This window comes from Okeania sp., assembly GCF_035285525.1.
In the GTDB taxonomy this organism is placed as follows: domain Bacteria; phylum Cyanobacteriota; class Cyanobacteriia; order Cyanobacteriales; family Microcoleaceae; genus Trichodesmium.
The window spans coordinates 1-51,423 of record NZ_JAYKGW010000244.1; the positions used below are offsets into that span (position 1 = coordinate 1).

The following is a 51,423-nucleotide window of genomic DNA, read 5'->3' on the forward strand; positions in this document are numbered from 1 at the left end:
TCTGCACAAAATATCTAGGGGCGGGTTTATATAAATCCTAGAATCAGCATGAAAATTTCTGCACAAAATATCTAGGGGCGGGTTTATATAAATCCTAGAATCAGCATGAAAATTTCTGCACAAACCCGCCCCTACTATTTAACAAACTGCCAACTCGCCGATCTTGCGTGTTTCTGGATGATAAAATCCTCAAACAATTTTGTCCTTGGGAACTCCTGCTGCTAATAATTCTCCTGCTATACCATCTTCCATGCCATCGCCATGAATCCAAATTTTATCATCTATAATTTCCAGATGAAGTATGCAACCATGAACCATTTTATGACCCTCTACTTCCATAATCATTAATAAATAACGGTTCTCTTCTCTATCAAAAACGGTTTTTTTCTACTTCGCTACTATAATAGCGTAATTGAGTGTATTCGCTGATTATTTTCTCAATTATTTCTTGATATTTAGTGATGGTATCCATTTAATAATTACCTCCTCTGATTTATTGAAAACTAATAAATTTAAGCGACAGATTTACTCGAATACTGGCGGCCAAATTTCTGATATTGGTAGTTCCCAACCAGGTAATAATTCCGGGATAGTCAATTTATCTTCATTGGTTAAAAGTATCGGTTCTCCAGAAGCACGATATACGGTTACAGTCAAGTTTTTGGGGTCTACTAAAATCCCCACTTGAGAGCCTAATTCAATAAATCTTTGGAGTTTTTCAACCAGAGGTTTAATGTTATCCGATGCTGACCTGACTTCGATAGTTAAGTCAGGAACAATTTCGGCAAAAGCACGGGGCGCTCGACGCATTTTGGCAGCAGGAACAAAGGATACATCAGGACCGCGTAAGTTGCCATCTGGGAGACGAAAACCTGCACTAGAGGCCGTAACATAACCTAGAGCTTTTGGTATTACCCAGTTTTGTAAGAAAAATATTAACCGAGCGACAATAACTTCGGAAACGTAGTCTGATAATCCCATGATGATAATTTGACCGTCAACTAATTCGGTGCGGTAGTCTAGATGGGCTTCTGTTAGTTGTGTTTGGACTTTTTCTAAGTCTGCAACTGTTAGAGACATAAGGCATCTCCTATTACTATTTGAGACTGTTGCTGGGATTATACCAGAAAATTTCTTGATAATGCAATATAAGTTATCAGTTATCACAAAAATACAACCCAGTTGGTATCTTTCTAAGAAAATGTTTGATTTTTAGGTGAACCCAGAAACCGGATTTATTTGCGTAACTCCTATTTCTAAGAAAATGTTTAATTTTTTTGGCAAAAGAACAGAAGATTAACTTTGTGGTGTTATATTAACAAAGTAAGAACAGCCAAATAATATCCAAAACCTTATCAGTGGAGGAAAAACCATGCTCGATGACAGTGAATCTCTCAATCTAATGCCCACTTTCGGACTGGAACAAATGGACTCTTTCCCACCTGTAACTTTTGTGGGGGAAGTATCTGTAGAAACACAGACAGCAGTGGGGATAATTGAACAAGCGTTAACAGAAGTTCAGAATAATTTAACAAACTTTGCTACTGCTTCAACTTTTGAGACGGATATATTAACAGTCTTTGGGGAGTCGCTAGATGTTGATTTGGGAGAAACAATTATTGATGCTTTGGCAGTTGGTGAGGATTTGCCCCAAATAATTGTAGCGCCAGCAGAACAGATGAATGGTGCAGCGGGGGGTTTTGATTCTCTGAATGGTACGGTGTATTTGGCGGATAGTTTAATTAACCAGGGTTTTCTGCCAGTTGCGGATGTATTGGTGGAAGAGTTCGGACATTTGGTTGACTCCAAGTTGAATATAATAGATACTCCAGGAGATGAGGGAGCGTGGTTTGCAGCCAAGGTTCGTGGTGATGTTTTGAGTGATGAGGATGTGGCGCAGTTGCAGCAGGAAGATGATAGAATGAGAATTTTTGGTGTGTTGGTTGAGGTGGAGGCAAATACAAGTTTAGTTCCTGGAGTGATTAGGGATCAAATTGGTCAACTTCTAGAGCGAGATACCTTTACTTTTCAAGGTCAAGCAGGGGATGTAATTAATCTGGGGTTACAGCATGAAACTTCGGGTATCGAACTATTGCTATTAGACCCTAATAATTCGGAACTCAGCTCGTTCGATATTTCTCGGTATTCTTCTTTCAAGGAAACTGGCGATATCACTTTAACCCAAAGCGGAACTTATACAATAATTATTGATGGCAGCGGTGCTAGTACGGGAGACTACACTTTGGCTTTGGATACAATGGAGTCAAAATCAGCAACTCCCATATCTGGAAACGGTACTTTGACTGGCACTATTAACTTTATGGTAGAGCAAGATAACTATACTTTTCAAGGTCAAGCAGGGAATGTAATTAATCTAGGGTTACAGCATGAAACTTCGGGTATCGAACTATTGCTATTAGACCCTAATAACTCGGAACTCAGCTCGTTCGATATTTCTCGGTATTCTTCTTTCAAGGAAACTGGTAACATCACCTTAACCCAAAACGGAGCTTACACGGTAATTATTGATGGTAGCGGTGCTAGTACGGGAGACTACACTTTAACATGGTTTGGTTTACCTGATGTTACATCTACTACCCCTAAACTATCCATCAGCGATACCAAAATTCCCGAAGGCGATCGGGGTAGTAAAAATGCTCAATTTACCGTCAGTATGGATACTCCCACCAGTCAAACGGTGACGGTAAACTACGCAACCGCTAACCAAACCGCCAAAGCAAATCAAGACTACAAAACAACTAAAGGCACACTTACTTTCCAACCAGGAGAAACTACTAAAACTATTGATGTGCCAATCTTGGGTGACACTAAAGCTGAACCCAACGAAAAATTCCAACTCCAACTCAGCAAACCCCAAAACGCTAAACTTAAGGATAAAGTAGGTATCGCGACTATTACCAATGATGATAAAACTCAACCCAATATTTCTGTGAGCGATACCAAAATAGTTGAAGGCGATCGAGGTCGCAAAAACGCTAAATTCCAAGTCACCCTTGATGCTAAGTCTGATGACACCGTCAAGGTTAACTACGCAACTGCTAACCAAACTGCGAAAGCGAACCAAGATTACAAAACAACTAAAGGTATTCTCACTTTCAAACCTGGTGAAACCAAAAAGACCATAACCGTTCCTATCTTCGGAGATGACAAGATTGAACCCAACGAAACTTTCAACCTCAACCTGAGCAAACCTAAAAATGCTCAAATAAAAGACAAACGAGGTATCGGTACTATCCGCAATAACGATTTCGCTAGGGTTTCTATTCAAGATGCCGAAATAACTGAAGGGGATAATGGCAAAAAACAACTAAAATTTGATGTCACCCTTGATGCTAAAGCTAAGGAAAAGGTAGAGGTGAGTTACGCTACCGCCGACAGAACTGCGAAAAAAGGTTCGGACTACGAACAAACTCAAGGTAAACTCGTTTTCAAACCGAATCAGAAGAAAAAGACGGTGACTATTCCTATTTTGGGGGATTTATCTCAGGAAGATACTGAAAATTTTATTGTTAATCTCAGTAAACCTAAAAATGCTAAGTTGGGAGATAAACGCGCTATTGGTACGATTAAGGATAATGACAACAGCATTGGTGGCGGTAGTTTCCAGACCGCTATAGATTTAGGTAAACTCACAGAAGAAAAAGTTATAGTTGACGAAATAGGTTTTAGCGAAGCAGGCGATCGCGATACCAATGATTTCTACCGCTTTGAAACTAAGAGGGAAGGCAGATTTTTCTTATTCCTGGATGATATGTCACAAGATGCCAATGTTGAACTTTATGGCAGTAGCGAAGAATTGATCAATCAATCTAAAAACGACGACATTGAACGAGAAAAAATTGACACCATTTTAGATCCTGGTACCTATTATGTCCGGGTATATCCTCATGTAGGGGCTCGCACTGATTATCGTTTGAGTTTGAATTTGATTTAATTAACCAGGAGTTATGCAAAGAAACCCGGTTTCTTGTAGAAACTGGGTTTCTGGGTTTGTATTGTGTAACTCCTTTTAAGTAATTGATAATCAGGACTTACGCAACTGCAAGGGATTTTACATTGCGACCGAAGGGAAGCAATCTCAAGCCCCTGTTTTTTGTAGCTCATGGCTTTAGTCCTAATAATTTAAAATTTTGCTGAAATTGCAATCTAATCCAGCGATCGCTACAAAACTAAAATTGTGGTTTAGGAGCTAGGAAGTGGGGAAGACCTCTCCCCCAACCCCTCTCCTGCAAGGAGAGGGGAGAAATGCTCCCGGTTGGGGGGTTAGGTTTTTTCTCAATACCCCCTTGATATTCTACCGAACATAGTGTATAAGAATATGGATGCCAAATAATATCCAAAATCTACCAGTAGAAGAAAAACTATGATGAATGACACCGAATTTCTCGATATAACGCCCGTCCTCGGACTACAACAAATCCACAATATGCCAGATATAGCTTTTCTAGGGGAAGTATCTGTAGAATCAGAGACAACAGTGGAAATAATTGAAAAAGCGTTAGCAGAAGTTCAGAATAATTTAATAGACTTTGCTACTGCTTCAACTTTTGAGATGGATATATTAACTGTGTTTGGGGAGTCAGTGGATGTTGATTTAGCAGAAACAATTATTGATGCTTTGGCAGTTGGTGAGGAGTTACCCCAAATAATTGTGGCGTCCGCAGAAGAGATGAATGGTGCAGCGGGTGGTCTTGATTCTATGAATGGTACGGTGTATTTGGCGGATAGTTTGATTAATGAGGGTTTTTTGCCTGTTGCGGATGTATTGGTGGAAGAGTTCGGACATTTGGTTGATTCGGAGTTGAATACAATAGATACTCCTGGAGATGAGGGGGAATGGTTTGCAGCCAAAGTTCGTGGTGATGTTTTGAGTGAGGAAGATGTGGCGCGGTTGCAGCAGGAAGATGATAAAATTAGGATTTTTGGTGGGTTAGTTGAGGTGGAGGCAAACACTTCAAAGGTATTCTCTTTAGATGACAGTAAGATTTTCAGTGGCGTTTTAAACGAATCTAATCAGACAGATTACTATCGTTTTGAACTCAGAAATGTTTCAGATTTCAGTGCCTATTTGTATGGATTGACTGGCGACGCAAATGTGTACCTTTATCCAGATTACAATAACAATGGTGTAGTTGATTCTGATGAAAGTTATTTAACTTACAGCAATAACGGTGGTACAAGTGCTGAATCTATAAGCGCAAGGCTGCCAGCTAACAACTATTTGGTAAGGGTTAGTAGCACTAACTTAGCAGAGTACCAACTTCGGCTTGTGAACGAAACCGAAAGTGCTATAAACGTCGGTAATTTAAGGAGTGAGGTTATTTACAGCAAGGATAGCTTGCCGATCAAAGGTACACCTGACAAAACAGATTATTACCGCTTCGAGCTGAAAAAGGCTTCAGACTTCAGCGCTTATTTGTATGAATTGACTGGTGATGTCAATGTGTATCTTTATCCCGACTACAACGACAACGGTGTGATTGATTCTGACGAAGGTTATTTGACTTACGGTAATAATGGTGGAACAACTGCCGAGTCTGTAACTGAAAGATTATCTGCTGGAAAATACTTAGTAAAAGTTAGCGGCGACTCTTCTACTTCGACAGAATACCAACTGCGACTTGTGAATGAATCTGGTAGCGCTGTCAATGTTGGGAATTTACAAAAAGATGCGATATACAAAGATGTTGTTGGGGCAAGAAAACCGACTGATAAAACAGATTATTACCGCTTCGAACTGAAAAAAACTTCATACTTTAGTACTTATTTGTACGGATTGACTGGGGATGCTAATATCTACCTTTATCCTGACTACAATGACAATGGTGTAGTTGATTCTGATGAAAGTTATTTAACTTACAGCAATAACGGTGGTACAAGTGCTGAATCTGCAAGCGCAAGGCTATCTGCAGGTAACTACTTGGTAGGAGTTTATAGCAACTCTTCTGTTTCGACAGAATACCAACTGCGACTTGCGAACGAATCTGGTAGTGCTGTAAATGTTGGGAACTTACAAAAAGATGCCATCTACAAAGACATTGTTGGTGAAAGAAACCCAGCTGATAAAATAGATTATTACCGCTTTGATCTAAAAAAGGCTTCAGACTTCAGTGCTTCTTTGTATGGGTTGACTGGTGATGCAAATTTGTACCTTTATCCAGATTACAACGGCAATGGTGTAGTTGACTCTGATGAAAGTTATTTAACTTACAGCAATAACGGTGGTACAAGTGCTGAATCTATAACTACGAGGCTATCTGCGGGTAAATATTTGGTGAGTGTTTACAGCAGCTCTCCGACTTCTACAGAATATCAACTTCGACTTGTAAATGAATCCAATGGTAGCGGAAACGAAAGTGATATTGTTGAATATCCTGAAAAAATTCCAGCGACAGTTGAATTTCCTGAAGAAAGGCTCAAACCTATTTCAGTTAACGATACTTCAAAAGGTCAAAACGAAGCAACCCCTAAAATAGCTATCAGCAACGCGAACATCACTGAAGGCAACAAAGGTCGCAAAAACGCCAAATTTACTGTCACCCTTGACAATGAAAGTGACAACACAGTTCAAGTAAACTACTCAACCGCCAACGATACCGCCAAAGCAGGAAAAGATTACCAGAAAACTAATGGTACTCTTACCTTCAAACCAGGTCAAACCAAAAAGACTATAAAGGTTCCTATCCTGGGCGACACTATCGAGGAAAGCAACGAAAAATTTAACCTCAACCTCAGCAAACCAAAAAATGCCACACTTTTAGATAAACGAGGCATCGGTACTATTCGCAACGATGATAAAACTCTACCCAAAATATCCATTGGCGACGCCCAAATAACCGAAGGCGATAACGGCAAAAAACAACTCAAATTCGACGTTACTCTCAGCACTACAGTGAACCAAAGAGTTGAAGTAAATTATGCCACCGCCGACGACACTGCCGAAAAAGGTTCCGACTACCAAAAAACTAAAGGTAAACTCGTTTTCAAACCCAACCAGAGGAAAAAGACTATAACTGTTCCCATTTTAGGTGATACTCTCCAGGAAGAAGATGAAACCTTCACCGTCAACCTCAGCAAACCTAAAAATGCTAAATTGGGAGATAGACGCGCTATTGGTAAAATTAAAGACAATGAAAAAGGAAATCCCAAAAACCCAGATGATGGTGATACCTTTGATGTTCCCATCAACTTAGGCCAACTTGTGGAGAGAGAGGTAATCACCAATAACATCGGCACTACCGAAGGTCTGTACCGCGACACTGACGACTACTACCGCTTTAAAATTAACCGCGAAGGTACTTTACGGGTATTTATGGATAGTTTGTTTGAAGATGCTAACGTGGAATTATTAGGAAGTAAGCAAGAACTGATTAGTCAGTCAGAAAATGAGGGTTTAGCAGCGGAAGAGATTATTCAAACATTAGACCGTGGCGTTTATTATGTGCGGGTATATCCTAGCGGTGGCGATCGCACTCCTTATCGTTTGAGCTTAACCCTGATTTAATAAACTAGGAGTTATGGAAAGAAACCCGGTTTTTGGGTAACTTAAATTATAGCACCAGCATCCTGCTTGTTTTACCAAACAGGCAAGATGCCTGTGTTACTGGGGGCGATCGCTAAAAACTACTTACCAAAAAATTAAAGTAATCCTTATGGGACTTACCAAAGAATTACAGCCGTTTTCATTTAGGTGAACCACAGTAGGGAGGTTACATGCAATGTCCCTACTGGATTTTAATTATGGCGATATGGTTCAGGCATTTGAAAAGCACTGTAATAAGGTTGAAAAATCAGCGCTTTTTGGGCGCATAGTTAGGCAAAAAAATTACTCCCTACCTCCCTACCTCCCTATCTCCCCATCACCCTATCTCCCTATCTCTCCACAACTCTATTGACATACTTAAACGTAGAACCACCCGCAACCCGAGTTCGTTTAGCTGCCACAGTCCACAACTCCAAAGCAATATCCTCAAAACTTTGCCCATCAGCTTCAAGCATCCGCGAAATCATGCTAATTTTCCCAAAAGCCCAAAATAAACCTGCTTCGAGCAAATATGGCTCATTGGTTTCCTCATGTACCCGAAAGTCATACAAAGAATAATCGCGACAGCCCAAGGCAATATGAGCTGTTTTCGCTGCATTCGCTACTTTTTCAAATAACTCTGGGGTAACATTTGCCGGACAAACTTGTTTAGCTACAGGTTTCTCAGGTTGCTTTTCGGGAGTGCCGTCTGATCCTAGTTCTAATTTATCATGTAAAGTTCTAATCGGGTTTTCCTTTGTAACCAAATATTCTATCATTGGTAAGACTTGCCATTCACCCTTGCGCTCAACTACACCAACACGCAATTCTCTTCCCGGAATGTAATCTTCAACTAACAAAGTATCATCTAGCTCAAACCCTTTATCTAATGCTGCTTCTATTCCAGTTTCATCCCATACCAATGTTATCCCTAGAGAATTATCTTCTGAAGTTGGCTTAACTACAAAAGGAGGCTTCATGGTTACAGTATCTCCCCGTCGTAGTTGCTGTGCTTTAGCTACTTGTACTCCAGACACTGAGACAATGTTGCGTGTGTGAGCTTTGTTAGTAGCTAGTGCCGTACAATGAGATGCCGAACCAACTACAGGTATACCTAGCATATCCTCGAAAAATGCTCGGAAACTGGTCATCCCAGGAAAGCAAAACATGTGTGGAATTACAACATCAATTTCAGGTAGTCGGGGAATCATGTCTTGAAATGATATTTTCTCAGACAATGAATCTAAGGATGCTCCCAACTGCCAAAAACCATCTGGATGTACGACTGCATAATAACTACTAACACCAACTGGTTGCACTACTTCTTTGGCGTAGAGTATTGATAAGTTGTAATAAAAGTTAGATACACGGGAACCTGCGAGGTGCAAGACTCGTAATGTAACCGTTGTGTCTGAGGACAGATGTTGATTTTGATTCACTATTTCTGATTTCATAACTAAATTATTCTGTATTGTTTTGATTAAAAAAGGAACCCAGAAACCCGGTTTCTTTGTTCTGGTAGAAACCGAGTTTCTTTGCGTAAGTCCTGTTAATTAGAAGACTTAATTTCTGGATTTACAGAAGATCTACTAGAGATTGCCAAAGACATTCCCAATAAAATTATCATAAAACTTACCAAAGTTGAGAAGTTAAGATTTTCTGAGAAGATTACCCAACCTTCTACTGCACTGAGAAAGGGAATAAATAATGCAGTCAAGCTAGTAAACCCAGGAGATAATTTTTTCAGACAATATACCCAAAGTCCTATGCCTAGCATTTGACTAATAAGAGCTTGACCAATAACTGAAAGCCAACCACTTAATGAACTGGGAAAAAGTTGATCCTCAGTAATTAGAACTACAGGTAATAGTAATAATGCACTTGTTGTTGAAGACCAGGACATAATTGTCACTGGGCTAAACTGGTTACGAAGTTGCTTAATAATGAGCGGGTGTATGCCAAAAAATACTGCTGAAAGCAAGGCTGCTAAATCTCCTAATAGTTCTGCACTCATTCTCAATGAGAAAAGGTCATTTACATCTAACAAAGCAGAACCAAAAATTGTGACAAACATACCTAACATAAATCGGCGATCGACGGTTTGACTCAAAGCTAACCATCCTCCTAGAACAGTAAAAATTGGCACCAAATTATGAATAAGAGTAGAGTGAGCAATACTTGTCTGAGTTAAAGACCAAGCCCAAAACATCAAACCAATGGATAAAATAACCCCATCTGCTATCAGTAGTTTGGCTGCCTTAGCTAGATGGGGTTTCTCTGATTCAATTTGAGTCTCATTTTTTCGTTTTCGGTAATGGATGGTTATAAATCTACTTAGTAGCCCAAAAGCAATAGCTGCAATCCAAAAACGATTGAATATTGTAGCATTCGGACTGAGATCATATTCGCTTAAACGGATGAAAATTGGTGAAAAAGATAGACAGATTAGACCACCAAATAATGCAGCTAAGGAGTCTATCGGTAATAACGATAAATGGTTAAATTGTAATGCTTTAGCTTGAGTGTTCATTTTTCTCCTGATATCATGTCCGGTTGAATAGTTACATTTCGGACGAAGGAAGGCAGCTATGCTGAATGCAGAAGCTTTTCTACTATTTTTACCTTGATTTTATACACCCACGGTGCCCGAAAAATCAGATGCTAACTGACATGATATGATTTATAAAATTAACAAAAATAAAATCAATTTTGATCGGTAAATTACAGCGGGTTCCAGTTTGGTGAGGTATAGCAATGTGCGCACTTAATATTTAAATATTATTTTTTGTACACTTTGTCTAGAATCGACTTTGAGCTGGGCTTTGTAAATACCTGATCGCTCATTCCTATACATCCGCGCGAGCAAAATGTACTGTTCCCCTACTCTCTACTCCCTAAATTTGCAATTCCATAAACAATAAAACCTGCTGCCATACCAGGAAATACTTCATAAATAGCACTTGATAAGTTAAGTCCTACATTCCAGATAATAGAAACGACTATACCAGTAATCATCATTGTTATTGCCACTGGCAAGCTTACAGGTTTTTGCCATACCCGCAATACCAATAACGGACCTAAACCACAAGCTAAAACTGACCAAGAAAAAATTACCAAACCAAATACACTCTTGTTTGCTGTGAGAGCGATCGCCAACACAATACCACTAACAAGTAGGGTAGCAATTTTAACTTTCCTATAAGATTGAGTAGCACGGGGAACTAAATCTTGACTGAGAGCAGCAGAACATGATAATATTTGGGAATCTGCTGTGGAAATAGCTGCTGAAAAAAGTCCTGCTAACATCAAACCTATCAAAATTGTTGGCAATAATTCTATGGATAAATTCGGTAATGCTAATTCTGGGTCTCCAGATGTCATTAAGTCAGGCAACAAAACTCTGGCAGTTAGTCCTATACCAAAAGCTGTAGCAGAATTCATTTGACCGCAGATAAATTTTATGTTACGAGCTAAGGCTACATTATCTGCGGAGTCTATTGCCATTCCTCTCACCAATATATGAGGTTGACCAACTGCACCAAACCCTGCGACTACCCATCCCAAAAAGTAAGGAACAAATCCCCAACGTAAATTAGCAGGTATCCAGTTTGTCAAGTTAGGATCGATAGCATTAAGTTTGACCCAAAGTTCTCCAAATCCTCCACAGGCAATTAAACTTACGATAAACAGAACCCACAAAGACCCGATCATTAAAACTGCTTGCACGGAGTCAGTCCAGATAGAAGCTCGGATACCTCCTGCAAAACAGTAGGCTACCACAATTACAGATCCAATAATAATCCCTACTTGATAGTTCCACCCAAATATGGCATTCAATCCTTTGCTTGCTGCTACCAGTTGAGCTGAGGCATAAGTACCGAGAAATACTATGATGATTAAGGCTGAAATTATTCTAATCCAGCGCCCCTGATTTTTCTGCCCCTGATTTTCTTGACCTAAAAATGAAGAAACTGTATCCGAATTTGTTTCCTGAGAAACTAACCTCAACCTCCTAAATATTAACCACCAAGCAATATAGTCTCCTATCGCCCAAGCTATGGGTATCCAAATAGAAGCAAATCCCACCTTGTAGGTAAAACCAATTACGCCAATAAACAGATATCCACTTTGACCTGTTGCCATTGCTGATAGTGCTGTTAACCAGGGATTGACATTTCTACTTGCTAGTAAGTAATCTGTTGTTGTGTTTTGTTTTTGGGTTGCCGAATATATACCAACTAATGTAAATGACAGTAAAAAGGCAATAAATGTTATGGCAATCCAAATTTGTTTTTCCATAATTTTAGGTCAATTGCTAGGGAAAACTCAGGATTGACATCCTCTCCTTTTCAAACCAAATTTATTCTAGCATCGAAAATTAAAGTTTAATAAAAAAACTATAAATTATATTTTTTTTCTTAATTTACTTTTTATTAAATGAAAAACAAATTAGCTTTGATATAAACAGGACTTACGCAAAGAAACCCGGTTTCTACGAGAAATTGTTGTTTTGAACAGTAAGAATCTAGGAGAAACCAGAAACCCGGTTTCGCGTGGCTTTAGTCCCGATCAAATCAATCTGTTTTTTTAGCGATCGCTCTATGATTACTAATTTTTGAATATGTACCTCACAATAACAGAAATCACTAGCTCTAGTAGGTTTGGTTAAGGTACGAAACAAGGGCAAAAATTTTGTGTATTAGGGTGGGTTTATATAAACCTTAGAATAAGCATGAAAATTTCCGATCAAACCCGCCCCTACATATTGCACCATTTTAGCAGACGTAGTAAATTAATAATTAGAAATAGTTTTAACTACCAATTGTTAATTATTAATAATTAATTATTTAATCTCCCCCCAATTCTAGCAGCAGACGTAGGTTGGGTTTCGTACCTCAACCCAACATTAGTAAATTAATAATTAGAAATAGCTTTAACTACCAATTATTAATTATTAATTATTAATTATTTAATCTCCCCCCAATTCTACCAGTTTTCCAATATTAAAATCAATTCTAATCCACCCTTTTAACTTTGGCAAATTACCTAATAAAAGTAAAGGAATTTGCCAGTGGTGAACCATTAAAAATGGTAAAGGATCGCTAACTTGAAAAATACCATCTGTTCCTTGATTAATTCTTTGAATCCAAGCCTTGAATTGTGCTAATGACTTAATCCCTGTCAATCTCCATAATTCATGGTAAGTCCAATAAGTAGGTTTACTATTTGGCAGCGGAATTATTGCAGATTCATTCTCATTTTCACTATCTTTTAAATAAGCATTCGCCACCCCTGGATGGTCGTGAAAAGTTGTAATAGCTGAGTGAGTTCTAGGATTACATTCTAAAGGAAAAACTCGACCATCTTCTGTTTGAATAAAATCAAAAGACATTTGCCCAGTAATATTTAATTCCCCTACAAATTTCTTTACCCAATCATAAATTTGCGGATTATCAACATGGTCATAATTTACTTGAAATTCTGATGATTCACAACAGCAATAGACTCTAAGTTTCCCTTTTCTGACAGTGCTATGGGTACAATATTCTTTACCTTTAATAAACTCTTGCATAATCCAAGGTTGCTCTTCACTAATAGGCAAACTTTTGAGAAATTGTTCCATTTCTGCTTTGGAATCCATAGGCAATTTTGTCAAATTTAAACGCAGCACTGAATTGTAAGGAATGCTTTTCAAAATATATCTACTTCCATCAGCAGCAAAGTCAAAATTAAGAACTTGTTCTGGGTCTGTAATTAAAAAAGATTTAGGTACAGACAAACCAAAACTTTTAGCTTTTTCGATAAAAGTAAACTTATTATCTAACATTTCAGTAATCTCAGTATCAAAGTGCAAAACTTCACAATGTTCAGATAAAAGAGGTTTTGCTAAAGATTCATAATAGCTTCCTGCTGGACTAGATACAGGAATAAATACATCTATATTTTCTTTTTTGACAATATCTAATAATCCCTGACAATAACCATCCCAATCTTTCTCAGGTGCAGGTATTGTATAGAAACCTGTAACAGCATTAGAAAATCTATTTCCTGATAACCAATATTTATTTGCTTCTAGGATAAAAACTTTATGACCTGCTGCATGAAATGAACGGGCAAGTTGCAAACATTTTGCCATTTTTGCCCCTGTAATTAAGATATTTTTCGGATTTTCTGCTACTACTTTTTTGGTAAATGGTAGACTTATAAAATTCCAGATAAGTGAAGGTATTACCTTCAATAAATTAAATGGTAAAAGAACTAATAATAAAATAATAGTTCCGATATTTTGGAACAGTGCATAAGCACGTCCCTGAATAAATAATATTAGTGCCATATTAGTAGTTTTATAGAAATAAAAAAAAGTTAAAAATATCAGGACTTACGCACACCAAACCCAGAAACCCGGTACGAGGGTAGATGTTTATAGTTCAAAACAACGGTTTGTCCTAGAAACCGGGTTTCCCATGCGTAAGTCCTAAATATATGATTGTGTAAGCATGCAGCCGTCAGCTAGCTACTGGTAGTCCATTATTTTATCTTAAATAATGCAATAGTAGGGGCGGGTTTGATCAGAAATTTTTCTGCTTACTCTAGGATTTATATAAACCCGCCCCTGAAACGGCAGCCTATATCATGGGGCGGGTTGATCTGACTTAATGCGTGAAAACTCGTTAACTTTCGTTATGATTTTTCGGGAACCGTAACCCGCTTCTACAGAACCTGATTCCCTAATGCACCATTTCAGGCGTGTCAGTCGAGTAGGGTTTGTTTTCGGCCTTTGAGCCGACATGAAACGCTGCGCGACATGAAAAGCGTTGGCGCAGCATTCCCCAAGAAAACGTAACACACCAATCAAATATATCATGACTAAAGCCATGAATGCTATTATTAGGGTGTGTTTTGCGTTCCGCAAAGCTCCGCTTTATATGTCGGCTCAAGCGCCGAAACGCTACGCGACATGTGAAGCGCACAACGCACAACGCACCCACACATTATATATAGTACCTTTGCCTAAGTCCTGATATATAGAGTTGTTGCGTAAGTCCTAAAATATATGATTTAGGACTTACGCACGAACACTATTTTTAGGGTGCGTTTTGCGTTCCGCAAAGCTCCGCTTTATATGTCGTCTCAAGCGCCGAAACGCTACGGGACATGGAAAGTATATCTCGTAACTGAGCAAGACTCTATATATAGTGCCTCCCGTGTAAGTCCTGAATATATGATTTAGGACTTACGCATGAACGCTATTATTAGGGTGTGTTTTGCGTTCCGCAAAGCTCCGCTTTATATGTCGGCTCAAGCGCCGAAAGGCTGCACGACATGAAAAGCGCACAAAGCACAAAGCACCAAGACTCTATATATAGTGCCTCCCGTATAAGTCCTGTAATTGTAGGAATTTTCACAAGTAGCAGGAAAAATGCCCGCGTGGGTGTATTGAACCAAGGTAAAACTACTTTCGTCTAATAATAGTCACTCCATCTCTTAGAGGCAATAAAACTTGTTCTACTCTGGGGTCTTCTGCCACAAAACGATTAAATTGAGCGATCGCTTCACCATTAGTAGTACGTTTTTCTGGAGGGAGATAAGGTTGTCCTTGGAGTAAAGTATTATCAACAAAAATAAACCCATTTGGTGCTAATAAACCTGTATCCAAGAGCATTTGAAAATATTCTATATACCCTCCTTTATCAGCATCAATAAACACTAAGTCAAAGGATTCTCCTGCATCTGCCAACTTTTTCATAGTTTCTATAGCTGGAGCAACTTCGATTGATATTTTACTACCATCAGGAGACTTGTCAAAACAAGCTCTAGCAAAGTCAGATACATATTGATCGACTTCACAAGCAACCATTCGCCCATCTTCTGGTAATGCTTCTGCCATTGCTAATGCTGAATATCCAGTAAACATTCCGATTTCCAGAATACTTTTGGCTCCAGTCATATAAACAAACATTTTTAAAGTTTGCCCCTCAATATGCCCAGATAACATTTCCTGTTCTAACTGACGTACAGTCTCACTATTAGAAAATCTTAAATTCCAGGGTTCTTGGCGAGTCTTTTCTGCTAATGCTGCCAAAGCAGTTGACTCTTGAGTAGTCATGTCCTCTATATAAGGGTCAAGACCTGCTCCTAATTCATAAGCTTCTTTAATAGCATCAGCTAGCTCGGATGGTACTTCTATATTTTCTGCCATCTTGACAATTTTTTCAAGTTGCTGCACCAAAATACCTAATGGTGTAACTGGTCTGGCAGTTTCTGTATTTACAACGGTTGTCATTTCAGTTATTAGTTATTAGTTATTAGTAGTGCATTAGACATCTCCAGAAAAGAGGGAGTAGGGAGTAGGGAGTAGGGGGAAAGAATAGATGATTTTCGTACGATAATTGATTTAATTTTTTATTTTTGGAGATGTCTATTGTTTCACCTAAAATAGTGCAATAGCTTTTTTTGTGACCCCATCCCCCCATCTCCCCATTTTCTAATGCACCATTTAAGATGACACAGTCCAGTAGGGTGTGTTTCGCTACGCGACATGAAAAGCGCACTTCATAACGCAACTACACACTATATGTAGTACATTTCTTTGCATAAGTCCTGTTACTCTAAACCTAGATCGCTGCTCTATCAAACTTACACAAAAAGTCACATAGTGTGACAATTTGATACTTACTCACCTGCTGTACGGACGTTGCATAACAAAAATGCGAACGTCCCTACTGAGGCCGTCGGCGGTTTCTCACCCACAGACATTCACGGTCCTTTGATCCGCAACGCTAGTGCGAAGGGAGTCAGCGGAGCGTAGCTCTGGCCGACCGCATCTCTCGCTATTTATACTTGCGTTTAAATCTCTAGGCAAAGAAACCCGGTTTCTACACTAAATCACTGTTTTGAACAAGAAACATCTAGGAGAAACCGGCTTTCTGGGTTTTGCTGCGTAAGTCCTTTGTCTTTTACTCTAGACCTAAATCACTCAAATACATTTCTTCGCCTTGTCCTTCACCAGGTAAAGCAGCACAATATTTCTTATGCTCCTCAACAGCAGATTCTAAGAACAATGAAGGTACTTCACCAGCAAAACTACAAGAACCAATACCTGTAGGTAGAGGTGCCCATAGACCACTACTACCACGCTTGCGACGCATATTTTTCTGACCTTTAAGCATTAACTCTGTATCTTCGATGATAGGATGGTAAACTGACAAGCCGATAGAAGAACACAAAGCAACGATGCGGTTGCGCTCTGCTTCATTTACCCAACCCATTTCTAAAGCTAGAGTAGCTCCAAAAGCCATACCAATACCTACAGCATGACCGTGCATCAATTTAGCTGCTGGCTCAAAACGAGGACTCCAGGTATGACCGTAAGCGTGAGGTCTGTCTTGATAGGTCTCGAACATATTTGTTCCTTCATGCTTCATGTAGGAATACAAAGCACGATAAATCACTTCATCAGCTATTTTCACTAATTCCTCATCCGCATCAAAGTTGGCAAAATGAGTATCCAATAAACGCTTACCGTATTTTTCCATCAATTCAAATAATACTGGATCATCGGTAACTGCCATTTTAATGATTTCTGCCATTCCATTACGAATATGACCTTTTGCCAGAGTAGCGAATAAAGTACGGTCTACAATAGTTAGTACAGGAGGATGGTAAGCACCAATACTATTCTTAAATAGATTACCATTTGTACAAGTACGAGGAGATGGAGCCGCATCAATAGCTGCCACAATTGAACTTCCAATCATTACATAAGGTGTCCGTCTGTGTTGCAAACTACAAGCTAAACCTGCAACATCACTTAGTACACCACCTCCAATGACTAAAACAGGTTCGTTACGGGATACATCACAACCATCTTTACCCAAGAATGCCAATATTTTATGGACTGTTTCTGGAGTTTTGTCTGATTCCCAAGCACGACAAACAAGCACTTCTAAAGGAATCTCATTTTGATTAAAGTAATTTTTCAGTTTCTCTCCGTATAGCTCATCTACTGTCTTATCGACAACTGCTACACAACGACCACGACTTTTGTAAACTTCAGCTAAAGTAGGATCAGATGGATTTAAAACTCCAGTAACTAATCTTACTTCTGACTGGAGAGTAAATGTTGCATTAATTTGGAATGAACGACCATCTTCTACAGCTCTGATTTCTCCACGGCCATCATACCATTCTGAGGTACGATATTTTTCTGCGTGCTCGCGACGAATACTTGGATCGAATGTAAAGTCGGCTTTTGTGATTTCTTCTTTTACTGGAGTAGATACCATAGTTTTTGGTTGTATTTAGGTAATTGTTTGCATTAGAACTTTAGCTTGCTGCTATCACACAACAAACTCTTGCGACTACACTTGAAGTTAGTATAGTAGCTTAATTTAATACTTGTTTGGGAACTACGCCCAGATAGCGATCACTACGGATATACCTGAAATCACGACTAACCATACAACACATATAGTTGTGGCATAAGTCTCAATTATGATTTATATTGATGATATAACCTAAAGGACTTGCTATTTCTTGGGAGCAGTTTTTCAGTATTGAATAATAGGGTAATTATTTTTGTTGCTATCTTGTGCTTGAATGTTAGTACATATAGCAAATTCCAAATATATGAAGCACAGATTTATTTATTAAATCTTCATAAGTAGCGATTTTTCGGGAACCGTCCATCCTACTCGCTTAAGTGTATCTCATAAAAGTGGAATCCGCTGTAATACATTAAATCTAGATGAATCTTCGTGTAAATCTTTTAAAGAATCACTTTGATCCACCATAAATTTAACAATTTTCCTAAAATAGAATATCCCATTATGCAATCGCTTTTTTATCACAGCAAAACTTAGCTCAGTTTGCTTAACTGTTGATCGCAAAACTGAACTAATGCTTATTGGTTTTTGCTTATAATTGTGGTTCTCCACAATTCTATAGTGGAAAGTTGCTCTTCTTCTTTCTCGTCTAATTTCCACTTTAGATTAGAACCATGATTCACATTTTGATCTGGGTTTAATAGTTTCCTGATAGTTCTGGTGTCTAGCATAGTTGTTAAGTCCTCTGTTTATTACTAAATAACTTACTGATAAGTATTGATTGTGCCAACCTGAACCCTATTGAAAGTTTTTAGTTGGCCTTTAGAGATTTTGCTACTGCTTTTGCTGAAAGGCAAACTCAACAACTGATATTAAGTCCATAGCCAATGAGGGCTTTTCGGTACTTCTTGCCTACTTTAAAAAGTCCTACCTATGGTTAATAGCACATAATATTTTTATAGTCAAGTAATTAACTTAAAAATTAATTTTTTACTCTTGACTCTCAGTTTAACCCTAATTACTACTCTTTTTACTTAATATTAATTTAATAGTTCTTAAGATTTATTAAAAATGTATAAAATTAGTAAATAATTTACATTTTTAACCTTATTTTATAGTAAGATACTTATTTTTTTCAATATAACTATTATCTAGTCCACCTAATGTCCAAGTTAGATATTAGGTATTGGAGTAAGTAGGGTTTGCGGAAAAAATATTTTTAAGGAGATAGGGTGATGGGGAGTAATTTTGTTGTCCAACTCTTCCCCAAAGTAGGCTCCTTTTTGAATCAGAGCTACTCAAAAAGTTGCACTTTTAGGGTTCCCGATAAATCAGAACCTAAAAAAGCTAAAATCTTTAAATGATTTTTGAGAAAAAAAATTGTTTGGGTTTGGTCTCCAAACCCAAACGTAATTGGTCTCCAAACCCAAACTTAAAGGGATTCGGCAACCGAACCCCCTTGGCTCAAATCTGACAATCTATTTAGGATTGCGATATATTGCCAAGAATAACTTTTGATAAAAATAATATGGGGAACCAAGAATATCTAGCTTTACTCAATTGTGGCGTCATTGCTTGGAATGAATGGAGGGATAAAAATCTACATTTACAACCCGATTTTACTAATGCTAACTTAAGAGGTTTAAATTTAGAAGGTGTTAATTTTCAAGGAGTAAATTTAACGGGAGCTAATCTATCTTTATGTAAACTGATTAATGCTAATTTTATAGATGCTAATTTAACTTCAGCAGAACTGATTAATGCTAACTTAACTGCTACTAATCTTCAAGGTGCTAACTTAAGAAATGCTAATTTTATCTCTGCCGATCTCAGAAACGCTAATTTAAGTGAAGCGGATTTAGTTAATGCTAATTTAATTGGAACTGACTTACAAAATTCTAATTGTCGATATGTTGATGGAACTTCTGCTAACCTGAGCAGAAGCAATTTAGCTAACGCAGATTTCAGAGAAACCAACTTCAGTTATGCTAATTTCAGTCATGCTAATCTTTATCAAACTGAATTAATTAAAGCATATTTTTACCAAGCTAATTTATACCATGCAAATCTAATTAGAGCTAGTCTAAGTAGGATTTATTTATCCAATTCTTCTTTAAGAGCAGCAAACCTTTATAGAGCAGATTTGAGATTTGCTGAACTAAGAAAAGTTGACCTGCAAAACGCAAATTTACAAGAAACTTATTGCCGAAGTATTAATCTCAATCAAGCTATTTTAACTAGAGCAGATTTGAGAGGAGCAAATTTGAGAGGAGCAGATTTGAGAAAAGTCGATCTTAGTGATGCTTTAATTGATAATATTAATCTTGTAGATGCTAATCTTCAGAAAGCAATTATGCCTGATAGTAAAATTAATTAGGGTCTGCTGAAAAAGTCTTGATCAGGAGATGGGGTGATGGGGAGAGGTAGGGAGTAATTTTTTTGCCCAACTATGCTATAAGCCCAAAACCCCCTCTTTTTTAAACCTTTTTGACCTAAAAGCTGACACTTTTTCCAGACTTAAAATTCCTAAAAACTTTGTCTGTAAAGGCTTTCAGTTTTATTCAGCCAGCCCTACTAATTAGGGTTGGCTCAAAAAAGCAGAACGTGGTCCGGGTGGGAACACAGAGGCAATAGGAAAAATTATTTTTCCTTGATTTTTCTACCCTTGGTCTCCCTAAAATAAATCGTGACTTTATGATTTTTCGGGAACCGTGCTTAAGAAACCTAAAATCTGGTACTTTTTCCCGACCAGAAAATGCTAAAAGCTTTATCTAGAAAGGCTTTTATATTTCCATACGCCAGCCCTAATTAGAGTTTGCGTATGGAAGTTTTTTTGCTAGAGTAGAAAGTAGATAGGGACATTGCATCCAACGTCCCTTGATGTTTAACTTATTCATTAGGACCATCTAGTATTTCTTGTACCTCAATATTAGTTTTACCTAAAATTCTGGCTATAGGTGCTATTAAAGTGTTGTCTACTGGTTTGCCAGCATAAATATCCTTGAGCTCTTCAGGAGAAATTTTGTGAATATCACAGAATTTAATAAACTCATGGCCACTCACTTGTAGCTGATCTTGCCTTTCCCGCAGTAAAAGAGCGATCGCTCTTGGTCCATATTTAGGTCGTTCCGCTAAAGCTATATATTTCTGCATTAAGTCATTAACTCTCGTTCTTTTTCCTCCTACCCGTCGCAATAAATCCAGACAAGCTAATCTCAGAGCTTTGCGTAACCTTTCTTGCTCATTCATAACTTCGAGAATTTCCTCAGCATATTCGGGTTTACAAATGCCTACTAATTCTCCTTGATTTAAAATTGGCACATAGAAACCCATTCCACATTCCCAAGGTGATTCTTCTTTGGTCATCATGCCTAAGTCTCCCAGTTTTCTTGAACTTGCTAGAATCAGATTAATATACAGAACTTACACATTAACACTATTAGTAGTGGACTGTTTCATCTGAAATGATGCCATAAATGTAGGTTTGGTTGAGGTACGAAACAAGGGCAAAAATTTTTCTCCCCTACTTCCTAATGCACTATTTTAGGTGAAATAATCCATCAGTTAGCTTACTTCGTAACCCACCAAAACTCTATATATAGAGTCTTTGCGTCAGTCCTGATGTACTAAGTTAATAGTTGCTAAATAAGTATTTTATTTTATAAAAAAAACGAGAACTCTGTCCTCGCTTTTGGCTCGCAATTTCAGTTTAGATAAGTCATTCCACTTATCATAAAGTTAACCTAATGTCAACTACACTGACATAGGAGTAGAACTGGATGCTGCCAACTCCTGTAAACGCTCCTGTTGATCTTGAGTAATGCAAGCTTGAATCACATTTTCTATATCTCCCTCCAGAAGAGGTGCCAGAGAAAAGTTTTGACTCAAACGGTGATCTGTCGCTCGATTGTCTTTATAATTATAAGTACGAATTTTTTCAGAACGGGAACCAGTACCTACTTGGGATTTCCGCATAGAACTTACTTCTGCTTGTTGCTCACTCAACTTAATTTCATAAAGTTTAGCCCGCAAAATTTGCATTGCTCGCTCTCTGTTTTGTAGCTGACTCCGTTCCTGAGTACAAAAAATTCTAATTCCTGTAGGTTTGTGAAACAAGTCCACTGCAGTTTCCACCTTGTTCACATTTTGTCCACCAGCTCCACCAGAACGAGCAGTTGACAGTTCAATATCTTTTGGATCTATTTCAACTTCTACATCATCCACCTCTGGCATAATAGCTACTGTTGCTGTAGAAGTATGTACCCTTCCACCTGCTTCTGTCACTGGTACTCTTTGAACCCGATGAACCCCCGCTTCAAACTTGAGCTTACTGTAAACTTGCTCCCCTTTAATTTCTAAAATTGCTTCTTTAAAACCACCCATGTCTGCTAAAGACTCACTCAGCAAACTTACCTTCCAATTTTGAGTCTCTGAATAGCGGGAGTACATTCTGACCAAATCTCCTGCCCAAATACTGGCCTCATCTCCCCCTGTACCAGCTCTAATTTCCAACATAATGTTTTTATCATCGTTGGGGTCTCGTGGCAGTAAAGCAATTTTCATCTGAGTTTCCAGAGATTCTAGTTTAGCTTCCAACTCTTCCGTTTCCAACTTAGCCATCTCTTGCATTTCTAAGTCGCCACCAGCTTCTTTCAATATTTCTTTAGCATCAGCTAATTCTTCTTGAGTATTTTTCCACTCTTCATAATGGTTAACAACTTCTTCTAAAGAAGATCGTGCTTTAGCTACTTTTTGAAACTCACTAGGGTTTTTCGCAATATCTGGATCAGCTAAACGTAGAGTTAATTCATTATAAGTTTGCTCTACAGATTTTAATTTATCTAATAAATATGTTTCAGCCATTGTCAGTTGTCCTGTATCTAAAATATTGGTGTATTTATTTATAGGGAATTTTATTGGATATTTTTATGTTAATTATTGTCTGTGATATTTGATAACTAAGTAAGTAAAACCTAAAGCCTCCTTTTTTCTTTCAATAAAGTAAGGATAGATAAGAAAAGAAGTTTCAGCTATTAGCTTTCAGCTAGCCACCTAAGGAACTGCGCAATTCAGCAATAAAAACCTCAACCTTAAGGAGGAAATTTCAACGAATAAAGAAAGTGAAAACTGAATTTTGTATCAGATAAAATTTCTGATTTATCAGGAACCGTATCAGAAAGCTTTTATCTCAATCTAAAAGGAATAGCTGAGTGCTAAATGCTGACTTCTGAATGCTTACGTTTTAGATATTCTTGTATTCAGTTTCAGTAGAGGGTGCTGATCACTGAAATGACAGACAAATAATTAAGGACAATTGACATTCTAGCTATTTTTTACCCTTACCTTTTTTAGCTTTTTTAGCAGCTTTAGCTTTACTAGGCTTGGTAGATTTAGAATCACCACCCTCTTGTTTACTATATTTACGCATAAATCTTTCAACTCTTCCCTCAGTATCAATAATTTTCTGAGTACCTGTAAAATAGGGATGATTTCCTGACCAAACATCAACATGAATTTCAGGTTGTGTAGAACCAATTGTCATTACAACTTCACCGTTACAATAAACTTTTGCTTCTGGATACCATTGAGGATGAATACCAGTTTTAGGCATTTTTTTTACTCTACTTAAATTACAAATATTTTTACTTTTAACTTTTTTAATTCTAGAAAATAGTTCTTTAATAGAATTTAATTAATCATCTGATTTACACTTCTTTTTATCATATCAAATTGTTTGCCGATTCTGACAAAACAATAGGTGATAATTGACAAATTAATAAAGAACCCAGTAGGGTGTGTTAGCCAAGCTTAACGTACCATCTTTTAGAAATGATTTATCCCACAGATTACTCGATAATTAATTTCTTATGTTATTTTTGAATTAATTTAATAGTGGTGCGTTACGGAAGTACGCCTAACAAACCCTACCGAACTGTTTCAGCTTAAATGGTGCATTAGGGAGTAGGGGAGTAGGGGAGAAACATTTTTGTAACCTACAGCTATTGCACTATTTAAAGTGAAACAATGCATTACTAGACTGACACAGCTAATGAGTGTGCAATAGCTTTTTTAGTAATCCCCCATCCCCCCTTTCAAAGGGTGGCTAGGGGGATGGAAGGGGGTTGGGGGGTTAGGTTTTTGCTCTTCACATTTTCAAGTTTGACGCGCCAGTACCAAACTATGGTAATACTTTGAGCAAATTAAGATTGCTATTATATACAGCAGATTCTAAGCATAACAAAGTACAGATTTAATAATTAAATCTTCTCAGTAGGACTTTTCGGGAACCGTGCATCTTGCTCTCCTGGGTATACCTCACTACAATGGAATTTGCTATATTAACGTTTGGAGTATTGAGATGCTTTACGCGCTTTGCGTAAACCATACTTTTTCCGTTCCTTAGCACGGGGGTCGCGAGTCAAATATCCTTCTATCTTTAGAGGTTTACGATTTTCTGGATCTAGCTGACACAAAGCTCTAGCTACACCCAATCTAATCGACTCAGCTTGTCCTGTTAGTCCACCTCCTGTAGCCTTAACTAGAATGTCATATTCATTTTCCAAACCTAAAGTTTCTAGTGGAGCTTTAGCAGATGTTAAATAACTATGATTATACTGTAGGTACAGTTCACCTTCTTTACCATTAATAATTAATTTGCCTGTACCTGGAACTAAACGTACTGATGCCACCGAAGATTTACGACGGCCAGTACCCCAATACATAGCACGGCCACTATCTGTTCCTTGCATTATACTTTTCCTCCTGGAATAGTTGTAATAGTTAATTTTTCTGGTTGTTGAGCTTCGTGAGGGTGGTCAGGTCCAGGATAAACTTTTAATCTGTTGTGCAGTCTTCTACCCAAAGAATTTTTGGGTAGCATCCCGAAAACTGCCTCTTCTATAATTCTTTGAGGTAAACGAACTTGTAATTTAGAAAAAACTTCTGTTTTCATACCACCTGGTCTTCCCGAATGGCGACGATAAAGTTTCTGACTACTTTTTTTACCAGTTACGGTTACTTTTTCGGCATTAACTACAATTACAAAGTCTCCTGTATCCAGATGAGGAGTATAAGTAGGTTTATTTTTTCCCCTAATAATCATGGCAATAGCAGTTGCCAATCTTCCTAAACGCTGACCTTCAGCATCAATAACATACCATTTTTTGCCATCAACATCCTCTTTAGGCAAGTAAGTTTTATTCATAATTTTCTTTGTTAGTTATTGTTTTTAAATTATTTGTATAGCAATCCTGAATAGATTGTAATGTTTTATTGTAGGGGTTTGGTCTCCAAGCCCAAGCACAAATTGGTGTAGTGAGCAAACCTATACAATTTTTTTTCACAAGTCATTTCATATTCAGGACTAAAGCCATGGGAACCCAGAAACCTGGTTTCTCATAGATTTTTATTCTCAAAAACAATGATTTACCCTAGAAACCGGGTTTCTTTGCGTAAGTCTTGATATTGCTACAGTAGTGGTGCATTGGAATTATTTTTTTGCCAGATATAGAATTAAATTTAGAGAATCTTGCTCCCATAACCAGGATTACCTATTCCTATCAATTAAGAAAGGATAAATTTGGGCATACTATCATACCATATCTCTTGAGGAAAAGGAAATTCTGGGTAACCGACCCGCAATAAACAAAGACCACTAGCTGGAGCTGAATGCTTGACAAATTCCCTTCTTTGATTTATCCAAATATCTGTAAAACTTTCCAGCGATCGCTCTTTTTGACCTACTTGAATCAGTAACCCCACCAATAACCGCATCATTCCATACAGAAATCCACTTGCTTGAACCTCTATATGAATAAATGGACCTTCTCTTTGACAATTAACCTCTTGCACATCTACCCAAGAATGGGGACGAGAAGAACCAGCTTTTTGAAAAGCAGCTAAATGATGACGGCCAATTAAAGGATTCAAAGCTGCTTGAATTAATAGTGGGTCTAAATCTGCTTGATAGTAATGCCAAACAAAAGGTATCACAAACAAATTAGGTCGTTTATCTGTATATATAGTATATCGATAACGTCGCCAAATCGCTGTAAACCGAGAATGCCAGGTAGATTCTACTTGAGCCGATCCTCTAATCAAGATATCATTATTCAATCGTGAATTGAGGATAGTAGCCCATTTTTCCGCCGGAATGGGGCCGGAAACATCAAAATGAGCTACCTGAGCTGCTGCATGGACTCCCGCATCCGTTCTACCTGCCCCATGTAAAGTTACAGGTTGATTAGTCACAGAAGAGATAGTATTTTCAATTTCTTCTTGTACGGTTCGTTGATTTGGCTGCCTTTGCCAGCCATGAAAATTAGTACCTTGATATTGAATTACAAGAGCAACGCGCTGGACTAAAGTTTGTTTATTAGCCATCAGAGATTTGCAGTTTCCAAAGCTGGCTTTGCTGAATAAATATATTATTTTAGAGGATTCAGGATCTAGAAAGTAGTTTTTTCCTAGTCAGACAGTTAGAAGGAAAATCTGTCTGATTTATATTTTATAGATATATAGAACCCCTAACTGTATCTTTACAAAGGTGTGTTTTTTTGCCAAAGAAGTAAGTCAGGAGTCAACCCACCCCTAACCCTGACCATGGAGGGGAAATAGGGAAAAACCTAGAATTAGAGCCTTATATTCACCATCTCCCCATCTCCCCATCTCCCCCCATCTCCCCAACTAATTTTGGAGACCTGTTTAGGGGTTCTATAGATATAGGAATTTTATACCTAAAATCAGCAATGCCTTGCTCGACATTAATTTTTGACTTTGATATAAATGATATGGTAAGCTTATCTAGTTTAGTCTAGCACTGTTTGAGAAGACCTACAAAGATAAATTTTGATATAGCATTAAAAACTATAACGTTATAGTTTTGAGTCTTTCCAGCCTAGTTAATTTACCATTGCTTGAGCCAGACTTAACTGTGATAGGACTAAAGCCATGAACGCTACTGGTAGGGTTTGTTTCGCTGCGCGACATGAAAAGCGCACAAAGCACAAGGCAGCAAGACTCTATATCTAGTTACTTTGCGTAAGTCCTGTGTGATATAACATTAAAAACTATAACGTTATAGTTTTGAGTCTTTCAAACTTAACAATGGGCAAACTCTGACGTTTTCCTTGACTTAAATCAATTCAATAATTGCCATCTCTGCATTATCTCCACGACGAGGAACAGTTCTCAAAATACGAGTATATCCCCCATTGCGAGAACCATATCTATCTTCTACCTGAGCAAATAAAGTGTGAACAAGCTGTTTATCATAGAGATAACCTAAAGCACGACGGCGAGCTGCTAAAGAACCATCCTTTGCCAAAGTAATCATTCTTTCAACTTCTGACTGTACAGCTTTAGCACGAGCTTTAGTAGTAGTAATTCTACCATGACGAATTAATTGAGTGGCTAGCGATCGCAAGAGAGCGCGACGCTGGTCTGCTGGTTTACCTAACTGGGGAACACGACGACTATGACGCATAACTACATTAATAATATTTTAGATGGTATTTAGAATTAGTTTCCTCCTACTTTATACTCAGAGTTTAACTAATTTAATTGTTCAAGTTTAAAATGAATAGCTTGGTAAGCATTTCCTGGGTCATGCTGCGCAAACAGCCTTTAGCTAAAAGCGATCAGCTATTGGTTTTAGTGAGTAACCCAAAGCTTTATTAATTGAGCTAGAATAGTTGGGCTATAAAAATCAGTTCCACAGTCTATATTCATTTAAACCTCGTCCTTAAGTATAGGGTACTATTGCTGTTAACGTTTCGCTGCGCGACATGAATGCGTAGCATGACCTAGGAAAGTTCCGACCCACGAGGCTAGCTGATGGCTAATAACTGAATGCTTGGATAGCTTCTTCAATTATTTAAACTTTTTGTCTCCTTTTTTCATTGATTTTTTCTGGAAATTAAAACTGATTAAAAGCAGTTTTCTAGTTAGCTTTAGCAACCTTTTCTCTTGGTAAAGTTATTCCCAAGCGTTTTTGTAAAGCTTCTATCACTTCATCAGCAGACTTCTGACCAAAGTTCTTAATTTCTAACAAATCTTCTTGACTATAATCAAGTAAATCTGCAACGGAATTAATTTGCGCTCTTTTCAGACAATTATAAGCACGAACCGATAGCTGTAATTCTTCTATAGGAATTTGACTTGTTGGGTCTGTCGGTTCTCCTGATGGAGCGTCTGTCATATTAGTGATATCTTTCAGTGGTTCAAACAAACTCATTAAGATACCAGCAGCATTACTCAACGCATCTTGAGGAGTATAACTGCCATTAGTCCAAATATCTATAATTAGCCTGTCTTGTCGTAAAGAACCACCCACAAGAGCATCCTCAACAGTATAATTAACCTTACGAACTGGCATAAAAATGGCATCTATTTGCAGAAAATCTAGAGCAGTAATATCATCACGACTACGATTTACAGCTCTATAACCAGTTCCTTTTTCAATTCTAAACTCCATCTCCAGAACCGAACCTGGAGATAAAGTAGCGATATATTGACTACGATCAATAACTTCAACCTCTGAAGGTACATCAAATCGATCAGCAGTTACAGTCGCAGGCCCTTCCATCCTTAATCTCCCAATTTGTGGTTGACTAGAATGACTTTTCAGAACCACCTCTTTCATGTTCAGTAAAATTTCTAGGACATCCTCTCTTACCCCCTTAATAGTGGCAAATTCGTGATTAACTCCCGCTATCCTAACTGATGTAACTGCTGTTCCTTCTAAATTAGCTAGAAGAACCCGCCTCAGAGCATTTCCTACTGTTGTACCTTGACCACGAGCTAGTGGTTCTATCACAAACTTTCCATACTGACTCCGATCTTTGTCCGTTCTGGACTCTACACACTCGTAATGAAATTGCGCCACTGAGTAACCTCCCTTCTCCATAAACCCTAGAGTTAATAATTTCGATTAGACTCTACGCCGTTTTGGGGCACGGCAACCATTATGAGGAATTGGGGTAATATCTCGAATTAATGTTATTTCTAGCCCCGCCCCCTGTAAAGCTCTAATTGCTGTTTCTCTTCCTGCCCCTGGACCACTTACCATTACTTGAACCTGGCGCATTCCTTGATCGTTAGCTCGGCGTGCGGCGCTTTCTGCTGCTGTTTGGGCGGCAAAGGGGGTTCCTTTTTTCGCCCCTTTGAAACCACTGGAACCTGCTGATGCCCAAGAAATTACTTCACCGTTTTGGTCAGCAATGGTTACAATTGTGTTATTGAAGGTGGAAGTGATGTAAGCCACTCCACTGGGCACATTCTTTTTTTGCTTTTTTGGACCTGATTTTTTAGTTGGTTGTCGTGCCATATTTTTTTATGAGTGGAATATCTAGTTAATAATCTACTTTGAGCAACAAGCTGGTAGATTAAGTTCTAATCTCATCAGATTTTTTGTTCAGTATCCTGAAATTTTTGTTTTTTAGAATCTTAGGGATTAGAAATATTTCTATTGGTTAGAAATGAGGGTGAAATTAGGTTTATAGCAATTCCCGTTGTTATGAGGTAAATTTATCATCCTCCTAAATCCCCCTTTGAAAGGGGGAGTTTGATTTTTTTATCCCTCCTTTCCAAGGAAGCAAGGGGGATTTTTTATGTTAAAGAACTGCTATATCAAAATTATTATAAAGATAATAATGTTAATCAACCTTATTTCTTTTTAGGTGCATAAATTGTAGAACTAATTCTACAATTTTTACCAAACCTAAAATAGCTAAGATTTTAGTCTGCTTCTTGGTTAATTTTCCTGACTTACGAAATCTATAAAGTTGACGAGTCAGAAATTTTTATCTTATGCAGAATAGCTGTACCTTTATCAGAATAATTGACTCTTCAAGTTGGCAATTTCATTCAATTAAGCTCATATCAATCTGAATGAGTTATCTTAACTATTTTTCCTTAAAGATGAATCTAAGACCAGGAAATGTTTTTCTAACTGTTCCCTGTTCCCTGTTCCCCAATTAATTTCAATTATTCATAATATTAGTTCGTTAGTCTGGCTCTGGATTGACAGTATAAATATTTGTAGTCAATTAAACTATATACAATTCAGACTCAGCCAACTTTTACTTCTTAGCAGCAGCTTTCTTCTTACCAGCTACAGTTCGACGTACACCCCTACGAGTTCTAGCATTGGTGCGAGTTCGTTGTCCTCTAACTGGTAAACCCATTCTGTGTCGGCGACCTCGATAACAACCAATATCCATCAATCGCTTGATGCTCATGGCTTCTAATCTTCTGAGGTCTCCTTCCACTTCATAGTTTTCTTGGACTTCAGCCCGAAGTGTTGCTATTTCCTGGTCACTTAAATCTTTGACACGGGTATCAGGATTTACTCCTGTTTCAGCTAAAATATCTTGGGACCGAGATAGTCCTATGCCATAAATGTATGTCAGACCAATTTCTATACGCTTATCGCGTGGGAGGTCTACCCCAGCAATTCTTGCCACTTTAGTTTTTCTCCCTCAGCTTTAGATAGAATTTACATATTTCTTGATGAGTATGCAGTAAATATAGCGCTAGGCGCAAGTAAAAAGACAAAATTATCAAGTTATCTCTGACTAAATTTCAGTGCTTAGAAATAGAAATCTCCTGATTTTGGCTTTGACTGCTATACTCTAATTTTGATGTCTAATAATATGTCTAACCTTGACGTTGTTTGTGTTTGGGGTTAGTACATATCACCATTACTCGCCCTCGGCGACGAATGACACGACACTTCTCACAAATTTTTTTAACGGATGCTCTAACTTTCATGCCTTTTTTGGCAACACTACAAATTTTATATTATATCACTTTAGATATATTTTCTGCAAATATATCAACCCTAGAGTAAATTGGCAAAAATTTAAGTAAATTTAATATTTTCTACTTTTTCCGAAGTCGATAAGTAATTCGGCCTTTTGTCAAATCGTAGGGGGTTAATTCTACCTTGACTCGATCGCCTGGTAGGATTTTGATGTAGTTGCGACGGATTTTACCGGAAATATGGGCTAATACATTAAACCCATTATCCAAATCTACCCTGAACATAGCATTAGGTAGGGATTCCGTCACTGTTCCCTCCATTTCTATGAGATCTTGTTTAGACAAATTTTAATAACCTCAATCCTGCAAGTAAGCAATTTTAGTTGGTAATTATTCTAAAATTATTTCAGATAATTCCCTTAACATATTTTATCAAAAATTTTTAATTTTTAAGAGGTTATTTAGGTGGCACAAGTCCAATCTAATTGGAGCTATGAACAGTTAAATTTTTTTTAGGACTTTACAGAAACCGGGTTGATCGAGGAAATTTTCTGACTTGAGAAATAATAACAAGATAAACTCGGTTTCTGGTTTAGGTGAGTAAGTTCTGTTTTCCTCAAAATCTAATTCCAAGTTAGTTTAGATTAATTTATCAATAGTTTGTTTCAAAGAATTAGTCACCACATCAACTGACTGATTTCCATCTACAGTAACTAACTGTTGACGTGCTTGATAAAACTCTATCAAAGGTTGTGTTTGTTGATAATAAACCTGTAAACGATTTTTAATAGTTTCTTGATTATCATCTTGACGCCCCCTTGATAATAAACGAGTTACTAAAATATCATCTGGAACTTCCAAATTAATGACTTGAAAAGAATTACTTTCAGTCTCATTTTCAGTTGAACTTCCAGATAAAAGCTTTTTAGCAAACTCTTCTGCTTGAGTCACAGTCCGAGGAAAACCATCTAAAATCCAACCATTCTCCGCATCAGGGTGTTCCAATCTTTTTTGAACCATATCCAGGATGAGTTGGTCTGGGACTAAATCTCCTTTATCCATATACTCTTTAGCCTGAATACCTAAAGGAGATTCTTCTTTGACGTTACTGCGTAAAATATCACCCGTAGAAATATGAGGAACTTGGTACAAATCTGCTACTAGAGATGCTTGCGTTCCTTTCCCTGCCCCTGGTGGCCCCAAGAATACCAATCTTACCACTATTCCTTCACCATTCCTTCGTATCTTTGGGAGATAACATAAGTTTGAATTTGTTTCGCTGTATCAATAGCCACACCTACTAAAATCAATAGAGAAGTAGCTCCTAAACCCCTAAATGTCGGTACACGAGTGGCACTTTCTACAGCAGTAGGAACTATTGCTACTAAACCTAAGAAAATAGCTCCCAGAAAGGTTAAACGGTTCAAAACTTTTTCAATATACTCGCTCGTAGTTTTACCAGGGCGAATACCTGGAATACTTGCTCCCATTTTCTTCAAATTCTGTGACATATCTATGGGGTTCATAATTAGAGAAGCATAGAAATAACTGAAGAAAAGGATTAAAACGAAGTAAAATAGGGCATACAACCAAGGTGTCGGACCACTAGGACTTATGGCCGTAGCAATCTGAGATATAATTGGACTATTGGCAAACTGAGCTAAGGATACAGGTAAGATCAAAACTGCTGAGGCAAAAATAATTGGCATTACTCCACCTTGATTCAATCGTAAAGGTAGATAGCTCTTGGTTTCCCGATATAATTTTCTACCTACTTGACGACGAGCTGACAATATCGGTATCCGGCGACTACCCTCTTGCACAAACACAATACCCACAATCATTACCAGGAATACCAACAGCAAAATAATTGCTCGACCAACGATCGCTCGGTCTCCTCCTTCAAACAATTTGATGGTGTCCCCTAATGACTGAGGTAGTACAGCAACAATATTCACAAAAATCAGTAAAGATGCCCCATTTCCAATACCTCTTTCTGTGATTAATTCTGATATCCACATCACAAACATGGAACCTGCTGTGATTGCCAAAATAGTTTTGACAATAAATATAGGTCCTGGATTACTTGCTACTGTTAACAGCTCTCCATTAAACTCTCCAGATGAGTTATTTAGAAATATTGCTAAACCAAAGCTTTGCAATATCGACCAACCCAACGCCACATAGCGAGTAATTTGAGAAATCTTCCGACGTCCTGCCTCACCTTCATTTTTCTGCAAGTTTTCCAAACTGGGTAAAGCTGCCGTCATCAATTGAATAATAATTGATGCGTTAATATAGGGTATGATTCCTAATGCAAAAATACCTAATGCGGAAAAACCACCACCAGAAAAGAGGTCGAGGAATCCAGTTAAAGCCTGATTTCCAATTGTCGCTTGAAAAGCTTCTCTGTTTATTCCTGGTACTGGTAAGTACACACCTAGACGTACCAACAGAAGTAGACCTATTGTTACTAGAATCCGCCCTCGCAAACCTGCTGCCTGGGCCATCTGCAAGAATGTCTCTTGAGCAGTTGGTGCCTTGTCTCTACTAATGTCCATATATATTATTTCAGGTTTTGTTTTTTATATTTCAGGACTAAAGCCATGTGAACCCAGAAACCCGGTACGAGCGTAGACATCTATTGCTCAAAACCAGGATATATGCTAGCAACCGGGTTTCTTTGCGTAAGTCCTATATTTTTTGATTTTAGCAAAACTGGGCAAAATCTTCTGCTTTGAGAACCCACCCCTCTGGCTCCCCTCCTAGGAGGGGATGGGGGTGGGTGGCGGTTCTGTTGATTCTTGATCAGAATTATCTGGCTGTTCTGCTGAATCTTCATTAGACACAGTTTGAGAAACCCCTATTTCTTGACAACTACCACCCGCTGCTTCTATCTTGCTCCGAGCTGAAGCTGTAAAAGCTGCTGCATAAACTTTTAGGGAAACATTCAACTCTCCATCTCCCAAAACTTTGAGTGGACCATCGTCGCTGGTAATAATTCCAACTTCCATCAGAGAAGCAAGAGTTACTTCTGTGTTAGGTGGTAATGATGCCAACTTACTGACATTTATAATCGTGTATTTTTTCCTATTTACTAGCGGAAAACCTTTTAATTTTGGCAAACGACGGTAGAGGGGGTTTTGGCCACCTTCAAATCCAGGTCTAGTGCTACGACCAGAACGAGATTTTTGACCACGCATCCCTTTACCGCAGCTTGCACCTTGACCTGCAGAGATTCCCCGACCTACTCTGCGACCGCGTTGTTGGGAACCTTTTTTTGGAATTGCATCTTTTAATCGCATATTTTTTAATCTGGTTAGATGTTATATAGAATCCTGCTAAATACTTATTGTATCTACCAGAGGATATCCTCCTAACCCCCCTTTAAAAGGGGGCAAAGAAAGAAGCAGAAACAGAGTTTATTGTAGAAATTTCCAGATAGTGAAAAATACTTAGGGCAATAAACCCGGTTTCTTGTTTTTATAGGACTGATGCACGTCTAACGTATTTCTGTCATTGCTCCCGAGGCGCGTTTGCGAAGCAGTCTCTTAGGATAGCAATCTCAAATGCATAAAACTCGTTCATCATGGCTTTAGTCCTGTTTTAATTTAGAACTTAAGCAGAAACCGGGTTTATTGTAGAAATTTCCAGATAGTGAAAAATACTTAGGGCAATAAACCCGGTTTCTTGTTTTCCTTGAGAACTAAACATATAAAGTTTCTATAGGTACATCTCGCTCTTGAGCTACATCTGATAATGTTCTCAAAGCATCCAAAGCGTTAACAGCAGCTCTAGCATTGTTCAATGGATTTTTAGAACCTAACTGTTTAGCTAGTATATTTTGAACACCTGCTAATTCCAGAACTGTTCTGACAGCTCCCCCGGCAATAACTCCTGTACCTGGTGCTGCTGGTCGCATCATTACTTTGGCTCCTCCACCAATACCATTTACTGGGTGAGGAATAGAATTAGATTTGGTGAGTGGAACTTGTATAATATGTTTTTTACCATCGGCCACTCCTTTCTTTACCGCACCGATAACGTCCGCTGCCTTACCTACTCCAACGCCTACTTGACCCTTTTCGTTGCCGATGACAACGATAGCTCGGAAACTCAAGTTTTTACCACCTTTAACAACTTTGGTGACTCGGCGAATCTGGACAACTCTTTCTTGCCATTCAATTTCTTTTTCTTTGGTACGGCTACTTTTTTTCCGACGCTGTTGTTGCTGTTGTTCTGCCATATTTCTTACCCTTTGTCAAGTTGATTATTTTTTTTGTAATAGCGATAAAGAGGGAGTAGGGAGGAAAGAACTGATAAATAAGAGTAGAATCAGGAGTTACGCAAAGACACTGTATATAGCGTTTCGATGCCGGAGCGCACCTGGTAACGCACCCTACCAATAGCGTTCATGCGTAAGTCCTAAGAATAATTAATTTGATTTTTTATTATTTGGATATGTCTAAAATTCTCATCTTTCCATTTCCGCATTTTCCCATCACAACACTAAAAAAGATAAATAGCAAAGTTTTTGAGATTTAGTATAACTTTCAATAATAACTTAAAAGTCTAACCCAGCTTCACGAGCGGCCTCAGCTAAAGCTTTGACTCGACCATGATACAGGTTGCCACCACGGTCAAAAACTACTTGGTCTATTCCTTTTTCTAGCGATCGCTTGGCAATTAATTTACCTACTTCCATAGAAGCATCACAGTTAGCACCAGATTTAATGTTGGACTTTACTTCTGCTTCTACTGTTGAGGCAGCCACCAAGGTATGCTGCTTAGTATCATCTATTACTTGAGCATAGATGTGCATATTTGAGCGAAATACACATAGTCTAGGACGGTCTGGTGTCCCAAACACTTTTTTTCGGACTCGGCGATGTCGCTTTCTAATTGAATCTTGACGAGTATACTTCATTGTTTATTTCTTGCCTGACTTACCCGCTTTGAGTTTAATCATTTCTCCGGCATAACGAATGCCTTTTCCTTTGTAGACTTCTGGTGGACGGACAGCTCTAATTTTCGCTGCCGTATTGCCCACCAGCTCTTTATTAATACCGTTAACAATGACGTTGGTATTATTTTCTACCGCTATACTAATACCTTCAGGAGCTGGCATTTCCACTGGTTTACTGTAACCCACGTTCAATACTAAAGTCTTGCCTTGAACTTGGGCACGATAACCTACCCCTTGAATGGATAGGCGTTTTTCGTATCCCTTAGAAACCCCTTCTACCATATTAGCAACCAGAGTCCGACTGAGACCGTACCTCTGCCGTGCCCGGCGAGATTCTTCTTGAGGTTTCACAACAATAGTTTCCTCTTGTTGTTCCGCTCCTATCTCAGGTGGTAATACTCTGGAAAGTTCACCTTTCGGGCCTTTTACTGTTACTTTTTGACCCTCAATGGTAACGGTAACTTTTTTAGGTATCGGGATTGGACGTTTACCAATTCGTGACATATTTCCTATATTTAAGTTAAGTTGCTAGATATTTTTTTGTTTTGCTTAATCTATAGCTATCTATAAATTATTTTAGTTATAAAGCACTACAAAAAAAAGTTTTCAAACATTGATAAAATTAAAATCCTTTAGCCAATTAACTTGAGCTGATAGCTGATAGCTAAATGCTTAAAGCTATACTACCAAACATAGCAAAGAACTTCTCCACCAATGCCTCTTTTTCTAGCTTCCCTATCAGTCATAATTCCACTAGATGTAGAAATAATAGCTATTCCTATTCCACCTAAAACCCGTGGTAACTCTTTGCGATTTTTATAAACCCGGAGTCCTGGTTTACTAACTCGCTTCAAATATCTAATAATGGGTTGGCGATTCTTGCCTTTGTATTTTAAAGAAATTACTAAAAACTTCTTAATACCTTCCCCTTCTTGTTCAAACTCACCAATAAAACCTTCCTCTTTCAAGACTTTGGCAATACTGCGAGTCATCTTTGTTGCTGGAACTTTTGTGGTTGTATGTTGCGCCATGCAGGAGTTGCGAATTCGCGTCAACATATCTGATACTGTGTCGTTAGCCGCCATTTTTTCCTCTTTTCTTTAACTACTTTTTTAGTTAACTCCGGAAAGGCATTCCCATTTCTTTAAGCAGGGCACGGCCTTCTTCATCAGTTTTAGCTGTGGTAATAATCGAAATGTCCATTCCTCGAATTTGATCGATTTTGTCATATTCTATTTCGGGAAAAATAAGTTGTTCTTTAACCCCTAAACTATAATTGCCTCGACCATCAAAGCTTTTAGGATTTATGCCTCGAAAATCTCTAATTCTGGGTAATGCTAAATTAATTAGTCTATCTATAAATTCATACATTCTTCCAGAACGTAGAGTCACCATAACCCCTACTGGCATTCCTTGACGAATTTTAAAACCAGCGATCGCTTTTTTGGCTCTGGTTACTATTGGTTTTTGGCCTGTAATTGTGGCAAATTCTTTCACTGATGAATCTAGGGCTTTAGCATTTTGAGATGCTTCTCCTAAACCACGATTAATTGTTATTTTTACCAGTTTTGGTACTTGGTGAATATTCTTATACTTAAATTGTTCCATTAATTTAGGAACAATATTTTTATCGTAGTATTTCTTTAGTCTTTCTGCCATAGTTTTGCTGATTATATTGAAGAATTTACTTGAATTTAATCAATAATTTCTCCGGTTTTTTTGAGCTGACGTACTTTGCGACCGTCTTCTGTAAATGTATAACCAAAACGACTTGCTACTTTTTCTTTATTAGAATAAAGCATCACGTTAGAACTATGAATTGGAGCTTCAACGGTGACTATTTTACCAGATTCTCCTTCTTGCTGAGGCTTAACGTGTTTGGTTTTGATGTTAACATCTTTAACTACAACTTTGCTGATTTTCGGTAATACTTGCAGGATTTCACCTACCTTACCTTTATCTTTACCAGCAATTACCTGAACTGTGTCACCTTTTTTAACGTGAATTTTATAGCGTACAGGTTTTCCGTTGGCAGTCATCAAAGGTTTTTTCTTAAATGCCATTACAGTACCTCCGGTGCTAGGGATACAATTTTAGTAAAGTTTTTGTCTCGTAATTCACGAGCTACTGGGCCAAAAACACGAGTTCCCCGCGGGTTGCCTTCTGGGTTAATGATCACGACTGCGTTATCATCAAACCTAATACTCATACCACTTTCTCGGCGCAGACCTTTTTTAGTTCTTACCACCACAGCTCTAACTACATCTGACTTTTTAACAGCCATATTAGGAGATGCGTCTTTAACTACAGCGATAATTACATCACCTATGCGTGCATAGCGACGATTTCCACCACCGATTACACGGATACACATTACTTTACGGGCACCGCTATTATCAGCGACATTTAATACGGTTTCTTGTTGAATCATGGTGGTCTTTCTATGATTTCAGTATGTTGATACCAAACTTAGGGACGTTTCGCGAAACGTCCGTACAAACCTAAGATCTGTACAAACGTTGGGATTGAAAATGTTGTCAGATTTAATAGTTTTACCAAAACTCATCAAATCAACAATTAAATTAACTAATCTTAGAACTGATTATTTCAGCAACTTGCCAACGTTTGGTACGGCTCATCGGACGAGTTTCAGAAATCCGGACGCGATCGCCTTCTTTACATTTATTCTCCTCGTCGTGAACTTTATATCTTTTAGTTTTCACAACTGTTTTACCGTACCTGGGGTGAGCAGAGCGGTTTTCTACTGCCACCACTACTGTTTTTTGCATTTTGTTGCTGACAACTACTCCTACTAATTCTTTAGTCGCCATAATTTTTCTTCTTTACTTTATTGAGTTAAAACTGCTATTTAACCTCCTATCAGCTATCAGCTTTTAGTCAGTTTTTCGGGGTGAAAATTCCTATTTTCTATAAACAAAGCGAATGGTTGAAAATATTTCAAAATTACCATTCTTAACAAGTTAAAAAAATAATCTAATTTAGTATTGACTACTTCTTTAATTCTTACCTAAGAAATAAAATTTTTATCTAGTGTTAACAATTAATAATATTTTACTCAACTGAAACACCTATTATTTTTTTATTTTACTCAGGATTTTCTACTGTTTCAACAGGATTTGATTCTACCTCTGTAGTAGCCTCAGCCTCTTGAGCAGCTTCTGCTTGTTTAGCTAGTTCCCGCTCTTTTTCTATTGTTAATAACTGAGAAAGTCGATGGCGACCATGCTTAAACAGGTGTGGCTTTTCCATTCTTCCTGCACCTTTGAGGATGCGCAAGTCTAACAATTCTCGCTTAACCCTAACTATTTCACTAGCTAGTTCTTCATCACTCAATTCTCTAACTTCTGCTATTTTTGGAAAAGGCATAAATTATTCCTCCTCGCGTACAATAAACCTTGTCTTAATAGGCAGTTTAAATGATGCTAAACGCATAGCTTCACGAGCTATGTCTTCCGCAACCCCACCTAACTCAAACATAATACGACCTGGTTTAACTACTGCCACCCAATATTCAGGGGCACCTTTACCAGAACCCATACGAGTTTCCGCCGCTCTCATTGTAACTGGTTTATCTGGAAAAATACGAATCCAAATTTTTCCACCCCTACGGATGTAACGAGTCATCGCACGTCGAGCCGCTTCGATTTGACGGGAAGTAATCCAAGAAGGTTCTAATGCTTGGAGTGCATATTGACCAAAGTTGATCTTATTGCCACTATTAGCATTACCTCTCATCCTTCCACGTTGCTGTTTTCGGAATTTTGTTCTCTTAGGACTTAACATAGTCTACTATTTTATTTTTGGCTTAAGTATAAGTATTTTCTGAAGGAAAAAATAGTCACTAGCTACAAATTAAACTTCTAACTTATGACCAGAAAATAAGGTCTCAAGCTTTCCTTTTTAAGGGTATGAAGAAAATCAACGTCAGTATTTCAAGACTATAACTTTAGCCAGAGATGCCGATCACTGATCACTGTTGTACGGACGTTCGCATTTTTGTTATGCAACGTCCCTACTAACCGTCGTTAGACCTATCCTCATATTGCTGACGACGTTTTTGTTGTCTACGTTTTGGTTGTCTTTCTTGAGCTTCGGCAATTTGTTCTTGACCAGGAATAATTTCTCCTTTAAATACCCAAATTTTAATACCAAGAATACCGTAAATTGTTTTTGCAGTACAATAGCAATAATCAATATCAGCTCTCAAGGTATGCAACGGTACACTACCTTCTCTAGTCACCTCAGTCCGAGCAATTTCTGCCCCATTTACTCTACCACTCACTTGTACCTTAATACCTTCTACACCAGCTTTTTGCGCTCTAGTTATAGCTTGACGTACAACTCTGCGAAAAGATACCCTTTTTTCTAGCTGTTGAGCAATGTATTCACCAATAAGCGTCGCATCAGTATCTACTTTTGTGACTTCAACAACATTGATTCTAATTTGACGGTTGGTATTCCCCAAAAGTTTTTGTAACCCAACTCTCAAAGCATCAATACCTGCACCACCTCGACCAACTACTACACCTGGTCTAGCAGTGCTAACTTCTAAGTCTATTTGGTCTGCTTTTCTGTCAATCTTAATTCTAGAGATACCTGCACTTGCCAGATTTTCTCTTACATATTTACGAATTGTGTGGTCTTCTTGCAACAATTCTGGGTAGTTTCTAGCGTCAGCATACCAACAAGAACGATGCTCTTGGGTAATACCTAGTCTAAAACCAATTGGATGTATTTTCTGTCCCATTAAATTAGTCTTTATCGAATGTTTTAATCTAATTGATCAAATTTTTCAACTTACTTAATCATTAGCTACAGAAGCAACTGCCACTGTGATATGACAAGTAGGCTTACGAATTTTGTAAGCACGACCTTGAGCGCGGGGTCGATAACGTGGTAAACAAGGTCCTTGGTCAGCAAAAGCTGTAGATATAACTAGGGTTGTTGGGTCTAGTCCTTCGTTATGCTCGGCATTTGCTGCTGCGGAACGCAATACTTTCAGAATTGGACTACAAGCTCGGTATGGCATAAATTCCAGAATAATTAATGCTTCCCGGTAAGAAATACCTCGAATTTGGTCAAGCACCCGCCGCGCTTTAAACGGAGACATTCTGATATAACGAGCTATTGCTTTTACTTCTTTACTGGTATATTCAGGCATACCCTATCTCCACTTAATCTATTTATCTTTTTGATTTTTTGTCGCTACCGTGACCCCGATATGTTCTGGTTAGTGCAAATTCACCTAATTTGTGACCTACCATTTGATCGGAGATGAAAACGGGAACGTGCTGACGTCCATTGTGTACAGCGATCGTATGACCCACCATATCAGGAATAATAGTTGAAGCTCTTGACCAAGTTTTAACCACCTGTTTTTGGTTCTTAGCGTTTAAAGCTTCTATTTTTTTCATCAGACTATCCGCAATGAATGGTCCTTTTTTTAATGAACGAGACATAATTCAATTTATGGTTAATTTAGTACGATTAAAATTCCAGAACTAAAGCTGACTGCTGAAAGCTATCCGCTTCTGATGTTTTAACTTTGACGACCACCTTTGCCTCGTTTAGAGGATTTACGCCGACGTTGTACGATTAAAGCATCACTCTGTTTTTTCTTCTTACGGGTCTTCATACCCAATGCTGGTTTACCCCAAGGGGTAACTGGTCCGCTTCTACCAACTGGTGCGCGACCTTCACCACCACCATGGGGGTGATCCACTGGGTTCATCACACTACCTCTAACTGTTGGTCTTTTCCCTTTCCAGCGGTTACGACCTGCTTTACCGATACTAATATTCCGATGTTCAATGTTGCCTATTTGACCTAGGGTTGCGTAGCAACTTGCTCGGATTTTACGTCGTTCACCAGAGGGAAGTTTGAGTGTTACATACTCTCCTTCTTTGGCTACTACTTGAGCTACAGCTCCAGCAGAACGCGCCATTTGTCCGCCTTTACCAGGAACGAGTTCTATATTATGAACATCTGTACCTAGAGGAATTTGACTTAGAGGTAAAGCGTTTCCAACTTCCAGGGGAGCGTTCACTCCAGATATAATTATTGTGCCAATTTCTAATCCCACAGGATGCAGAATATAGCGTTTTTCTCCATCTTGATAATGCAGAAGTGCTATTCTAGCGTTACGGTTGGGGTCATATTCTATTGCTGCTACTTTAGCGGGAATATTATGTTTATTACGATGGAAGTCGATAACACGATATAATCTTTTAGTACCACCACCTCGGTGACGGCAGGTGATTACCCCACGGTTATTACGACCCTTTTTCCTATGTTTGAATTTAACCAGAGATTTTTCTGGTTTCGAGCGAGTTATTTCCGCGAAGTCGGAAACACTATGTTCTCGGGTACTTGCAGTATAGGGTCGGTAAGAACGAATACCCATAATTTTTTGCTCTACGTTCAGTATATTTTACAATAAGCTTTCGGCTACTAGCATTCAGCTTGTGGATGAAATTTTTGAGGAACAGAGTATTGTGTAGTCAGAAGGAATATACATCAAAGTAGGAAAAAGATTGAACTTCCCACCCTTCCCACCCTTCCCACCCTTCCCACACTTCCCACACTCTCCATCTCTAAAAAAGTATATCCCCAATGGATTTTACAGATCAGGGAACAGAACTTTTCTAATTGGTTCCCCATCTTCTAGAGTCACAATAGCTCTTTTATATCTAGGTTTAAAACCCATAAATTTGCCTACTCGGCGTTTTTTTCTTGGTAAATTTAAAGTATTGATACCTATTACTTTTACCTCAAATACTTGCTCAATGACCTCTTTAATCATTGGCTTAGTTGCCCTTGGGTCTACATCAAATGTATATTGATTTAGTTCCATTAACATAGTAGCTTTTTCGGTAATAACTGGGTTTTTGATGATATCTACTAAGTCTCGTGAATCAAGTTTCATTTCCGTAGACCTCCTGAATTTTGGCAATTGCGGTTGCAGTTGCAATAATTTTGTCTGCTTCTAGAATGTCGTAAATATTCAAGTTGGTGGCTAGAGTTATTTTGAGCTTGGCAATGTTACGACCAGACAAATAAACATTCTCTTGTTTTTCTGGTAAAACCAACAGGACTTTTGCCTCTGGTTCTACTCCCCAGCGAGCGATCGCTTCTACCAAATCTTTGGTTTTTGGTTTAGCAAATTGTTCGGCAAATTCTTCTATTACAATTAACTCTTCTGAGCGACTTTGGAAAGCAGTGCTTAATGCTAGACGTTTTTCCTTACGGTTCATTTTGTGGGAATAGTCTCTTGGTTTCGGACCAAAAATTACACCACCACCACGCCATAGGGGAGAACGTATTGAACCTGCTCTGGCTCTACCTGTTCCTTTTTGTCGCCAAGGTTTGCGACCACCACCTCTAACTTCCGATCTGGTTTTAGTGCTAGCTGTTCCCTGGCGGTTATTTGCCATTTGTAGTCTTAAAGACCTGTGAACAACATGAGCTGCACTTTCTTCTTTTGCTACTCGTAAGTTGAGAGTTGTTTGTCCTACTTCTTCACCTTGCCAGTTTTTGATGACACAATCAACCATCTTTCTTTCTCAAAGATTTTTTCTATTTTTTACTGTAAGCATTCAAAAGCCTTCTTTAAATCCTAGTCCTCAAGTTAGGTCTTCTTGCTGATAGCTGACAGCTAATAGCTAAATGCTTACTTTTGACCTACTATGTTTGCTGGTGTAACACTAATTAATGTACCTGGTTTGCCAGGAATACTTCCTTTGATTAGCAATAAGTTACGTTCGGTATCTATTCTCACTACTTTGAGTTTTCTAGTAGTGACTCGCACATTTCCTAACTGACCTGCCATTTTCTTTCCTGGATACACACGGCCTGGAGTTGTTCCCGGACCTGTGGAACCTGGTAAACGGTGGTTTTTGGAACCGTGTGCCATTGGTCCACGTCTAAAGTTATGACGTTTCTGATAACCAGCAAAACCTTTACCGATGCTTTTTCCGGTAACGTCAACCAGTTGACCTGCTTCAAATAAGTCAACTTTTATTTGTTGACCTAGTTCAAAGTTCCCTGTGTTGTCTACTCTGTATTCTCGTAGATGACGCAAAGGAATACCACCTGATTTAACCAAGTGACCTTGTTCGGGACTGGTTAAATATTTGTTGACTTCTTTTGGTTCTTTTGTGTTTAGTTTACGGGTTTTATTTTTGGCTTCACCATATCCAATTTGAACAGCAGTGTAACCATCTGTCTGTTCTGTTTTGATTTGGGTAACTATACATGGACCAGCTTGAACGACTGTTACTGGAATTGCTTTTCCGGTGTCAGCTTCAAATACTTGTGTCATGCCTAGTTTTGTGCCAAGGATACCAACTGCCACTGTCGCTCTCCTTTACTCTTTATGCACTACTAATGATTAGTTAAAATTTATAGATATATTACTGGAATCATGCAAAGATACTATATCTAGGTGTAGGTTGGGTTGAGGTACGAAACCAAACAAAAATCTTTCTCTCCTAGGGACTTTGCATGCAACATCCCTATTGACTAATGCACTATTTTAGATGAAACAATGCAGTAGGGTGCGTTTCCCTGTGCGACATGAAAAGTGAAACAATACAGTAGTGGACTGTTTCATCTCAAAATGTAGGTTAGGTATACGACAGTGAAACCAAACAAAGCTTTGTTGGGGTTGGGTTTTGTGCCTCAACCCAACCTACGTCCTAATGCACCAACAACCTAATATTTAGTGCCTTTGTCTAATTCCTGGATATATTATTAATACAGACTATTTATAGAGATTATTATCTCAACTTAAGCTATATCGAATCTACTAATATCCAATATTTTAGGGAGTTTGGCAGCCAAAACCTGTTATTTGGGTTAGAGTTCCTGCCAATCCTGACGGTGGAATCTTCATTCATATCAAATCCGCTGGCTTTGGATAATAAGGTTCTACCAGTTAATATTGGTAGTATTGGCGAAAATTCTTAGATTTTACAGGGTTTGGAGACCAAACCCCTACGGTCTTTAATTCTACCGATACTACTGAATTTGATATGGCGCTTCTAAATGATTTGTGTAAAAAACTATAGGGGTTTAGTTTAGATATCCAATTTTGACTTGGGTTTCGATGCTAAACCTCTACGAGAAAATTTCACAAGCCATTCAGAACCGCAATATTCATTCATTGCAGGCAGAAGGTCTGCGCTTACAAGCCAGATAAACAGGCAAGATGCCTGTGTTACTTTTGCCAGGTTAATTTACAGGTAGGATGCCCGTGCTACTCTTTGAATTTATCTGATGATGATTCCGTGGTCGCCAGGACTTGATTAGCAAGCTAATCAGTATCCATTTTATCGCTTTCCTAATACCCACCAACTGAATATTAAGGCCAAATTATTTTTTTTCAGCGACAATATCCTATATTACAGTATTTACTCAGACTTGTCTAGAGGTAAAAATAATTTTTTGAGAATTTGCTAGAAATACAATCATCTTGGATTTGACGAACTATAATGTAGACCAAGTATAATCAGCTAGGATCAAAGAATTAGGGAAAAGATTAAGCATGGCACTGATTACAACTGGTGGAGGACTGATTCGGGATTTAGAGAAGTCTGGAGCTTTAGCCGTTTATGCTCCTTTAGAAGGAGGATTTGAAGGACGCTATCAACGTCGTTTAAGGGCTTCTGGCTATGTCACTCATAATATTACGGCCAGAGGATTAGGAGATTTGGCCATGTATCTCACGGGAGTGCATGGGGTTAGACCTCCTCACTTGGGTAAGAAAACTGTGCCCAATGGCGCAGCGGTTGGGTATGTCTACTATGTCCCACCAATTGTGAGTTATAAGTTAGATCATTTACCACCCAAGGCTAAGGGTTTAGTTCTGTGGATTATAGAAGGCCAGATTCTATCTAGTCAAGAAATTGAGTATTTAACTACCTTGCCTAAGTCGGAACCACGGGTCAAGGTAATTGTGGAAATGGGTGGTGATCGCTTCTTTAGGTGGACACCGCTCCCAAATACTTTAGTCCCTGCTTAAAAGTTTTCTCGGAAAAACTTTTTTTGCAGATTAGGGATAAAACTGGTCTGCCCATCGCAACATAACACTGAGCTGCCTTGGGAACCAAGATAGCTATATAAGTATTTATGAAGATTGGAAACTACTAGAAATTCTAGGTATGTCCAATCGACAATTTGTCTAATGAGGTATTAGCGGGTGAGGGACTAAACTTTAACTATAACACAACTTTGTTGAGGGACTTCACCGCGATACATCAAATTTTTTTTTAAGCTCAAAACTACTAGATAAGCTTGAGAGAACGCTACTATCCTTTAAAATCTTTGACAGAAGGCCATTGGTTTAAGTTGATCTGTGGTGCGAGTTTTCAACACCTGCCCACGGTGAGAAATTTAACGTTGGCTTACACTTTGGCAGGGGCAGATTGTATTGATGTGGCTGCAGACCCGGCGGCGATCGCTGCGGTAAAAGAAGCTCTGGATGTCGCATCTAAGCTCAGACCTTGGGCAAGATATCAGGAGTTTGGCTATCAAGGAAGGCCATTAATCATGGCCAGTATTAATGATGGAGAAGACCCTCATTTTCGCAAGGCTGAGTTTGACCCGACTATTTGCCCCACAGACTGTTGGCGACCTTGTGAGAAGGTATGTCCGGCAGATGCGATAGTTTTTTCTAATAATAAAAATGGTGTAACTTCTGGCTATTCGGGAGTTGTAGATGAACTTTGCTACGGTTGTGGCAGGTGTTTGTCTGTATGTCCTAATGAACTAATACAGGCTCGTTCTTATGTTTCTACTCCTAGTTCTATTGCTTCATTGGTTTTACAGACTGGTGTGGATGGGATAGAAATTCATACTCAAGTGGGGAGAGAAAGTGATTTTCAGCGACTCTGGAAAAGTATAAAGCCTTGGTTACATCAATTAAAGCTGATTGCTATTAGTTGTCAGGATGGAGAGGGGTTAATAAAATATTTACACAATTTGTATGAAATTATTTCTCCTCTTCCCTGTACTCTAATTTGGCAAACTGATGGTAGACCAATGAGTGGTGATATCGGTCTAGGTACTACTGCAGCTAGTATTAAATTAAGTCAAAAAGTTTTAGAAGCAAAATTACCAGGTTATGTACAACTAGCTGGTGGTACAAATAATTATACTGTAGCCAAGTTAATGGCTGCGGGTTTGCTAGCAAATAAAAATCAGGAAGCAGATCGAGACGCTTTCAATAACTTAAATAATTCGATTTCACGAAATAAATTTGTTGCTGGTGTAGCTTATGGAAGCTATGCTCGTGTTCTGTTGTCACCAATTTTAGAAAAATTAGAAAAAATGCACAAATCACAACTACAGGCGATCGAATTTGCTTGTTGTACCGCTGATGTAGTGGTAAAAAAGGTTGATCGCAACCAAGAGAAAAATTTTCCACTAACGAAGTTAGAGAATGTACCAGAGATTCTCTGGGAAACTGTGAGTTTAGCTAGTTCTCTGGTTTCCCAAATTAAACAATAATTGATAATGGGTTTAATAATTATAGGACTAAAGCCATGAACGCTGTTGGTAGGGTGTGTTTTGCGTTCCGCAAAGCTCCGCTTTATATGTCAGCTCAAGCGCCGAAACGCTACGCGACATGTAAAGCTGATCTCGTAACGCACCGAGACTATATATAGTGGCTTTGCGTAAGTCCTGAATTAGTAATTAACAATAGATAATTGATAATTATTAATTATCCATTATCCATTATCAATTATTCATTATCCATTATTAATTATGTAGAAAATATGCAGATAACAGACGACCTTTATAGATTATTGGAAATTGTTCCCGACCAAATCAGAGGGCCTTTACAGCATCATCAAGAGCGAAATCATCTGATTGAAATTGTGATGGATCTGGGTCGTCTCCCAGAAGCTCGTTTTCCATCTCACGCAGAATATTTAGGGGAAATTCCGGTTTCCAGAAAAGACCTGAGTTATTCTATTGAACGCATTGGAAATTTTAGTAGTGATAACAGGGCGGGTATTGAACAGACGCTACATCGAATTAGTGCTATGCGTAACCGCACTGGAGAAGTTATTGGTTTGACTTGCCGAGTGGGGCGGGCGGTTTTTGGTACTATTGCCATGATTCGTGAATTGGTGGAAACCGGAAAGTCAATTTTAATGCTTGGTCGCCCTGGCGTGGGAAAAACAACTGCATTACGAGAAATTGCGCGGGTGCTGGCGGATGATTTAGAAAAACGGGTAGTAATTATTGACACTTCTAATGAAATTGCTGGAGATGGAGATATTCCTCACCCTGCTATTGGCCGTGCGCGTCGGATGCAGGTAGCGACTCCGGAAGAACAGCATCGAGTAATGATTGAAGCGGTGGAAAATCATACCCCACAGGTGATTGTGATTGATGAGATTGGTACGGAGTTGGAAGCTCTGGCAGCGAGAACTATTGCGGAACGTGGGGTGCAGTTGGTGGGTACTGCTCATGGAAATCAGATTGATAATTTGCTGAAGAATCCAACTTTATGCGATCTGATTGGGGGTATTCAGACTGTGACTTTGGGTGATGATGAGGCTCGACGACGGGGTTCGCAAAAGACTGTTTTGGAACGGAAGGCTCCTCCTACTTTTGAAATTGCGGTAGAAATGTTGGAAAGGCATCGTTGGGTGGTTCACGAGCAGGTGGCTAATACTGTTGATGCTTTGTTGCGGGGGCAAAAACCGAATCCCCAGGTGAGGACGATGGATGAGAATGGTGAGATACAGGTTAAACGTGAGTTTAATAGTGGTGTTGGTTTAGGTGGGGGTGTTAATGGTAATGCCGGGACGTTGTTGGGAACGTCGGAGAGGAGGTTAACTTCTGGTGGTAATTTTCGGGATTCTGGTTATATGATGCCGTTGCAGAATACTGGTGAAGTGGTTGAACCTTTGGAGTTTTCTCAGGCAAAGTCTTTTGAGGAGATGTTGGATGATTCTTTTTCTGGTAATGGGATGTTTTCTCCTGGTACTGGAGATGCTTGGGAGGGTAAGAGTAGGGGGCCGAATGGTGAGGATTTGCCTTTGCACGTTTATCCTTATGCTATTCCACGACATCAAATCGAACAGGTGATTAGTACGTTGGGTTTGCCTGTGGTTTTGACTAAGGATATTGATGGTGCGGATGTGGTTTTGGCTTTGCGATCGCACACTCGGAAACAGTCTAAGTTACGTCATGCGGCGAAGACTCGTCATGTGCCTATTCATGTGATTAAGAATAGCAGTTTGCCTCAGATTGCTAAGGCGTTGCGAAGGTTGTTGGATATGGACGATCCTGCGACTCCTGAGTTTGCGGATTTGAATTTGTTTGCTGCTTCTGCTTCGGAGGATGAGATGGAGGCGTTGGAGGAAACACGGTTGGCGGTGGAGCAGATTGTGATTCCGAAGGGGCAACCTGTGGAACTTTTGCCCAGGTCTCCGAAGGTGCGGAAGATGCAGCATGAGTTGGTTGAGCATTATCGGTTGAAGTCTTCTAGTTTTGGGGATGAACCGAATCGTCGTTTGCGGATTTATCCAGCGTAAGTGAGTGGGGGAGTGGGGGAGTAGGGGAGTAGGGTGCGTTATATTTTGTTAACGCACCGTTTATCCTAAATGTTACGGTGCGTTACGCTTCGCTAACACACCCTACTGGAATGTTTCATTACAACAGTTGTTTATCTGGTGAAATATTTAGTCTTAATTTTCACAAAAATGAAGTATAATTAACAATTATAAAACAACTAAAAAAAGTCAAGAATATGAACAGTATCATAATTGATAACTTTGATGATGACCTTATAGTTAGGTTACAAAAGCGAGCGGAACATAGTGGGCGTTCTCTGGAAGCAGAAGCTAAAGAAATTCTCCGTGCAGTATTAACAAAAAACGAAGAAAATTCTTTAAATCTTGCTGCAAAAATAGAGCAACGTTTTTCCCATTTTGGAGATTTTGAAATCCCAATTATATCTAGAGACTCCCTACGCGAAATTCCCAATTTTGAGGATTGATATGATTGTACTTGATACTAATGTAGTGTCGGAATTAATGAAATTTAAAGGCTCATCAATAGTTCGTAAATGGGTGGGGTGAAAGACCAATAAATAATCTTTTTATAACAACTATTACTCAAGCTGAAATTCTCTATGGGATTGCATTATTACCACTGGGAAAACGTAAAAATGAACTAACTCAAGTGGCTAAATTAATGTTTGCTGAAGATTTCGCTGGCAGAGTTTTACCGTTTGATGAAAAAGCAGCAACTGCTTTTGCTGAAATTGCTGCTAAAAGAAGAAGGATGGGTAAGCCAATCTCTCAAGCTGATGCTCAGATTGCTAGTATTTGTTACAGTCAGCAAGCTACTCTTGTCACTAGGAATATTTCTGATTTTGAAGATTGTGATATTGCTATTATTAATCCTTGGGAGGTAGATTAAACTAATAGTATTTATACTTTATTTTTGCAGTAATTTAACAATTGCTACTTTAGGTAATTATTTTACTTTTTTTGTGTAATTCTTATTATATAGTATTTGAGTCGCTTTATTAATGCTCAAAAATGGTTGGAGATTAGATATTAATATAGTCATTTAATTTAAGAATTAAACACTTTTTCGGCTGAAATACTTTCACAGCAATAAATACTTGTCTCATTCTTAAATCGTCTCTAATAAATATAATTATTAGACCTTTAATCAACAAACTAATTTTCTAGTGTTAAATCTTCAAAATTTTCAAAATCAACTATATTGTTAGTTACTAAAATTAGATTTTTAGTAGCAGCATATAGAGGCAATTTGACTATCAATAAAACTAGGAATTTTACCTATCTTAGATAATCTAGTTCTCTCTTTTGCATGGTATTGTGCAGATTTTAAATCATAATTAAATATAGGGACATTTAAAATCAGATCGCTGATATATTCCTGAAAAAAATTACGTCTCTTTGATTCTGGTAAACGCCAGCAACCATATAAAAATTCGTGAATAACTACCGTAGCTGTACAAATTTGTAATTGATTTATTGTCAATTTATTAACAACTTGAGGATGAGGAGAAGCACGCATAGATTCAGAAATTATATTAGTATCTAGCAAATACTTTAAGTTCATAAATCAACTTCTATCCCTGGTGACTTGTCTCGTAAGTTATCAAAATTATTATCTTCCAAAGTAATTTTTTCTTGTTCTATTTTTGCCCTAAATTTTTGATAGGCTGACCAAAAATCATTAACTTCTTTAATTTATATTAAAATTTCTTGGTTATCTGGTAAATTTATTTACTTCCTCTAATAATTCAATAATCTTTCCTTTTTTAATTCTTTTTACTAACATAAAGTTAATTTCTTAAATATACAGAAAGTTCTGGTTAAATTATAACAATTATAGCGATTTTTACTTTGCTAAAATACAGTAAAGACGTTCCATGGAGCGTCCCTACTTTGGTTATAAAAATGTGGTGTATTAAGGGTGAAAAATGCTGTATGGTTGATAAATAAAAATAGATTTAGAGACAAGGTTTTGGCATAAATTATTTGTATTGGGTTTATCCTACGGATAAGTTACCCTAACGTTATCTCAACCCAACCTACAAATACTAAAAGGTTAGGATATTTAACTTTCAAAAGAATAATTTTCTTCAACTATACAAAAAATGTAAATATCAACCCACATTTCACACTTCAAATTGTATCATAATAAGTTACAGGAAATTCATCTATTGAATTAAGTAGAATTACTTATGGTGTTGGGTGACTCCAAGTCAGATCATAAAGCTGACAATATCCTGATGATTATTATTAAAA

General features: G+C 38.2%; 50 protein-coding genes. 8 read left to right on the forward strand and 42 right to left on the reverse strand.

Going from position 1 to position 51,423, the window contains the following annotated elements:
- Positions 1-189: 189 nt before the first annotated feature.
- Positions 190-339: an element excision factor XisI family protein gene (locus VKJ25_RS22955; RefSeq protein WP_324238971.1), complete on the reverse strand. Its 150-nt coding sequence runs from the start codon at positions 337-339 to the stop codon at positions 190-192.
- Positions 340-525: 186 nt separating this feature from the next.
- Complete coding sequence (locus VKJ25_RS22960) at positions 526-1,080, reverse strand: Uma2 family endonuclease (protein WP_324238972.1); 555 nt, start codon at positions 1,078-1,080, stop codon at positions 526-528.
- 292 nt (positions 1,081-1,372) lie between these two features.
- On the opposite strand from VKJ25_RS22960, the gene VKJ25_RS22965 reads away from it, so the two are divergent.
- Together VKJ25_RS22965 and VKJ25_RS22970 are read left to right on the forward strand one after the other, a co-directional pair.
- On the forward strand, positions 1,373-3,955 hold the full coding sequence (locus VKJ25_RS22965; RefSeq protein ID WP_324238973.1) for a Calx-beta domain-containing protein: 2,583 nt from the start codon (positions 1,373-1,375) through the stop codon (positions 3,953-3,955).
- Positions 3,956-4,384: 429 nt separating this feature from the next.
- Positions 4,385-7,525: a Calx-beta domain-containing protein gene (locus VKJ25_RS22970; protein WP_324238974.1), complete on the forward strand. Its 3,141-nt coding sequence runs from the start codon at positions 4,385-4,387 to the stop codon at positions 7,523-7,525.
- Positions 7,526-7,893: 368 nt separating this feature from the next.
- On the opposite strand, the gene VKJ25_RS22975 is transcribed toward VKJ25_RS22970, so the two are convergent.
- The 7 genes from VKJ25_RS22975 to VKJ25_RS23005 all read right to left on the reverse strand — a co-directional run bounded on the left by VKJ25_RS22975 (position 7,894) and on the right by VKJ25_RS23005 (position 18,599).
- On the reverse strand, positions 7,894-8,997 hold the full coding sequence (locus VKJ25_RS22975) for a D-alanine--D-alanine ligase family protein (RefSeq protein ID WP_324238975.1): 1,104 nt from the start codon (positions 8,995-8,997) through the stop codon (positions 7,894-7,896).
- Positions 8,998-9,092: 95 nt separating this feature from the next.
- A complete protein-coding gene (locus tag VKJ25_RS22980) occupies positions 9,093-10,073 on the reverse strand; it encodes a DMT family transporter (RefSeq protein ID WP_324238976.1) in 981 nt (326 codons plus the stop codon).
- A 350-nt stretch (positions 10,074-10,423) separates the two neighbouring features.
- A complete protein-coding gene (locus tag VKJ25_RS22985) occupies positions 10,424-11,842 on the reverse strand; it encodes a sodium/proline symporter (RefSeq protein ID WP_324238977.1) in 1,419 nt (472 codons plus the stop codon).
- A 670-nt stretch (positions 11,843-12,512) separates the two neighbouring features.
- Positions 12,513-13,877 carry an ATP-grasp domain-containing protein gene (locus VKJ25_RS22990; RefSeq protein ID WP_324238978.1) on the reverse strand — a complete coding sequence of 455 codons (1,365 nt, stop codon included), beginning with the start codon at positions 13,875-13,877 and terminating at the stop codon, positions 12,513-12,515.
- Between the two features lie 1,119 nt (positions 13,878-14,996).
- The gene (locus tag VKJ25_RS22995; protein WP_324238979.1) at positions 14,997-15,827 is read right to left on the reverse strand and encodes an O-methyltransferase; all 831 of its coding nucleotides are present in this window, start codon (positions 15,825-15,827) and stop codon (positions 14,997-14,999) included.
- Between the two features lie 673 nt (positions 15,828-16,500).
- On the reverse strand, positions 16,501-17,829 hold the full coding sequence (locus VKJ25_RS23000; protein WP_324238980.1) for a sedoheptulose 7-phosphate cyclase: 1,329 nt from the start codon (positions 17,827-17,829) through the stop codon (positions 16,501-16,503).
- A 617-nt stretch (positions 17,830-18,446) separates the two neighbouring features.
- A complete protein-coding gene (locus VKJ25_RS23005; protein ID WP_324238981.1) occupies positions 18,447-18,599 on the reverse strand; it encodes a hypothetical protein in 153 nt (50 codons plus the stop codon).
- 797 nt (positions 18,600-19,396) lie between these two features.
- Between VKJ25_RS23005 and VKJ25_RS23010 the strand changes: the two genes are divergently transcribed.
- Positions 19,397-20,245, forward strand: a complete 849-nt coding sequence (locus VKJ25_RS23010; protein WP_324238982.1) for a pentapeptide repeat-containing protein — start codon at positions 19,397-19,399, stop codon at positions 20,243-20,245.
- A gap of 512 nt (positions 20,246-20,757) precedes the next feature.
- Here the strand turns inward: VKJ25_RS23010 and VKJ25_RS23015 are convergent.
- From VKJ25_RS23015 to rplC, 32 genes are all read right to left on the reverse strand, one after another.
- On the reverse strand, positions 20,758-21,237 hold the full coding sequence (locus VKJ25_RS23015; protein WP_324238983.1) for a hypothetical protein: 480 nt from the start codon (positions 21,235-21,237) through the stop codon (positions 20,758-20,760).
- Between the two features lie 384 nt (positions 21,238-21,621).
- Positions 21,622-22,731: a peptide chain release factor 1 gene (gene prfA / locus VKJ25_RS23020; RefSeq protein WP_324238984.1), complete on the reverse strand. Its 1,110-nt coding sequence runs from the start codon at positions 22,729-22,731 to the stop codon at positions 21,622-21,624.
- Positions 22,732-23,194: 463 nt separating this feature from the next.
- Positions 23,195-23,479 carry a 50S ribosomal protein L31 gene (gene rpmE / locus VKJ25_RS23025; protein ID WP_324238985.1) on the reverse strand — a complete coding sequence of 95 codons (285 nt, stop codon included), beginning with the start codon at positions 23,477-23,479 and terminating at the stop codon, positions 23,195-23,197.
- A gap of 727 nt (positions 23,480-24,206) precedes the next feature.
- On the reverse strand, positions 24,207-24,617 hold the full coding sequence (rpsI, locus tag VKJ25_RS23030) for a 30S ribosomal protein S9 (RefSeq protein ID WP_324238986.1): 411 nt from the start codon (positions 24,615-24,617) through the stop codon (positions 24,207-24,209).
- Positions 24,617-25,072 (reverse strand): 50S ribosomal protein L13, encoded by a 456-nt coding sequence (gene rplM, locus VKJ25_RS23035; protein WP_324238987.1) that lies wholly within the window; start codon positions 25,070-25,072, stop codon positions 24,617-24,619. The genes rpsI and rplM overlap by 1 nt, the downstream gene beginning before the upstream one ends.
- 359 nt (positions 25,073-25,431) lie before the next feature.
- A complete protein-coding gene (gene truA, locus VKJ25_RS23040; RefSeq protein ID WP_324238988.1) occupies positions 25,432-26,250 on the reverse strand; it encodes a tRNA pseudouridine(38-40) synthase TruA in 819 nt (272 codons plus the stop codon).
- A 751-nt stretch (positions 26,251-27,001) separates the two neighbouring features.
- The gene (gene rplQ, locus VKJ25_RS23045) at positions 27,002-27,352 is read right to left on the reverse strand and encodes a 50S ribosomal protein L17 (protein ID WP_324238989.1); all 351 of its coding nucleotides are present in this window, start codon (positions 27,350-27,352) and stop codon (positions 27,002-27,004) included.
- A 456-nt stretch (positions 27,353-27,808) separates the two neighbouring features.
- Positions 27,809-28,774 (reverse strand): DNA-directed RNA polymerase subunit alpha, encoded by a 966-nt coding sequence (locus VKJ25_RS23050; protein ID WP_375340367.1) that lies wholly within the window; start codon positions 28,772-28,774, stop codon positions 27,809-27,811.
- Positions 28,775-28,798: 24 nt separating this feature from the next.
- Entirely contained in the window at positions 28,799-29,194 is a 396-nt protein-coding gene (rpsK, locus tag VKJ25_RS23055; RefSeq protein WP_324238991.1) for a 30S ribosomal protein S11, read from the reverse strand.
- Positions 29,195-29,948: 754 nt separating this feature from the next.
- Positions 29,949-30,332 carry a 30S ribosomal protein S13 gene (gene rpsM, locus VKJ25_RS23060; RefSeq protein ID WP_324238992.1) on the reverse strand — a complete coding sequence of 128 codons (384 nt, stop codon included), beginning with the start codon at positions 30,330-30,332 and terminating at the stop codon, positions 29,949-29,951.
- Positions 30,333-30,525: 193 nt separating this feature from the next.
- Positions 30,526-30,639 (reverse strand): 50S ribosomal protein L36, encoded by a 114-nt coding sequence (gene rpmJ, locus VKJ25_RS23065; protein ID WP_015178722.1) that lies wholly within the window; start codon positions 30,637-30,639, stop codon positions 30,526-30,528.
- A 111-nt stretch (positions 30,640-30,750) separates the two neighbouring features.
- Complete coding sequence (gene infA / locus VKJ25_RS23070) at positions 30,751-30,975, reverse strand: translation initiation factor IF-1 (RefSeq protein ID WP_006276978.1); 225 nt, start codon at positions 30,973-30,975, stop codon at positions 30,751-30,753.
- A gap of 294 nt (positions 30,976-31,269) precedes the next feature.
- Positions 31,270-31,851: an adenylate kinase gene (locus VKJ25_RS23075; RefSeq protein ID WP_324238993.1), complete on the reverse strand. Its 582-nt coding sequence runs from the start codon at positions 31,849-31,851 to the stop codon at positions 31,270-31,272.
- Complete coding sequence (secY, locus tag VKJ25_RS23080; protein WP_324238994.1) at positions 31,851-33,191, reverse strand: preprotein translocase subunit SecY; 1,341 nt, start codon at positions 33,189-33,191, stop codon at positions 31,851-31,853. The genes VKJ25_RS23075 and secY overlap by 1 nt, the downstream gene beginning before the upstream one ends.
- A gap of 204 nt (positions 33,192-33,395) precedes the next feature.
- A complete protein-coding gene (gene rplO / locus VKJ25_RS23085) occupies positions 33,396-33,935 on the reverse strand; it encodes a 50S ribosomal protein L15 (protein WP_324238995.1) in 540 nt (179 codons plus the stop codon).
- Between the two features lie 401 nt (positions 33,936-34,336).
- Complete coding sequence (gene rpsE / locus VKJ25_RS23090) at positions 34,337-34,876, reverse strand: 30S ribosomal protein S5 (protein ID WP_324238996.1); 540 nt, start codon at positions 34,874-34,876, stop codon at positions 34,337-34,339.
- A gap of 318 nt (positions 34,877-35,194) precedes the next feature.
- The gene (rplR, locus tag VKJ25_RS23095) at positions 35,195-35,557 is read right to left on the reverse strand and encodes a 50S ribosomal protein L18 (protein WP_324238997.1); all 363 of its coding nucleotides are present in this window, start codon (positions 35,555-35,557) and stop codon (positions 35,195-35,197) included.
- Positions 35,558-35,560: 3 nt separating this feature from the next.
- A complete protein-coding gene (rplF, locus tag VKJ25_RS23100; RefSeq protein WP_324238998.1) occupies positions 35,561-36,100 on the reverse strand; it encodes a 50S ribosomal protein L6 in 540 nt (179 codons plus the stop codon).
- 179 nt (positions 36,101-36,279) lie between these two features.
- Positions 36,280-36,681 carry a 30S ribosomal protein S8 gene (gene rpsH, locus VKJ25_RS23105; protein ID WP_324238999.1) on the reverse strand — a complete coding sequence of 134 codons (402 nt, stop codon included), beginning with the start codon at positions 36,679-36,681 and terminating at the stop codon, positions 36,280-36,282.
- Between the two features lie 31 nt (positions 36,682-36,712).
- On the reverse strand, positions 36,713-37,255 hold the full coding sequence (rplE, locus tag VKJ25_RS23110; RefSeq protein WP_324239000.1) for a 50S ribosomal protein L5: 543 nt from the start codon (positions 37,253-37,255) through the stop codon (positions 36,713-36,715).
- 35 nt (positions 37,256-37,290) lie between these two features.
- Positions 37,291-37,659, reverse strand: coding sequence for a 50S ribosomal protein L24 (rplX, locus tag VKJ25_RS23115; protein WP_483143753.1), 369 nt, complete (start codon positions 37,657-37,659; stop codon positions 37,291-37,293).
- A complete protein-coding gene (gene rplN, locus VKJ25_RS23120; RefSeq protein ID WP_324239001.1) occupies positions 37,659-38,027 on the reverse strand; it encodes a 50S ribosomal protein L14 in 369 nt (122 codons plus the stop codon). Before rplN ends, rplX begins: the two co-directional genes overlap by 1 nt.
- A gap of 151 nt (positions 38,028-38,178) precedes the next feature.
- Positions 38,179-38,427: a 30S ribosomal protein S17 gene (gene rpsQ, locus VKJ25_RS23125; RefSeq protein WP_324239002.1), complete on the reverse strand. Its 249-nt coding sequence runs from the start codon at positions 38,425-38,427 to the stop codon at positions 38,179-38,181.
- Between the two features lie 274 nt (positions 38,428-38,701).
- The gene (gene rpmC / locus VKJ25_RS23130; RefSeq protein ID WP_324239003.1) at positions 38,702-38,983 is read right to left on the reverse strand and encodes a 50S ribosomal protein L29; all 282 of its coding nucleotides are present in this window, start codon (positions 38,981-38,983) and stop codon (positions 38,702-38,704) included.
- A gap of 3 nt (positions 38,984-38,986) precedes the next feature.
- A complete protein-coding gene (rplP, locus tag VKJ25_RS23135) occupies positions 38,987-39,400 on the reverse strand; it encodes a 50S ribosomal protein L16 (RefSeq protein WP_324239004.1) in 414 nt (137 codons plus the stop codon).
- A 232-nt stretch (positions 39,401-39,632) separates the two neighbouring features.
- On the reverse strand, positions 39,633-40,364 hold the full coding sequence (gene rpsC / locus VKJ25_RS23140) for a 30S ribosomal protein S3 (protein WP_324239005.1): 732 nt from the start codon (positions 40,362-40,364) through the stop codon (positions 39,633-39,635).
- A gap of 54 nt (positions 40,365-40,418) precedes the next feature.
- Positions 40,419-40,778, reverse strand: coding sequence for a 50S ribosomal protein L22 (gene rplV / locus VKJ25_RS23145; protein ID WP_324239006.1), 360 nt, complete (start codon positions 40,776-40,778; stop codon positions 40,419-40,421).
- Positions 40,779-40,800: 22 nt separating this feature from the next.
- A complete protein-coding gene (gene rpsS / locus VKJ25_RS23150; RefSeq protein ID WP_324239007.1) occupies positions 40,801-41,076 on the reverse strand; it encodes a 30S ribosomal protein S19 in 276 nt (91 codons plus the stop codon).
- 80 nt (positions 41,077-41,156) lie between these two features.
- Positions 41,157-42,020 (reverse strand): 50S ribosomal protein L2, encoded by an 864-nt coding sequence (gene rplB / locus VKJ25_RS23155; protein WP_324239008.1) that lies wholly within the window; start codon positions 42,018-42,020, stop codon positions 41,157-41,159.
- Between the two features lie 216 nt (positions 42,021-42,236).
- Entirely contained in the window at positions 42,237-42,542 is a 306-nt protein-coding gene (locus VKJ25_RS23160; protein ID WP_324239009.1) for a 50S ribosomal protein L23, read from the reverse strand.
- Positions 42,532-43,170: a 50S ribosomal protein L4 gene (gene rplD / locus VKJ25_RS23165; RefSeq protein WP_324239010.1), complete on the reverse strand. Its 639-nt coding sequence runs from the start codon at positions 43,168-43,170 to the stop codon at positions 42,532-42,534. The genes VKJ25_RS23160 and rplD overlap by 11 nt, the downstream gene beginning before the upstream one ends.
- Before the next feature lie 116 nt (positions 43,171-43,286).
- Positions 43,287-43,970: a 50S ribosomal protein L3 gene (rplC, locus tag VKJ25_RS23170; RefSeq protein ID WP_324239011.1), complete on the reverse strand. Its 684-nt coding sequence runs from the start codon at positions 43,968-43,970 to the stop codon at positions 43,287-43,289.
- A gap of 1,191 nt (positions 43,971-45,161) precedes the next feature.
- Between rplC and ndhN the strand changes: the two genes are divergently transcribed.
- The 5 genes from ndhN to VKJ25_RS23195 all read left to right on the forward strand — a co-directional run bounded on the left by ndhN (position 45,162) and on the right by VKJ25_RS23195 (position 50,056).
- Complete coding sequence (ndhN, locus tag VKJ25_RS23175; protein ID WP_324239012.1) at positions 45,162-45,638, forward strand: NAD(P)H-quinone oxidoreductase subunit N; 477 nt, start codon at positions 45,162-45,164, stop codon at positions 45,636-45,638.
- Between the two features lie 272 nt (positions 45,639-45,910).
- Positions 45,911-47,125, forward strand: coding sequence for a circadian clock protein LdpA (gene ldpA, locus VKJ25_RS23180; protein WP_324239013.1), 1,215 nt, complete (start codon positions 45,911-45,913; stop codon positions 47,123-47,125).
- A 269-nt stretch (positions 47,126-47,394) separates the two neighbouring features.
- Complete coding sequence (locus VKJ25_RS23185) at positions 47,395-49,167, forward strand: R3H domain-containing nucleic acid-binding protein (RefSeq protein ID WP_324239014.1); 1,773 nt, start codon at positions 47,395-47,397, stop codon at positions 49,165-49,167.
- A gap of 215 nt (positions 49,168-49,382) precedes the next feature.
- A complete protein-coding gene (locus VKJ25_RS23190; RefSeq protein WP_324239015.1) occupies positions 49,383-49,631 on the forward strand; it encodes a FitA-like ribbon-helix-helix domain-containing protein in 249 nt (82 codons plus the stop codon).
- 89 nt (positions 49,632-49,720) lie between these two features.
- Entirely contained in the window at positions 49,721-50,056 is a 336-nt protein-coding gene (locus tag VKJ25_RS23195; protein ID WP_483143754.1) for a PIN domain-containing protein, read from the forward strand.
- 336 nt (positions 50,057-50,392) lie between these two features.
- On the opposite strand, the gene VKJ25_RS23200 is transcribed toward VKJ25_RS23195, so the two are convergent.
- The gene (locus tag VKJ25_RS23200) at positions 50,393-50,731 is read right to left on the reverse strand and encodes a PIN domain-containing protein (protein WP_324239016.1); all 339 of its coding nucleotides are present in this window, start codon (positions 50,729-50,731) and stop codon (positions 50,393-50,395) included.
- Between the last annotated feature and the right edge of the window lie 692 nt (positions 50,732-51,423).

Excerpts from the sequence above, each read along its gene's own strand:
- VKJ25_RS22955 (WP_324238971.1), bottom strand. The coding sequence starts at position 339 with ATGGAAGTAGAGGGTCATAAAATGGTTCATGGTTGCATACTTCATCTG.
- VKJ25_RS22960 (WP_324238972.1), bottom strand. The coding sequence starts at position 1,080 with ATGTCTCTAACAGTTGCAGACTTAGAAAAAGTCCAAACACAACTAACA.
- VKJ25_RS22965 (WP_324238973.1), top strand. The coding sequence starts at position 1,373 with ATGCTCGATGACAGTGAATCTCTCAATCTAATGCCCACTTTCGGACTG.
- VKJ25_RS22970 (WP_324238974.1), top strand. The coding sequence starts at position 4,385 with ATGATGAATGACACCGAATTTCTCGATATAACGCCCGTCCTCGGACTA.
- VKJ25_RS22975 (WP_324238975.1), bottom strand. The coding sequence starts at position 8,997 with ATGAAATCAGAAATAGTGAATCAAAATCAACATCTGTCCTCAGACACA.
- VKJ25_RS22980 (WP_324238976.1), bottom strand. The coding sequence starts at position 10,073 with ATGAACACTCAAGCTAAAGCATTACAATTTAACCATTTATCGTTATTA.
- VKJ25_RS22985 (WP_324238977.1), bottom strand. The coding sequence starts at position 11,842 with ATGGAAAAACAAATTTGGATTGCCATAACATTTATTGCCTTTTTACTG.
- VKJ25_RS22990 (WP_324238978.1), bottom strand. The coding sequence starts at position 13,877 with ATGGCACTAATATTATTTATTCAGGGACGTGCTTATGCACTGTTCCAA.
- VKJ25_RS22995 (WP_324238979.1), bottom strand. The coding sequence starts at position 15,827 with ATGACAACCGTTGTAAATACAGAAACTGCCAGACCAGTTACACCATTA.
- VKJ25_RS23000 (WP_324238980.1), bottom strand. The coding sequence starts at position 17,829 with ATGGTATCTACTCCAGTAAAAGAAGAAATCACAAAAGCCGACTTTACA.
- VKJ25_RS23005 (WP_324238981.1), bottom strand. The coding sequence starts at position 18,599 with ATGCTAGACACCAGAACTATCAGGAAACTATTAAACCCAGATCAAAAT.
- VKJ25_RS23010 (WP_324238982.1), top strand. The coding sequence starts at position 19,397 with ATGGGGAACCAAGAATATCTAGCTTTACTCAATTGTGGCGTCATTGCT.
- VKJ25_RS23015 (WP_324238983.1), bottom strand. The coding sequence starts at position 21,237 with ATGATGACCAAAGAAGAATCACCTTGGGAATGTGGAATGGGTTTCTAT.
- prfA (WP_324238984.1), bottom strand. The coding sequence starts at position 22,731 with ATGGCTGAAACATATTTATTAGATAAATTAAAATCTGTAGAGCAAACT.
- rpmE (WP_324238985.1), bottom strand. The coding sequence starts at position 23,479 with ATGCCTAAAACTGGTATTCATCCTCAATGGTATCCAGAAGCAAAAGTT.
- rpsI (WP_324238986.1), bottom strand. The coding sequence starts at position 24,617 with ATGCAAGGAACAGATAGTGGCCGTGCTATGTATTGGGGTACTGGCCGT.
- rplM (WP_324238987.1), bottom strand. The coding sequence starts at position 25,072 with ATGAATAAAACTTACTTGCCTAAAGAGGATGTTGATGGCAAAAAATGG.
- truA (WP_324238988.1), bottom strand. The coding sequence starts at position 26,250 with ATGGCTAATAAACAAACTTTAGTCCAGCGCGTTGCTCTTGTAATTCAA.
- rplQ (WP_324238989.1), bottom strand. The coding sequence starts at position 27,352 with ATGCGTCATAGTCGTCGTGTTCCCCAGTTAGGTAAACCAGCAGACCAG.
- VKJ25_RS23050 (WP_375340367.1), bottom strand. The coding sequence starts at position 28,774 with ATGGAGAAGGGAGGTTACTCAGTGGCGCAATTTCATTACGAGTGTGTA.
- rpsK (WP_324238991.1), bottom strand. The coding sequence starts at position 29,194 with ATGGCACGACAACCAACTAAAAAATCAGGTCCAAAAAAGCAAAAAAAG.
- rpmJ (WP_015178722.1), bottom strand. The coding sequence starts at position 30,639 with ATGAAAGTTAGAGCATCCGTTAAAAAAATTTGTGAGAAGTGTCGTGTC.
- secY (WP_324238994.1), bottom strand. The coding sequence starts at position 33,191 with ATGGACATTAGTAGAGACAAGGCACCAACTGCTCAAGAGACATTCTTG.
- rplO (WP_324238995.1), bottom strand. The coding sequence starts at position 33,935 with ATGCGATTAAAAGATGCAATTCCAAAAAAAGGTTCCCAACAACGCGGT.
- rpsE (WP_324238996.1), bottom strand. The coding sequence starts at position 34,876 with ATGGCAGAACAACAGCAACAACAGCGTCGGAAAAAAAGTAGCCGTACC.
- rplR (WP_324238997.1), bottom strand. The coding sequence starts at position 35,557 with ATGAAGTATACTCGTCAAGATTCAATTAGAAAGCGACATCGCCGAGTC.
- rplF (WP_324238998.1), bottom strand. The coding sequence starts at position 36,100 with ATGTCACGAATTGGTAAACGTCCAATCCCGATACCTAAAAAAGTTACC.
- rpsH (WP_324238999.1), bottom strand. The coding sequence starts at position 36,681 with ATGGCGGCTAACGACACAGTATCAGATATGTTGACGCGAATTCGCAAC.
- rplE (WP_324239000.1), bottom strand. The coding sequence starts at position 37,255 with ATGGCAGAAAGACTAAAGAAATACTACGATAAAAATATTGTTCCTAAA.
- rplX (WP_483143753.1), bottom strand. The coding sequence starts at position 37,659 with ATGGCATTTAAGAAAAAACCTTTGATGACTGCCAACGGAAAACCTGTA.
- rplN (WP_324239001.1), bottom strand. The coding sequence starts at position 38,027 with ATGATTCAACAAGAAACCGTATTAAATGTCGCTGATAATAGCGGTGCC.
- rpsQ (WP_324239002.1), bottom strand. The coding sequence starts at position 38,427 with ATGGCGACTAAAGAATTAGTAGGAGTAGTTGTCAGCAACAAAATGCAA.
- rpmC (WP_324239003.1), bottom strand. The coding sequence starts at position 38,983 with ATGCCTTTTCCAAAAATAGCAGAAGTTAGAGAATTGAGTGATGAAGAA.
- rplP (WP_324239004.1), bottom strand. The coding sequence starts at position 39,400 with ATGTTAAGTCCTAAGAGAACAAAATTCCGAAAACAGCAACGTGGAAGG.
- rpsC (WP_324239005.1), bottom strand. The coding sequence starts at position 40,364 with ATGGGACAGAAAATACATCCAATTGGTTTTAGACTAGGTATTACCCAA.
- rplV (WP_324239006.1), bottom strand. The coding sequence starts at position 40,778 with ATGCCTGAATATACCAGTAAAGAAGTAAAAGCAATAGCTCGTTATATC.
- rpsS (WP_324239007.1), bottom strand. The coding sequence starts at position 41,076 with ATGTCTCGTTCATTAAAAAAAGGACCATTCATTGCGGATAGTCTGATG.
- rplB (WP_324239008.1), bottom strand. The coding sequence starts at position 42,020 with ATGGGTATTCGTTCTTACCGACCCTATACTGCAAGTACCCGAGAACAT.
- VKJ25_RS23160 (WP_324239009.1), bottom strand. The coding sequence starts at position 42,542 with ATGAAACTTGATTCACGAGACTTAGTAGATATCATCAAAAACCCAGTT.
- rplD (WP_324239010.1), bottom strand. The coding sequence starts at position 43,170 with ATGGTTGATTGTGTCATCAAAAACTGGCAAGGTGAAGAAGTAGGACAA.
- ndhN (WP_324239012.1), top strand. The coding sequence starts at position 45,162 with ATGGCACTGATTACAACTGGTGGAGGACTGATTCGGGATTTAGAGAAG.
- VKJ25_RS23185 (WP_324239014.1), top strand. The coding sequence starts at position 47,395 with ATGCAGATAACAGACGACCTTTATAGATTATTGGAAATTGTTCCCGAC.
- VKJ25_RS23190 (WP_324239015.1), top strand. The coding sequence starts at position 49,383 with ATGAACAGTATCATAATTGATAACTTTGATGATGACCTTATAGTTAGG.
- VKJ25_RS23200 (WP_324239016.1), bottom strand. The coding sequence starts at position 50,731 with ATGAACTTAAAGTATTTGCTAGATACTAATATAATTTCTGAATCTATG.